General features: G+C 65.8%; 51 protein-coding genes (2 of these 51 cut by a window edge). 23 read left to right on the forward strand and 28 right to left on the reverse strand.

What is annotated here, in order from left to right; genetic code table 11:
* Nucleotides 1-2,589: the 3' portion of a putative bifunctional diguanylate cyclase/phosphodiesterase gene (locus tag VVD47_RS00775; RefSeq protein WP_327601492.1), read on the forward strand. 366 nt of this gene lie to the left of the window's left edge; the window shows 2,589 of its 2,955 coding nt (coding positions 367-2,955); its start codon lies off the left edge, out of view; its stop codon occupies nt 2,587-2,589.
* Nucleotides 2,590-2,692: 103 nt separating this feature from the next.
* Nucleotides 2,693-4,315 carry an NAD(P)/FAD-dependent oxidoreductase gene (locus VVD47_RS00780; RefSeq protein WP_327601493.1) on the forward strand — a complete coding sequence of 541 codons (1,623 nt, stop codon included), beginning with the start codon at nt 2,693-2,695 and terminating at the stop codon, nt 4,313-4,315.
* A gap of 24 nt (nt 4,316-4,339) precedes the next feature.
* On the opposite strand, the gene VVD47_RS00785 is transcribed toward VVD47_RS00780, so the two are convergent.
* A complete protein-coding gene (locus VVD47_RS00785; RefSeq protein WP_327601494.1) occupies nt 4,340-5,521 on the reverse strand; it encodes an acyl-CoA dehydrogenase family protein in 1,182 nt (393 codons plus the stop codon).
* Nucleotides 5,522-5,866: 345 nt separating this feature from the next.
* On the opposite strand from VVD47_RS00785, the gene VVD47_RS00790 reads away from it, so the two are divergent.
* The 6 genes from VVD47_RS00790 (at nt 5,867) to VVD47_RS00815 (ending at nt 11,691) form a co-directional block, all read left to right on the forward strand.
* The gene (locus VVD47_RS00790) at nt 5,867-7,024 is read left to right on the forward strand and encodes a hypothetical protein (protein WP_327601495.1); all 1,158 of its coding nucleotides are present in this window, start codon (nt 5,867-5,869) and stop codon (nt 7,022-7,024) included.
* A gap of 81 nt (nt 7,025-7,105) precedes the next feature.
* Nucleotides 7,106-8,890 carry an ABC transporter ATP-binding protein gene (locus tag VVD47_RS00795; protein ID WP_327601496.1) on the forward strand — a complete coding sequence of 595 codons (1,785 nt, stop codon included), beginning with the start codon at nt 7,106-7,108 and terminating at the stop codon, nt 8,888-8,890.
* Between the two features lie 8 nt (nt 8,891-8,898).
* Nucleotides 8,899-9,459 (forward strand): cytochrome b, encoded by a 561-nt coding sequence (locus VVD47_RS00800; RefSeq protein WP_327601497.1) that lies wholly within the window; start codon nt 8,899-8,901, stop codon nt 9,457-9,459.
* Nucleotides 9,456-10,037, forward strand: coding sequence for a YceI family protein (locus VVD47_RS00805; RefSeq protein ID WP_327601498.1), 582 nt, complete (start codon nt 9,456-9,458; stop codon nt 10,035-10,037). Before VVD47_RS00800 ends, VVD47_RS00805 begins: the two co-directional genes overlap by 4 nt.
* A gap of 63 nt (nt 10,038-10,100) precedes the next feature.
* Nucleotides 10,101-10,667 carry a YceI family protein gene (locus tag VVD47_RS00810; RefSeq protein WP_327601499.1) on the forward strand — a complete coding sequence of 189 codons (567 nt, stop codon included), beginning with the start codon at nt 10,101-10,103 and terminating at the stop codon, nt 10,665-10,667.
* A gap of 115 nt (nt 10,668-10,782) precedes the next feature.
* Nucleotides 10,783-11,691 (forward strand): sulfotransferase domain-containing protein, encoded by a 909-nt coding sequence (locus VVD47_RS00815; RefSeq protein ID WP_327601500.1) that lies wholly within the window; start codon nt 10,783-10,785, stop codon nt 11,689-11,691.
* A 70-nt stretch (nt 11,692-11,761) separates the two neighbouring features.
* Here VVD47_RS00815 and cysC read toward each other — a convergent pair whose 3' ends face one another.
* Both cysC and VVD47_RS00825 read right to left on the reverse strand, forming a co-directional pair.
* Entirely contained in the window at nt 11,762-12,301 is a 540-nt protein-coding gene (cysC, locus tag VVD47_RS00820) for an adenylyl-sulfate kinase (RefSeq protein WP_327601501.1), read from the reverse strand.
* Between the two features lie 77 nt (nt 12,302-12,378).
* Entirely contained in the window at nt 12,379-14,142 is a 1,764-nt protein-coding gene (locus VVD47_RS00825; protein WP_327601502.1) for a hypothetical protein, read from the reverse strand.
* A 766-nt stretch (nt 14,143-14,908) separates the two neighbouring features.
* Between VVD47_RS00825 and VVD47_RS00830 the strand changes: the two genes are divergently transcribed.
* The gene (locus VVD47_RS00830; protein WP_327601503.1) at nt 14,909-16,207 is read left to right on the forward strand and encodes a condensation domain-containing protein; all 1,299 of its coding nucleotides are present in this window, start codon (nt 14,909-14,911) and stop codon (nt 16,205-16,207) included.
* Here the strand turns inward: VVD47_RS00830 and VVD47_RS00835 are convergent.
* From VVD47_RS00835 to lplT, 20 genes are all read right to left on the reverse strand, one after another.
* Nucleotides 16,180-17,388 (reverse strand): acyl-CoA dehydrogenase family protein, encoded by a 1,209-nt coding sequence (locus VVD47_RS00835; protein WP_327601504.1) that lies wholly within the window; start codon nt 17,386-17,388, stop codon nt 16,180-16,182. The genes VVD47_RS00830 and VVD47_RS00835 overlap by 28 nt on opposite strands.
* 16 nt (nt 17,389-17,404) lie before the next feature.
* Nucleotides 17,405-18,331 carry a 3-oxoacyl-[acyl-carrier-protein] synthase III C-terminal domain-containing protein gene (locus VVD47_RS00840; RefSeq protein WP_327601505.1) on the reverse strand — a complete coding sequence of 309 codons (927 nt, stop codon included), beginning with the start codon at nt 18,329-18,331 and terminating at the stop codon, nt 17,405-17,407.
* The gene (locus VVD47_RS00845) at nt 18,319-19,197 is read right to left on the reverse strand and encodes a hypothetical protein (RefSeq protein WP_327601506.1); all 879 of its coding nucleotides are present in this window, start codon (nt 19,195-19,197) and stop codon (nt 18,319-18,321) included. Before VVD47_RS00845 ends, VVD47_RS00840 begins: the two co-directional genes overlap by 13 nt.
* Complete coding sequence (locus VVD47_RS00850) at nt 19,197-19,433, reverse strand: hypothetical protein (RefSeq protein ID WP_327601507.1); 237 nt, start codon at nt 19,431-19,433, stop codon at nt 19,197-19,199. Before VVD47_RS00850 ends, VVD47_RS00845 begins: the two co-directional genes overlap by 1 nt.
* Before the next feature lie 10 nt (nt 19,434-19,443).
* A complete protein-coding gene (locus VVD47_RS00855) occupies nt 19,444-20,754 on the reverse strand; it encodes an AMP-binding protein (RefSeq protein WP_327601508.1) in 1,311 nt (436 codons plus the stop codon).
* 283 nt (nt 20,755-21,037) lie between these two features.
* Complete coding sequence (locus VVD47_RS00860) at nt 21,038-21,382, reverse strand: acyl carrier protein (RefSeq protein WP_327601509.1); 345 nt, start codon at nt 21,380-21,382, stop codon at nt 21,038-21,040.
* Between the two features lie 304 nt (nt 21,383-21,686).
* Nucleotides 21,687-23,975, reverse strand: a complete 2,289-nt coding sequence (locus VVD47_RS00865; RefSeq protein ID WP_327601510.1) for a non-ribosomal peptide synthetase — start codon at nt 23,973-23,975, stop codon at nt 21,687-21,689.
* A 197-nt stretch (nt 23,976-24,172) separates the two neighbouring features.
* Entirely contained in the window at nt 24,173-24,919 is a 747-nt protein-coding gene (gspN, locus tag VVD47_RS00870; protein ID WP_327601511.1) for a type II secretion system protein N, read from the reverse strand.
* A 9-nt stretch (nt 24,920-24,928) separates the two neighbouring features.
* On the reverse strand, nt 24,929-25,423 hold the full coding sequence (gene gspM / locus VVD47_RS00875) for a type II secretion system protein GspM (RefSeq protein WP_327601512.1): 495 nt from the start codon (nt 25,421-25,423) through the stop codon (nt 24,929-24,931).
* Between the two features lie 26 nt (nt 25,424-25,449).
* Nucleotides 25,450-26,625: a type II secretion system protein GspL gene (gene gspL, locus VVD47_RS00880; RefSeq protein WP_327601513.1), complete on the reverse strand. Its 1,176-nt coding sequence runs from the start codon at nt 26,623-26,625 to the stop codon at nt 25,450-25,452.
* 34 nt (nt 26,626-26,659) lie between these two features.
* Nucleotides 26,660-27,622 carry a type II secretion system minor pseudopilin GspK gene (gspK, locus tag VVD47_RS00885; RefSeq protein WP_327601514.1) on the reverse strand — a complete coding sequence of 321 codons (963 nt, stop codon included), beginning with the start codon at nt 27,620-27,622 and terminating at the stop codon, nt 26,660-26,662.
* Nucleotides 27,603-28,190: a type II secretion system protein GspJ gene (locus VVD47_RS00890; RefSeq protein ID WP_327601515.1), complete on the reverse strand. Its 588-nt coding sequence runs from the start codon at nt 28,188-28,190 to the stop codon at nt 27,603-27,605. The genes gspK and VVD47_RS00890 overlap by 20 nt, the downstream gene beginning before the upstream one ends.
* The gene (gene gspI, locus VVD47_RS00895) at nt 28,187-28,558 is read right to left on the reverse strand and encodes a type II secretion system minor pseudopilin GspI (protein WP_327601516.1); all 372 of its coding nucleotides are present in this window, start codon (nt 28,556-28,558) and stop codon (nt 28,187-28,189) included. The genes VVD47_RS00890 and gspI overlap by 4 nt, the downstream gene beginning before the upstream one ends.
* Complete coding sequence (locus VVD47_RS00900) at nt 28,555-29,103, reverse strand: prepilin-type N-terminal cleavage/methylation domain-containing protein (protein WP_327601517.1); 549 nt, start codon at nt 29,101-29,103, stop codon at nt 28,555-28,557. The genes gspI and VVD47_RS00900 overlap by 4 nt, the downstream gene beginning before the upstream one ends.
* Complete coding sequence (gspG, locus tag VVD47_RS00905; protein WP_443080913.1) at nt 29,091-29,504, reverse strand: type II secretion system major pseudopilin GspG; 414 nt, start codon at nt 29,502-29,504, stop codon at nt 29,091-29,093. The genes VVD47_RS00900 and gspG overlap by 13 nt, the downstream gene beginning before the upstream one ends.
* Nucleotides 29,505-29,624: 120 nt before the next feature.
* Nucleotides 29,625-30,821, reverse strand: coding sequence for a type II secretion system inner membrane protein GspF (gene gspF / locus VVD47_RS00910; RefSeq protein ID WP_327601519.1), 1,197 nt, complete (start codon nt 30,819-30,821; stop codon nt 29,625-29,627).
* 28 nt (nt 30,822-30,849) lie between these two features.
* Entirely contained in the window at nt 30,850-32,316 is a 1,467-nt protein-coding gene (gene gspE, locus VVD47_RS00915; RefSeq protein WP_327601520.1) for a type II secretion system ATPase GspE, read from the reverse strand.
* The gene (gene gspD / locus VVD47_RS00920) at nt 32,313-34,427 is read right to left on the reverse strand and encodes a type II secretion system secretin GspD (protein ID WP_327601521.1); all 2,115 of its coding nucleotides are present in this window, start codon (nt 34,425-34,427) and stop codon (nt 32,313-32,315) included. The genes gspE and gspD overlap by 4 nt, the downstream gene beginning before the upstream one ends.
* Nucleotides 34,428-34,460: 33 nt before the next feature.
* Nucleotides 34,461-35,147, reverse strand: coding sequence for a type II secretion system protein N (locus VVD47_RS00925; protein ID WP_327601522.1), 687 nt, complete (start codon nt 35,145-35,147; stop codon nt 34,461-34,463).
* 169 nt (nt 35,148-35,316) lie between these two features.
* Entirely contained in the window at nt 35,317-36,582 is a 1,266-nt protein-coding gene (lplT, locus tag VVD47_RS00930) for a lysophospholipid transporter LplT (RefSeq protein WP_327603162.1), read from the reverse strand.
* A gap of 232 nt (nt 36,583-36,814) precedes the next feature.
* On the opposite strand from lplT, the gene VVD47_RS00935 reads away from it, so the two are divergent.
* From VVD47_RS00935 to VVD47_RS00960, 6 genes are all read left to right on the forward strand, one after another.
* A complete protein-coding gene (locus VVD47_RS00935) occupies nt 36,815-37,771 on the forward strand; it encodes a LysR family transcriptional regulator (RefSeq protein ID WP_327601523.1) in 957 nt (318 codons plus the stop codon).
* A gap of 9 nt (nt 37,772-37,780) precedes the next feature.
* Nucleotides 37,781-38,866 carry an alanine racemase gene (alr, locus tag VVD47_RS00940; RefSeq protein ID WP_327601524.1) on the forward strand — a complete coding sequence of 362 codons (1,086 nt, stop codon included), beginning with the start codon at nt 37,781-37,783 and terminating at the stop codon, nt 38,864-38,866.
* A complete protein-coding gene (gene radA / locus VVD47_RS00945) occupies nt 38,866-40,233 on the forward strand; it encodes a DNA repair protein RadA (RefSeq protein WP_327601525.1) in 1,368 nt (455 codons plus the stop codon). Before alr ends, radA begins: the two co-directional genes overlap by 1 nt.
* A 144-nt stretch (nt 40,234-40,377) precedes the next feature.
* The gene (gene tpiA / locus VVD47_RS00950) at nt 40,378-41,154 is read left to right on the forward strand and encodes a triose-phosphate isomerase (RefSeq protein ID WP_327601526.1); all 777 of its coding nucleotides are present in this window, start codon (nt 40,378-40,380) and stop codon (nt 41,152-41,154) included.
* Nucleotides 41,155-41,218: 64 nt separating this feature from the next.
* Nucleotides 41,219-41,935, forward strand: a complete 717-nt coding sequence (gene dnaQ / locus VVD47_RS00955; RefSeq protein ID WP_327601527.1) for a DNA polymerase III subunit epsilon — start codon at nt 41,219-41,221, stop codon at nt 41,933-41,935.
* Nucleotides 41,932-42,471, forward strand: coding sequence for a hypothetical protein (locus VVD47_RS00960; RefSeq protein ID WP_327601528.1), 540 nt, complete (start codon nt 41,932-41,934; stop codon nt 42,469-42,471). Before dnaQ ends, VVD47_RS00960 begins: the two co-directional genes overlap by 4 nt.
* Nucleotides 42,472-42,554: 83 nt before the next feature.
* Here VVD47_RS00960 and VVD47_RS00965 read toward each other — a convergent pair whose 3' ends face one another.
* Nucleotides 42,555-43,697, reverse strand: coding sequence for an HD-GYP domain-containing protein (locus VVD47_RS00965; RefSeq protein ID WP_327601529.1), 1,143 nt, complete (start codon nt 43,695-43,697; stop codon nt 42,555-42,557).
* Between the two features lie 444 nt (nt 43,698-44,141).
* Here VVD47_RS00965 and VVD47_RS00970 point away from each other — a divergent pair, with 444 nt between their 5' ends.
* Together VVD47_RS00970 and VVD47_RS00975 are read left to right on the forward strand one after the other, a co-directional pair.
* Nucleotides 44,142-44,870 carry a hypothetical protein gene (locus tag VVD47_RS00970; protein WP_327601530.1) on the forward strand — a complete coding sequence of 243 codons (729 nt, stop codon included), beginning with the start codon at nt 44,142-44,144 and terminating at the stop codon, nt 44,868-44,870.
* Nucleotides 44,871-44,987: 117 nt separating this feature from the next.
* The gene (locus VVD47_RS00975; protein WP_327603163.1) at nt 44,988-46,955 is read left to right on the forward strand and encodes a DNA topoisomerase IV subunit B; all 1,968 of its coding nucleotides are present in this window, start codon (nt 44,988-44,990) and stop codon (nt 46,953-46,955) included.
* A gap of 71 nt (nt 46,956-47,026) precedes the next feature.
* On the opposite strand, the gene VVD47_RS00980 is transcribed toward VVD47_RS00975, so the two are convergent.
* The 3 genes from VVD47_RS00980 to ygfZ form a co-directional block, all read right to left on the reverse strand.
* Nucleotides 47,027-47,803 carry a DUF4399 domain-containing protein gene (locus VVD47_RS00980; protein WP_327601531.1) on the reverse strand — a complete coding sequence of 259 codons (777 nt, stop codon included), beginning with the start codon at nt 47,801-47,803 and terminating at the stop codon, nt 47,027-47,029.
* A 194-nt stretch (nt 47,804-47,997) separates the two neighbouring features.
* Nucleotides 47,998-48,279, reverse strand: coding sequence for a DUF4936 family protein (locus VVD47_RS00985; RefSeq protein ID WP_327601532.1), 282 nt, complete (start codon nt 48,277-48,279; stop codon nt 47,998-48,000).
* A gap of 14 nt (nt 48,280-48,293) precedes the next feature.
* A complete protein-coding gene (gene ygfZ / locus VVD47_RS00990; protein ID WP_327601533.1) occupies nt 48,294-49,334 on the reverse strand; it encodes a CAF17-like 4Fe-4S cluster assembly/insertion protein YgfZ in 1,041 nt (346 codons plus the stop codon).
* Nucleotides 49,335-49,524: 190 nt separating this feature from the next.
* Between ygfZ and mltG the strand changes: the two genes are divergently transcribed.
* The 6 genes from mltG (at nt 49,525) to VVD47_RS01020 (ending at nt 56,233) form a co-directional block, all read left to right on the forward strand.
* A complete protein-coding gene (mltG, locus tag VVD47_RS00995) occupies nt 49,525-50,535 on the forward strand; it encodes an endolytic transglycosylase MltG (protein ID WP_327601534.1) in 1,011 nt (336 codons plus the stop codon).
* Complete coding sequence (gene tmk, locus VVD47_RS01000) at nt 50,532-51,161, forward strand: dTMP kinase (protein ID WP_327601535.1); 630 nt, start codon at nt 50,532-50,534, stop codon at nt 51,159-51,161. The genes mltG and tmk overlap by 4 nt, the downstream gene beginning before the upstream one ends.
* On the forward strand, nt 51,158-52,234 hold the full coding sequence (holB, locus tag VVD47_RS01005; protein ID WP_327601536.1) for a DNA polymerase III subunit delta': 1,077 nt from the start codon (nt 51,158-51,160) through the stop codon (nt 52,232-52,234). Before tmk ends, holB begins: the two co-directional genes overlap by 4 nt.
* Nucleotides 52,235-52,308: 74 nt before the next feature.
* On the forward strand, nt 52,309-52,668 hold the full coding sequence (locus tag VVD47_RS01010; protein ID WP_327601537.1) for a PilZ domain-containing protein: 360 nt from the start codon (nt 52,309-52,311) through the stop codon (nt 52,666-52,668).
* Between the two features lie 152 nt (nt 52,669-52,820).
* Nucleotides 52,821-53,927, forward strand: a complete 1,107-nt coding sequence (locus tag VVD47_RS01015) for an ABC transporter substrate-binding protein (protein WP_327601538.1) — start codon at nt 52,821-52,823, stop codon at nt 53,925-53,927.
* Nucleotides 53,927-56,233 carry an ATP-binding protein gene (locus VVD47_RS01020; RefSeq protein WP_327601539.1) on the forward strand — a complete coding sequence of 769 codons (2,307 nt, stop codon included), beginning with the start codon at nt 53,927-53,929 and terminating at the stop codon, nt 56,231-56,233. The genes VVD47_RS01015 and VVD47_RS01020 overlap by 1 nt, the downstream gene beginning before the upstream one ends.
* Before the next feature lie 36 nt (nt 56,234-56,269).
* On the opposite strand, the gene ppk1 is transcribed toward VVD47_RS01020, so the two are convergent.
* Nucleotides 56,270-56,924 carry the 3' end of a polyphosphate kinase 1 gene (gene ppk1, locus VVD47_RS01025; protein ID WP_327601540.1) on the reverse strand. The gene runs 1,433 nt beyond the window's last position, so 655 of the gene's 2,088 nt are visible here — the last part of the coding sequence; its start codon lies beyond the right edge, outside the window — the gene reads right to left on this strand; the stop codon is at nt 56,270-56,272.

Raw genomic sequence — 56,924 nt, forward strand, 5'->3', positions numbered from 1 at the left:
CGCGTGGGGCCGGCGGCGCGTGCCCTGGTGGTGGCGTACGACCGCGACGGTCAGCCGCTTTCCTACTTCGACGGGCGCGGCCAGCGCCCGCAGATCGGCTCCTTCGCCCTGCGCGATCCGGAGCAGTCCGCTTCCGCGCAGGAGCAGAGCAACCAGACCTACCAGGTGCCCGGCCAGGCCGCCGAGGCGATCCGTCGCGAGGATGTCGGCCTGCCCTCCGGCAACGAGGGCGCGGTGTGGCGCGTGATCGGCGGGGAGCCCGTCCTCGCCGTGTCCATTCCGGTGGAAGTGACCAGCGAACGTGGCACGCGGCGCGTCGGCCATATCGCGCTCTTCCTCGGCCATGTCTTCGAGCGCAACCTGCCGCGCCTGTTGGACGGCGAGATCGAGATCGGCTGGGTCATGCCGGACGGTAGCCTGGCTGGCGCGCTGGATCGTGCGCCGCCGCCCGACGTGCTGGCGGATGCGCCGCTGCTGTCCGACCGCAACGCCGGCCGCTTTGCCAGCGACGCTGGCCGCTACGACACCGCGGAGCGCGCGGGGCGGGTTATGCAACTGCCGGTGGAAAAGGGCGCGCCCTTGTTCCTGGCGTTGTCGATCAGCAAGGATTCCCAGCGTGCGCAGGCCCGTTCGGCGATGGCCGACGTGTTGCTCGCCTTCGTGTTGTCCGGCCTGGTGGTGTTGCCCATCGGCCTGTGGCTGGCGCGGGTCGAGATCATCCAGCCGGTGGCGTCGTTGTCGAAGGCCGTGCGCGCGATGGAGGCCGGCGATTACGACAAGGTCCGGCTGGACTTCGACGATGCCGACGAGATCGGCCACCTTAACAATGCCTTCCGCGACCTCGCGCTGTCCCTGCAGCAGCGCGAGCGCGAGTCCTCGTTGTGGCAGGCGGTGTTCGCCAAGATCGGCGATGCGGTGTTCATCACCGATCCGGCCGGCAAGGTGCTGTTCGTCAACAAGGCGTTCTGCGAAATCTCCGGCCGCAAGGCGGAGGACATTGTCGGCCAGCATCCGCCCTTCCTGGATGCGGGCCTGCACGACGAGGCCTTCTACGACGAGTTGTGGAGCACGCTGCGCAGCGCCGGCTACTGGTCGGGCGAAGTGTGGGATGCCCGTGCCGACGGCACCGCGTACCCGCAGTGGCTGGCGATGACCGCGATCCGCAGCGAGAAGGGGCAGGGCGGCGAGCAGGGGGGCGAGATCGCCAACATCGTCGGCATCTTCAACGACATCTCGGAGCGCAAGGCGCAGGAAGAGCGCATCCATTACCTGGCGCACCACGACTCCCTGACCGGTCTGCCCAACCGTGTGCTGCTGAACGACCGTCTCAACGTCGCCATGTCGCAGGCCAACCGCGACAACCACTGCGTGGCGCTGCTGTTCATCGACCTGGACCGCTTCAAGAACATCAACGACAGCCTCGGCCACGCCGTCGGCGACGGCTTGCTGCAGGCCGTCGCGGAGCGCCTGCGCCGGGCCGTGCGCGGTGCCGACACGGTGTGCCGGGTGGGCGGCGACGAATTCATCGTGGTGCTGCACAAGGTGCGCCGCCAGCAGGACGCCGAGCTGGTGGCGGAGCACATCCTGGCCTCGCTGGCGCCGGCGGCGCGCGTGGGCGAGCACGACCTGTCCATCACGCCCAGCATCGGCCTCAGCCTGTACCCCGGCGACGCCAGCGATGCGGAGATGCTGATCCGCACCGCCGACGTGGCCATGTACCACGCCAAGGCCCAGGGGCGGAACAACTACCAGGTGTATCGCCCGGACATGAACGAGGAGGCGGCCGAGAACCTGTCGCTGGAGCATGCCCTGCGCCTGGCGGTGGACCGCGACGAGTTCGAGCTGTACTACCAGCCGCAGATCGACATCATCACCCGCAAGCTGGTGGGCGCCGAGGCGCTGATCCGCTGGAACAGCGAGCGCTTCGGCGGCGTGTCGCCAGCCAAGTTCATCCCGGTGGCGGAGGAGAGCGGGCTGATCCTGCAGATCGGCAGCTGGGTGCTGCGCGAGGCCTGCCGTCAGCGTGCGGAATGGACGCGGGAGGGCATCATGCCCTTCCCGATCGCGGTGAACGTCTCCGCGCTGCAGTTCCGCCAGCCGGACTTCCGGTTGCGCGTGCAGGAAGCCTTGCAGCTCTACGGCGTGTCGCCGAAGGAACTCGAACTGGAGCTGACCGAAAGCGTGGTGATGCACGAGGCCGACCACACCGCCGACACGCTGGCGGCGCTGAAGGAGCTCGGCATCGCCTTGTCCATCGACGATTTCGGCACCGGCTACTCCAGCCTCGGTTACCTCAAGCGCCTGCCGATCCAGAAGCTGAAGATCGACTCGTCCTTCGTGCGCAACCTGGAAACCGACATGGCCGATCGCGCGATCGTCGAGGCCATCGTGTCGCTGGGCCGCTCGCTCAAGCTGCAGATGATCGCCGAGGGGGTGGAGAACCGCGCCGTGCTGGGCATGCTGGCCAAGCTGGGTTGCCATCTTGCCCAGGGCTATCACTACTGCCGCCCGGTGCCGGCACGCGCCTTCGTGTCCTGGTACCGCGATTTCCACAAGCCGAACGACGGGCGTCTGCAGATCGTTGCCTAGCTTGCCTTCGTAAAGCCAAGCCTCCTCCGGAGCGCCCCCGCCAACCCGGTAGAATGGCGCCCTTTCCGATGTTCCCGCCGCGCCTTGGCGCGTGCCTTCGCGCATGCTGCGACTGACCGAAGTACGTCTCCCGCTCGATCACCCCGAAGATGCCTTGCCGGCAGCCATCCTCAAACGCCTGGGCGTCCCGGCGCAGGACCTGCTGGGTTTCACGGTCTTCCGTCGCGGCTACGACGCACGCAAACCGTCCGCGATCATCCTCACCTACACGCTGGACGTCACGCTGAAGGACGAGGCCGCGGTGCTCAAGCGGCTTGCGGGTGACCGCCATGTGACGGTCGCCCCGGACACGGGCTACAAGTTCGTCGCCCAGGCGCCGGCGGGCTTCAGCAAGCGACCCGTGGTGATCGGCTTCGGCCCCTGCGGCATCTTCGCGGCGCTGCTGCTGGCGCAGATGGGCTTCCGCCCCATCGTGCTGGAGCGTGGCAAGGCCGTGCGCGAGCGCACCCAGGACACCTGGGGGCTGTGGCGAAAATCCACGCTGAACCCCGACTCCAACGTGCAGTTCGGCGAAGGCGGGGCGGGTACCTTCTCCGACGGCAAGCTCTACAGCCAGATCAAGGACCCGCGATACCTTGGCCGCAAGGTGCTCACCGAGTTCGTGAAGGCCGGCGCGCCGGAGGAAATCCTCTACGTCAGCAAGCCGCACATCGGCACCTTCAAGCTGGTCGGCATGGTGGAGGAAATGCGCGCCGACATCATCGCGCTGGGCGGAGAGATCCGCTTCAGCAGCCGGGTGGAAGAGATCGACATCGTGCGCGATGGCGTCGGGCAGGGGGCGGGACAAGTGCGGGGCGTGCGCCTGATCGGCGGCGAGTACATCGAGACCGATCACGTCGTGCTGGCTATCGGCCACAGCGCGCGCGACACCTTCGAGATGCTGCACGCCAAGGGCGTGTACATCGAGGCGAAACCGTTCTCCATCGGTGTGCGCATCGAACATCCGCAGTCGCTGATCGACCGCGCGCGCTTCGGCGCCAACGCCGGCCATCCCTTGCTGGGGGCCGCCGACTACAAGCTGGTGCACCACGCCAGCAATGGCCGCGCCGCCTACAGCTTCTGCATGTGTCCCGGTGGCACGGTGGTGGCCGCCACCTCCGAGCCGAACCGCGTCGTCACCAATGGCATGAGCCAGTACTCGCGCAACGAGCGCAATGCCAACAGCGGCATCGTGGTGGGCATCACGCCGGAGCAGGACTACCCCGGGCATCCGCTGGCGGGCATCGAGTTCCAGCGTCACTGGGAGTCGAAGGCCTACGAGGCAGGCGGTGGCAACTACGCCGCCCCGGCCCAGCGCGTCGGCGATTTCCTCGCCGGTCGTCCATCGACCGAGCTTGGCGCGGTGGTGCCGTCGTACAAGCCGGGTGTCACGCCCACCGACCTCAGCCTGTGCCTGCCGGACTTCGTGGTGCAGACCATCCGCGAATCCCTGCCGGCCTTCGGCCGTCAGATCAGGGGCTTCGACATGGACGACGCGATCATGACCGGCGTCGAGACCCGCACCTCGTCACCGCTGCGCATCAAGCGCAACGAGCAATACCAGAGCCTCAATACCCGCGGCCTCTTTCCGGCGGGAGAGGGTGCCGGCTATGCGGGCGGCATTCTGTCTGCCGGTGTCGATGGCATCGAAGTGGCGGAGGCCGTTGCGCTCAGCCTGCTGGGCTAGTGCAGGCTGGGCCATAACAGCGGCTCAGAGGAAGAGGACCGGCTCTTCCAGCGTGCCCAGCATCATCTCGCCGGCAGCAAGCTGCGCGCGGCGCTGGCCGAAGGTGTGCTGGCAGGCCGTGGTGAGATCGCGCAGGTGTCGCTCCAGCGGTGTCTTCTTGCTGTAGACGGCCGGCCCGCCGAAGGCATCGAAGAGGATCTGTACGGCCTGGCGGGCCGACTGGAAGGCATTGGCACGGGCCAGGTAGATGGCGATGCGTTCCTGCTCCGTCGGTTGCTGGCCGGCCTGCAGGCGCGCCCATAGCGTCTCCAGCGTGCTGTACACGTAGGCCCGCGAGGAGGCGTACTGGGTCTGCGCGTCGGCGACGGCGAGCGCGACGTATTCCGACTTCATCTTCTTGCTGCGCATGTAGAGCGTGACCAGTTCGATCGCGCTGCGGGCAATGCCGAGGACGACGCCCGGCATCTTGGCGACCAGGATCGCCGGCCACTGGTAGAGCGCACCCGCGTGCGACTGGGCGTCGAAGCCGAACATGTGGTCCGCCGGGACGAAAAGATCCTTCGCCTCGATGTCGTTGCTGCCCGTGCCACGCAAGCCCGTGGTGTGCCAGGTGTCGTGGATGATGAATTCGTCCCGCTTCGCGATGACCATGCGATGCAGCGGACGGCCGTCTTCGCCGGTGACGGGGCCGCTACCGTCTGCCTCGAAGACGTGGCAACCGCCGGCAAACCACTCGGCATGCTGGCAACCACTGGCGAAAGGCCAGCGGCCGTTGACGAGGTAGCCGCCTTCCACCTTCTGCGCGCGACCGGCGGCGCGGATGACGTTGGACGTCGTGGCATCCAGGCGCGGGAAAATCCTGCGAGCGACCTTCGGATCGAGCAGTCCGCTGTACTGGCCGCTGTCGATCTGGATCATCACGCACCAGGCAACGGCGGCATTGCCGACCGCAAGTTCCTCCAGTGCCTCGTTGAGCTGCATGGGGTTCATCTCGGGGCCACCCCAGGCGCGGGGCATCATCATCCGGAACGCGCCGGTCTGGCGCACGGCTTCCAGCACGTCTTCCGGAATCCGGCGCAACTCCTCTATTTCGCCACCGCGTGCCTGCAGGCTCGGGCGCAGCGCGCGGATATTGGCAAGGATGTCGGCAGCTTCAAGCTGCCTGTCCGCGAGCGGTATTTCTGACGGATATGAGTTCTGCGACATGCGGTTTCCTCCCGATCCTGCATTGACGATCCATCTGTCGGATCTGATTTCGATATCCCGGAAAATGACAGTCTTGTTGCCGTCTGCCGAGAAACAAGGGTTTCCAAAGCGGTAATACGTATAACCGGCGATTAATGAAGGCTTATTGCCGGGAGCGCGCCGGATTATTCCGTTCGATTGGCAGCTTGCTTCACGGCCGCCGAGGTTGTAGCCTCCCGTCCGCGCTGCGTCAATAGCCAATAAATAAAAACAAATCGCTGGCGCGACTGTTGTATTCAATTGATTTTATTGTTTCGACGGTTTCTGTTGGATCTGCGCCGATCCAACGTTTCTGGGGACAGGGCTGTGACCATCAATCCGCGTACCGCATCGCAGGATTTACCGTCTTTACCGTCGATTCGCATTCCGTTGCCGGCGAAGCCGCGCGTCAAAATTCCGCTGGTGGATTCACCCATTCGCGGTTACATGATGTACAGCTATCACCTTGCTGTCACATTCGCGAGCGTTCCTGCCTGGCCGTGGTTTTTCGGGAATTTCGTCCAGCTTCAATGCGATTCCCGCCAGCTCGAACTTGGCGATTTCCTCAAATACAGCAGCATGCCCAAAGGTGAACTCCATTTCACCGAAGGAACGTCGCGTTTCAACCCCTGGCTGGCGGATGCTCCCGGCTTCGACAAGCAGAGCTTCCTCGGCGGATACGGATCGCCGTCGGAACGCGTGGTCGAACGGCTGGAGCAGGGGTATTGCGTCGAAACCTTTGTCGACGAGTACTACATTCCAGTGCTCTACAACGGAGGCAATCTTCATTTCCGCCATCGCCTGCTGGTTTTCGATTGCCAGGAGGAAGAGCGGCGATTGCACATTGCAGGGTTCGACAAGAAAAGCCAGTACAGCCGGTTGATCTGCACGTTCGAGGAATTCGACGACGCCTTTGCATCCGTGCAGCCGCAGCAGTTCGAAAAAACACGGCTATTCAAGCCGCGGCAGGACGTTTTTCCGGCACCCGGGTTCGACCCCTTACGGCTCATCCATCTGCTGCGGGACTATCTTGGCGGGAAAAACACCCTCCTCAGTCCGGACCTGCACGGCAGCGGACAACAGGGCGATTCCTTCCGCTACGGCGTGGATTGCTATTCGTTCCTGGCCGAGTTCATCCAGCGCATTGCCGTCCGTCGCCAGGCTGGCGAGGTCCTCGGGGTCGATTTCCGCGGTTTTCATGTGCTGTGGGAGCACAAGAAATGCATGCTGGATCGTCTCAAGTGGTTGCAGCGACAAGACTATGACCTGCCGGACAGCCTGATTGCCGAATATGGCCGCGTGCAGTCCCTGTGCGAGCAGGCGCGCAGCCGGGTGGTGATGTGCGCGCGCGGCCTGTTGCCGCCGGATCGGGGTCATCTGGTCGAAGTGCCGCGCTATCTGGAGCAGGCGCGGGCAGCGGAAGTGCCAATCCTGCGGCGCGTACTGGAAATACTGGAAGCGGCATCCACCAGCCCTGCAGCGTGAAACGGGCATCGAATAAGAGGCGCTGCTTTCCGTCGCGCCGACAAGCAGGTCAATCCGGACAGGATTCACACACACATCGCAATGCACACCAGTAACGGCGGGCGAGCAGCAGTGCCGGCATGGGACACGAATAAGGCGTTCGGTCTGCAGGCCCTGTTTCCGGCCATCTGGTTCTTCCTCGCGGAGGATCGTCGCCGCTATCTGCTCCACCTCGGGATCTTCACGCTGGGCCAGGCCTACGAACTGGTGCCGCCGTTGCTCATCGGCCTGATGGTGGATTTCCTCATCGGCTACCGGACTGGAGACAGCCTGTTGCCGCTGGTGTGGATGATCGGCGGACTGGGGATCAGCAACGCGGTGAACGCGATCATCCGCCTGCGCAGCCGTCGCAAGCTCGGGCAGTTCGCGTTGAATTCGCGATACCGGGCGCGACTCTGGGGCTTCGAGCGGCTGATGAGCCTGTCGCTGGGCTGGCACCAGCGCGAGAGCACCGGCAACAAGGCGCAACGTGTGCAGACCGGTGCCGATGCCGTGCGCGACTGGACGCTGTTGCACAACGACGTGGTGCCGCCCCTGGTCGCGTTCGTCGGCACGCTGGTTGCCTGCATGGTGCTGCACCCTGCGTGCATCCTGTTCTTCGTGGTGTACATCGCGGGTCTGGCGGGGCTGGAGTACTACTTCGACCGCGCCATCGCGCGCGTCAGCCAGCGCATCAACGCGTCGACCGAGAATGCCAGCGGTGTGTTCGTGGAGTCCGCGTCGAACATCCTGGCCGTCAAGGCGATGGGGGCTGGCGAAAGCATGGCGAGCCGCGTGCAGCAGCGCGAGGAGGTGGCCCGGCAACTGGGGCACGAGCGCATCCGCCTGTCCAACATGAAGTGGATCGGTTTCCAGGTGCACAACAGCCTGGCCTGGGTGGTCTTCCTCGCTGGCATCGCGTATGCGGTCATGAGCGGAAAGCTCGGGGTCGGCCTGGTGCTGACCTATTCGCAGTACTTCAATTCCATGCGCATGTCGGCGATGACCTTCACCGACCGCTTCCAGGTGCTGGTGGAGCGATTCGCCGACCTGTCGCGGATGATGCCGCTCTTCGCAAAGGGGGACGAGGCGGCGCGTGGTGCGCAGGCCTTCCCGCGGCAATGGCAGGACATCCGCTTCCGGCAGCTGGGCTTCGCCTACGAAGGCCGGGCGGTGCTCGATGGCTTTGACCTGCAGGTGAAGCGCGGTGAGAAGCTGGGCGTGGCGGGGCGGTCCGGATCAGGCAAGTCGACGCTGGTGAAACTGCTGCTGGGCCTGTACCGGGCGGACCGCGGCAAGCTGGAGATCGGCGGGGTGTCGCTTGACGATATCGAGCACGATTCACTGACCTCGCACGTGTCGGTGGTGCTGCAGGAGACGGAGTTGTTCGGCCTGTCCCTGCGCGACAACATCACCGTGATGCGTGAAGTCGATCCGGAGTTGTTCCGGCGTGCCTGCCATATCGCCTGCCTGGACGAGGTGGTCGCGCAGCTCCCCAACGGGCTGGACACGCTGGTCGGCGAACGCGGCTACGCCTTGTCGGGCGGACAACGGCAGCGCGTCGGCATTGCGCGCGCGTTGTGCCGCAGCCCCTCGTTGCTGCTGCTCGATGAAGCCACGTCCGCGCTGGACGCGATGACCGAGCAGTCGGTCATGAGCCGCCTGATGGCGGAGATCGGCGATGAGACGACGCTGATCATCGTGGCGCATCGCATCCGTACGCTGATGGGGGCCGATCGGATCATCGTGATGGAGCAGGGGCGCATCGTCGAGGAAGGGCGCTACCAGGATCTCGCGATCCACGAACGGGGCCATTTCGCCGGCATGCTCGACCTGCAGACGGTATGAGCCGGTCGATGCCCCGCACCGCGCCCTACCATCCGGTCGCCATCGGCCTGCACTGGATCATCGGCCTGGGGATCGCTGCCGGCTTCGCGCTTGGCCTCTACATGACCGGCCTGCCGTTCTCGCCGGTCAAGCTGCAGTACTACTCCTGGCACAAGTGGCTGGGGGTGACGATCTTCCTGCTGGCATTGCTGCGCCTGGCCTGGCGGCTCACCCATGCCGCGCCCGCAAGTCCTGCTGACATGCCTGCCTGGCAATCCACCGTGTCCGCGTGGAGCCACCGAGTGCTCTACGTGCTGATGTTTGCGGTGCCGGTCTCTGGCTGGTTGATGAGCTCGGCCAAGGGCGTGCCCACCGTCTACCTCGGCATGTGGCCCTTGCCCGATCTTCTGCCCCGTGACCGTGACCTGGGCGACCAGTTGCTGCGGGTCCACTTCACGCTGAACTGCATCATGGCGGTCATCGTCGTGGTGCACAGTTTCGCGGCATTCAAACATCACCTGGTAGACCGCGACGACGTACTGGCGCGGATGCTCCCGTTCCTCAAGCCTCGACAGGATGCTCCGTCATGAAGAATGCGCGTTTTACCGTCTTACTTGCGGTGCTGGGTGCTGCCCTTGCCGTTCCGCTGCAGGCGGTCGAGTACACGAGGATCGAGCCCGAGCGCAGTCGCATCACCTTCGTCTACAAGCAGATGAATGCGCCCACCGAAGGAAGCTTCAAGCGCTTTACCAGCCAGTTGAAGCTGGACCCGGCCAACCCCGCCAGCGGCAGCGCGCGCTTCGATGTCGAGGTCGCCAGCATCGATACCGGCTCGGCCGAAGGCGATGACGAGGTGCGCGGCGCCCAGTGGTTCAACGCCAAGGCGCATCCGCGTGCCCAGTTCGTGTCGACGACGATCAAGTCGGCCGGGCCGAAGCTCTTCGACGTGACGGGCAAGCTGACCATCAAGGGCAAGACCCAGGATGTAAGCACGCGGGCGACGCTTCGCGAGGAAGGCCAGCAAGCCGTCCTGGAAGGCAGTTTCGTCATCAAGCGCACGGACTTCGGTATCGGCGAGGGTGTGTGGACCGACCCCGGCACGGTGGCGCATGACGTGCAGATACGGTTTCGCCTGCTGGCCAGCGCTGGCGGGAGTGTCAGGCAGTAGATCAGCAAGTCCCCGACAGGCAGTACCCATCAGTACCCATAAAACCCCAGGAGGAGTCTCGGCATGAAAGCAATCTTCGTTGGTCTGGTTCTCGGTTTGAGCACTGGCGCCGCACTGGCGTCTGTCGAAAGCTACTCGATCGATCCGACGCATAGCGCGGCACGTTTCGAGTACAACCATCTGAACTGGACCAATCAGCTCCACCGCTTTGACCAGATGAGCGGAAAGATCCAGCTCGACAGTGCGGCGAAGACCGGTTCGGTCGAGGTGAACATCGACGCCAAGTCCGTCAACACCGGCTATGCCGTGTTCAACGGTCATCTGCAGGGCGCCGACTTCTTCGACGCTGCGCAATACCCCACCATCAGCTTCAAGTCGACCGGGCTCAAGTTCGATGGTGACAAGCTGGTCGCCGTGGACGGCAACCTGACGATCAAGGGCATCACCAAGCCGGTGACCCTGACGATCGTGAGCTACCAGAACGGCCCGCATCCGGTGCAGAAGGCACGCCAGTCGATCGGCGCCAACGCGGTCGCCAAGGTGAAGCGTTCCGACTTCGGCATGACCAAGGTGCCGGCGGTGTCCGACGACATCGCGCTGTCCTTCGCGGTACAGGCATTCAAGGACTGACAGACCGCTGATCTGCCGGCGCGCCGCACATGCGCCGGACTCTTCCGGCCGGGCCTTGTCGTTACGACAAGGCCCGGCTCTTCTCTTGCCGGCTGGCCATCACATGAGGTGAGGCATGGACCAGAAGATTGCCTGGCCCGCGAAGACGCGGGAGTTCAGGAACCATCATTTCGATTCGACGGTGTGGAATGACTTCCGCTTCCGTGACGACGACATCGTCATTGCGACCTACGCAAAGTCCGGCACGACCTGGATGCAGCAGATCGTTGCGCAACTGGTCTTCGACGGCGATCCGGATGTCGACGTGGCCCAGCGCTCACCCTGGCTGGATCTGCGTTACCCCGCCAAGGGGCTGAAGCTGCTGGCGATGGAGGCGCAGGCGCATCGGCGTTTCCTCAAGACCCATCTGCCGATCGACGCATTGGTGTTCTCGCCGAAAGCGAAGTACCTGTACATCGGGCGTGACGGGCGTGACGTCGTATGGAGCATGTACAACCACCACGCCAACGCGACGCAGCAGTGGTACGACAACCTGAACAAGACGCCGGGTCTGGTCGGTCCGCCGATCGAGCGTCCGACCCCGGACATCCATCAGTACTGGCGCGAGTGGATGGCCGGCGACGGCTATCCCTGGTGGCCGTTCTGGGAGAACGTGCGGGGCTGGTGGGAGGCTCGTCATCTGCCGAACGTGATGTTCGTGCACTTCGTCGATCTCAAGCGCGACATGCCGGGACAGATCCGGCGCATCGCTGATTTCCTGGAGATCGATGTGGCGGACGGGCAGTGGGACACGATACTGCGGCACTGCTCCTTCGAATGGATGAAGCAACACGCCGCGCGCCATGTCGGCGGTGGTGGCGACTGGCTGGCCGGCGGGGCCGAGACCTTCATCAACAAAGGGGTCAACGGTCGCTGGGCGGACACGCTTACCGCGCAGGACGTCGCGGAGTACGAGGCGCGGGCGGAGGCGGAACTCGGCAGCGCATGTGCCCGCTGGCTCTCGCACGGTGGCATGGTGGCGTAACCGTTCGCACGCCCGCAAAAGGAACGCCCGGTCGATGCCGGGCGTTTTCATTGGTGGACCGCAGCGACCGTCAGCTGACCCAGCCCTTGCCCTGCAGGTAGGTCGTGATCAGCGCGGCGGCCGCATCGGGCGTGGTGGTGGTGGTGTCGATGACGATCTCGCTGTTGCCGGGGGCTTCGTAGTCGGAACCGATGCCGGTGAAGTTGGCGATCAGGCCGGCGCGCGCTTTCTTGTACAGGCCTTTGACGTCACGCGATTCGGCGACTTCGATCGGCGTCTTCACATACACGAGGGCAAAGCGACCGTGTCGCACCAGTTCCCGCACCATCTGACGGCCCTGTGCGGAAGGCGAGATCAGCGACACTACGGTGACCAGGCCGCACTTGCTCGCCATGTGTGCAAGCTCCGCTGCGCGCCTCATGTTCTCCAGGCGGTCTGCGGCCGTGAAGGACAGGTCGCTGGACAGGCCGCCACGCAGGTCGTCGCCGTCAACCGGGAAGACCGGCTTGCCGGTGTTGCGCAGCGCGCCCGCTATCGCCTCGGCGATCGTCGACTTGCCGGCACCCGAGATGCCGGTCAGCCACACCACACAGCCTTGATCAGTTTTCATGAGGGGAAAGGTCATGCGAAGGATCGGGTTGCACGGCCTCCACGACGGCATGCCTGCCGCCGTGGAGGAGGGGCTTCTTACAGCGACTTCAGATAGGTGTTGAGGTCCGCGATTTCCTGCGGCGTCATGACCATGTTGAAGCGACGGATGTAGAAGTCCGTCGTGTCTTCCACCGTCTTCAGCGTGCCGTTGTGGAAGTACGGCGCACGCGTCGCCAGGCCACGCATGCTGGGCACCTTCACCTTGCCGATGTCACCCCAGCGGCCGGTGTTCAGCGCCAGGCCCGGATCGTAGGTCTGGATGATCCTGCCGAAGTTGGTGCTGCCCACCACGGTGTTGCGCAGGGTGTAGAGCGGCAGGTCGTTGCGCGGATTCCAGGCCGGATCGGCGGCACCGATGTTGAACAGGTTGGGCACCGACAGGCTGCCGACCTGAGGCGTCTTGTGGCAGTTGGTGCAGGTGGCGTTGAGGATGGTGTTGCCGTTGGTGCCGGCCACGCCGACCATCGTGAAGGTCTTGGTGTTGAAGATCTTCTCGCCGCGTGCGATGGAGGCACGCGCTGCGGCCACCGCGGGGTCTGCACTGCCGGGGTTGGTAAGCCACTGGCTGAACACCTGCATCGTGGTCAGCTTGTTGCCGGGCTGTCCGGTGCGCGGATCCAGGAAGCCGTTGATGTCGAAGTAGTAGTCCACCTTCGACAGCTCCTTCGTACCGCCCTTGCCCTTGGCCGACATCAGGAACTGTGCCTTGTTGTCGTATTCCTGCGCGGTGAAAAGCTTGGTCTCGAAATCCACGATCGCCTGTTGCTCGGCCGCGCTCAGGCCCTGTGCGAACTGCGCGTGCCCCGTCGTCGCGTTCTGCGCCTGCGTCTTCAGGCTGTTCGTGAACGGGAAGTCGAAGCAGATCTGGTTGCCGGTCAGGCAGTAAGGCGTTGCATTGGGGCCGAGTTGCAGGCTCTCGCGGCCGTCCCACATCACCGTGCCGAGGAAGGGCAGGTTGGTGCTGGGCAGCACACGACGGAACAGCGACAGCTCGTTGGCGCTGGCGTAGCCATAGGGATCCTGCACGCTCACCAGTTCGAACTGCGCATTGGCGGGAATCTTCAGGCCGATGCGGATCACGCCTTTGTCGAGCAGCATGCTGTAGGCGGCACGCTTCTCTTCAAGCGTCCCGACCGGTGCGTTCGGCGAGTTGGTGCCGTCGACCTGGCGGAAGATCGGATCGTCGCCATTGGTACGCGCGAAGCGATCCTGCAGGCCCTTCGGCGTGATGGTGAAACCCTCGGCGGGGTCGTGGCAGGTGCCGCAGCTGCGGCCATTGCCGAAAGGCTTGAAGAAGGGGTTGTTGGTGCTGGTGTCGATGAAGCCGGCCGTGCTGTAGTTGCGTGCCCAGCCGAACTCGTTCTTGATGACGCTGGCTTGCGCGTCAGTCGGGTACTGGCCGCTGGCATCCGGATAGAAGCCGCGCCAGTCGGCATAGCGTCCCTGTTCATCCGGGTACAGGCCGCGGTAATCGGGGTAGCGGCCCGCGGTATCGGGGTAGAGGCCGTTGTAGTCCGGGTAGCGGCCCTGGGCGTCCGGGTAGTAGCCGCGCCAGTCGGGGTAGCGACCGTTGGCGTCAGGGTAGAGCCCGCGCCAGTCCGGGTAATTGCCGTTGGCATCAGGCACCGAGGCGATCTGTGCGCGACCGTCTTCGGTGGCGGCGGAGGGGCCGGCTTGCGCGGAACTGCCGTTCTGGTCGGAGCCGGCGCCGCAACCGGCCAGGACCAGCAGGGTTGCGAGGGTCAGGAACGAGGATTGCAGCGAGGCGGGAACAGTCTTGCTTCTACTTGTAATGGGCATGGTGTGCTGGCCGTCTTTGATTATTGGAAGAAGCCACAGCGAGCCATCGGCGAAGAATGGCCGGCACTGCTTCGTGCCGTGCTGAAGCCGGACGAGGATGCTGCGAAGGGTGCTGCACAGTGAAGACTGCTGATTCGCGCCGGCGGCTGGGCATGCGCCGCAGCGTGGGAAGAAAATCCACGCGGTGAAAAGGCGGGAAATGCAGGAGAGGCAAGAAGGGAAAACAACCGGAACTGGATGAATCCGCCATTCAGCCGGACGGGCGTCCAGTTGAATGCCGCGCGCATTGCTACGCTTGTCCGCCTCCCGCGTGACAAGGATTCCATGCCATCGTCCCCCGCTCGCAACACTCCGTCGGGAATTGCTTCCCGTAGAGCGTCGATATTTTCTTATTGGTGCCAGCATTCGGCTTCTGCCAGCGCCGGTGGACTTTAGTTGGACATGCGAACGGAAGCAAATATTTCTTCCAGATTAAATGACGAAGGGATGTTTGTGATGATTTTGAAGTATTTGCGGTATTTGTCCGGTGTTTATCCGGTTTGAAGAAAACCGTTTAATCATGTTTGTTCTTATGGGTTTGAAAGGATGCCGGGTTTGTTGTTTGGGCGGCGGTATTTGATAAAAACGAAGCTTGTTTTCGACAGGCGGGTCGCCAGACAGGCGGCGATCGGGATTCAGCTTGTGGCTGAAGGAATCAAAAACTAGACTCCCGTGCGGAATCGGTCACATGCGATCTGATTCATGCGCAAGGGAGACGAAAAGCCAAATGTTCAAGGTGCTTGTCACGACGGAATCCGTCAGTGCGGTTTCATTCCACGAATACCGGGAGTTGCGCACCGGCAAAGCATCAGCCCTGGCGCGGGCCTTGATGTTCGACATGAGCCTGGATCCGGAAATCCTGCAGCAGGCCTTGCTGCTCCTGGCCTTGCGCCATGAGGCTTTGCGCACCTGCTTTGTGAGTAGCGGCGCGGGTTTCGAGCGAAGAGTTTCTTCCACGGTGGCGTTGAAGCTCGCGCTGGAAGACTGGTCCATGAACGGCTCCGACGACGGGGTCGTGCATGACAGGGTCGCGGGGCTGTTTGCGCAACCATTTGAATCCATTGATGCGCCGCTTGCGCGGGTTCATCTGCTGCAACTGGCATCCGGGCAGTGCGTACTCGTATTTTCGGTGGCACAAGCGCTTGCCGACCTGGCCGCACTGCGGATATTGCTGTGGGAACTGAGCGAGCTCTATCTTGCGCAAAAAAGCGGCGCGGAACTGCGGCTGCCACCCTTGCCCTACCGTCTGTCCGATTTCGTTGCCAGTCACAATGCCTGGATGGGCAGTCGCGACTATGAGGATCAATTGGCGCGCCTCTGTGAGCACATTCACCGGTCTATACGGGTGGCAGGCGGAATAGGGGCGCTGCATATGGCGAATGGCGCGAATGGCGCCTATATGCATGGCCGCGATTTCCTGCCGCAAGAGAATGCCGCCCTGTTCCAGGTTGCCGAGCGGGAGAAAATAAGCCCGACGACCTTTCTGATGCTGCTCAGTGCGACAGCCGGCGCGCGTGCCCTGGGCCGCCAGGGATTGTTTTTCACGAGCTCATTCTCGAATCGCCATTTCAGTGGTGCCGCCGGGCTGGTCGGGCACCTGGCGACGACCATGCCGGTTTTTCTCGACCTGTCTGCCGGCGCGGGAACCATGGCGAATCTGCGCGGCATGCACCGCGAGCTTTTCATGGCGATGGCCAATTACGGAATGATCCCCGTCCAGGAAATCGGCAATGCCATCGGTGCCGCTTATCCTGCGCCACCGCAAGGCAGTGCGCTCAAATTCGGCCGACTGTCGGTGGATGTCACGATCAGGGATGATTTCCCGATGTTCGGGATGCCGGTGACGCTCTATCCCCTGCGGGGAGAGCCGCGCGTCTCGAATGATTTCAAGTTCATCTGGTGGGTTTATCCCGGCTCGCAGGTCCGTCTGTGGCTCAAGGGCGTGCGCGACGGGAACAACGACGAAGTCGCCGCGGAGATCGTCGGGCAGCAGGTCGGTCAGGTCTTGGCGGAACTCTCCGCCTGACGGGGCGACGCCCGGGACGGGCCGAGGTCGATGAGTTGCTGGGCAATGATGTCGCGCATTACTTCGGTGGCGCCACCGGCCATCGTGCCGGCGCGTGCATCCCGGTGCATCCGCGCGATGTCTGAATCTGCCAGATAGCCTCTCGCACCCTGCAGTTGCAGGCAGTTGTCGGCGATGCGGCAAGCGAGTTCAGTGGTCAGCAGTTTTGCCATCGAACACTCGGTGACGGACAACTCGTCCTGTGCATAGCACCAGGCGGCGTGATAGGTGAACGCGCGTGCGCCGGCCAGTTCGGTCGTCATGTCGGCGAGCCGGTGACGAATGGCTTGCAGGTTGGACAGCTTGCCGTCGAACGCCTGTCGCGACGTCACGTGGGCCAGCGTCGTGTCCAGGCAATGCTCTGCACCGCCGACCGCCAGTGCGGCAGCCACCAGCCGTTCGAGCTGGAATCCACGCATCAGGTACATGAAGCCGCTGTTCTCGCGACCGATGAGCCGATCGGCAGGTACGCGCACCTTGTCGAAATGCAGTTCGGCTGTCGCGGCTGCATGCCAGCCGAGTTTTTCCTGACGCGTGATCTGCACGCCGGGAAGGCGGGAGTCGACGATCAACAGTGAAATGCCCGTGTTGGCGCGACGCGCCTGCGGAACCGGCGTCGCGGTGCGGACGGCCACAACGTAGTAGTCCGCGTTGGCACCGTTGGTAATGAACACCTTTCCACCGTCGACGATGTAGTCGCCGCCGTCGCGCATCGCGGTGGTCGCGAGGCGTGACAGATCGGAGCCCGCATCCCTCTCGGTGATTGCCAGCGCTGCAATCCTGTCGCCACGGATCGACGGCGCCAGATAGGCCCTGCGCAGTTCATCGCTCGCATGTCGTGCCAGATAGTGCGTCGCCATGTAGGCATGCAGCGAGATGCCGGCGCGTACGCCGGCGTAGCCGGTACGGCCGAGCTCCTCCAGGAAAACCACGGAGTGGAAGATGTCGCGCGCACTGCCGCCGTGCGCGGGGCCGTGCGCAAGCCCCAGCAAGCCGTGTTCGCCGAACTTTCTCCAGGCGCTGCGCGGGATGCAGCGTTCCATCTCCCACACTTCGGCGAACGGGCGAAGGTGCTGGTCGAAGAACGCGCTGACCTCTTCGCGGAACGCGTCGTGCAGGGGAGTCAGGTGGACGGAGCGCATGCTGGAAGACAAGGTCTCAGTGGCGCAGCACGACGGCTGCGAACGTGGAGGTCGTGCCCACGGACACCATCATGAAATGGTCTCCCGGCTGGAGCTTGCCTGCCTGCACGGCGTCGCAATAGTTGATGAAGGGATCCGACGTGAAGCAATGGCCAGCCCTGGCGATGTTGTCGAGGTACAGCAGGTCGGGCGAGCAGGGGAAGTTGCGTGCGAAGAACTTCCACGAGATGGCGTTGACGTTGTGCACGAGGACCAGCGCCAGGTCTTCGATCTTCATCGACACGGCCTCGAGTGCATCGCGGATCACGTGGATCAGGTCGTCTCCGTAGCTGGTCGCCGGTACGGGGATGCCGGGCGTGGTCGGCTGAACGGCTGCGTGCTCGAACTTCCGCTGCGCCAGCGTCAGCACTGCGTTGCGATCACCGCGTTTGCCCACCAGGCAGGCGGCGGAGGCGTCGCCGATGATGGTGGTGTTGGGAATGACCCGCAGTCGTTGCTGGAAGGATATCTCGCCTGTCAGAAGAAGAACTTGCGCGTCGTCGTCCTCGTCGTGCAACAACAGTTCGGCGAGGCGCAGCGCGGTCAGGGGCGTAGCGCACTGGTCCTGCGCGAGTCCTACCGCGACTGCGTGCTGCAGCCTGTGCTTGCGTTGCAGGGTACTTACGAGTTCGGCGCCGGCCGGGCACACGCAGGGCGCGGCATGGCAATGGAATATGTACCTGATGCGCTTCCGCTCGCTCTCCTCCGCCGGGAGGATGCGTGTTAGCGCCTGGTCCAGCAGATCGCCAAGCGTCTCGGTTTCCGCCAGCGCAATGGTGTCGAGGCCGTATACCTTCTGGTACAGCGTGGCGGTGGCGGGCGTCAGGTGCAGGCCTTCCGCCATCGCCATGACCTGTCCGCGACCGGGCGGCAAGTAGCTGGCGATCTTGTTCAGGTAGAGCATTGCGACTCCTGTCGGAACAGGAAGAGGTAAAGGTGGCCGTCACGCGCCAGATGCGTGAGCAACACGTTTCTTGCGCCGGCCTCCAGTGCATCGAGCACCGCGACGAGATCGGCACTCGACATGTAGCGCCGGTCGGTTTCGTGCACGCGTGCTGCGGGCATGGCACCGGAGAGTGATGCGGCGAGTGCGCCGTCCGCCACCACGTCCACCGCGGACATCTCGACACGCGCCGTATCGAGCCAGGCATAGATGCACTGTGTAATCCATGCGGCGTCCGCCACCCCGTTCTCGCGCCAGAAGCGCCGGCCTTCCAGGGATGTGCCTGCGTCGTCCCCGGCTGCCTTGAGCCGCAACACCAGCGCGTTGTCGATGCTGTCCCGCGGGTGCCAGTCGCCGCGATACGGCTGGGTGGCCTGATCGAGAACGAGCAACAGGCCCGCCCCTTCGAACCCCGGTTGACGCAAGGCGGCCAGCAGCACGGTGAGGCCGATGCATGGCGTGCTGCGTTCCTGCTCGGTCAGCGCGACGGCGGGTGCATTGATGCCGAATGCACGACACAGCAAGGTCGTCGTCGACTGGAACGGGTGGAACGTATCCAGCGTCTGGTGCGCCATAAGGAACAGCCCTGTATCCGTCAGCGGGCATTCCTCGTGGAGTTCCTTGAGGACGTGGCTCGCCATCGCCAGAAAGCTGTTGTTCCGCCCGCTGGCCATCTGGACCGGATCGGTCTGGATGCCATATGGCGTCAGCATTCCCTGGTAATAGCTGTCCAGCCACGGCATGACCGTGGGGACAGGGCGCTGCTCGGGAAAGCTGTGACGGCGGTAGGCGTCGATGCGGATACGGGGAAGCCGCGCCATCGGCATCAGGCGATGGCGCCCGCCGGCTCGTAGGCCTCGAACACGGCGATGATCGCGTCCAGCGTGCTGGCGTCGGCCACTTCGTTGAAGCACTTGTCCAGCAGGCCGGGTTTGACACCTTCGAGGTAGGCAATGACTTCCAGCTTGGCCAGCGAGTCCAGCTCGTAGTCGTTGTCGACCTTGATGACGCCGGACTCACGATGGGCCAGCAGTTCAGAGACGATACGGTCTTTCAGCATCATGGTTTCCTCCTCAAACCCGGGCCTTGCCCGATGTACCTGTCGCAAACTCTTCGACGAATTCGACGCCGCTCGGCATCAGGGCCGCGCCGTAGCGTTGCTTGTATGCCTCGGTGATGTTGCGGGCTGGTGCATCGCCCACCACGATCACGTTGAAGCCACTGACCAGGCCGTCCTGGAGGATGGTCTGGATCTTGGCGTACTTCACCCCGGGCACGGCGCAAGCGACGCGTTCGAGTTCTTCCTTCTCGATGCGCATGCCCTTGATCTTGAGTTGGCCATCGGCACGACCATGGAAGTAGTACTTGCCGTCCTGCTCGGACACGAGGTCCTTCGTGTCGAAGAACGCCACCTCGCTGCTGTGCAGGTAGCGTGCAACCTGCGGCCCGCGGATGAGCAGCGTGCCGTGCGGAGAGATCTCGCCACGGTTGCCACCGAACGGCGCGCCGATGGATACGTCCGAGGTCGGTTCCAGACCGTCCAGCTGCAGGCGCTCCCCGGTACAGGCGATGGTGGTTTCGGTGGGGCCGTAGACGTTGATGATCTGGCCGCCGCCGAGACGATGCCAGTCAAGCGCCAGACCCGCGCCCAGTCGCTCGCCGCAGAAAAGCGACACGGGGATCGATACCGGTTTTTCTGCAGCTGCCGGCATGCGCGCACGGGCTGCCAGGATATTGGCGGCGAGTGTCGGCGTGGAGAACCAGATGTCAAGCTTGCGTGACTGCACGAATTCCGCCATCAGCATGCGCTCGCGCGGAGAGGGCACTTGCAGCGTGGCGCCATATGTCATGGCCAGCAGCAGGTCGTGATAGAACAGGTCGAACAGCGGCGAGAACACGGCGGAGATGCTGGTGGCCTGTGCGTACTCCGGAATGAACCCGGAGATGCCTTCCACATAGGCTTCCAGGTTGTCGCGCGACACCAGGATGCCCTTGGGCTTGCCGGTGGTCCCGGAGGTGAAGAGGCAGTAGACATCGCCGCTCTTGCGTTGCGCCTGCCCCTTGCCCTGGTGCGTCGAAAGCTCGCCTTTCTCGTCGATGAAGACGAAGCCGGGCAGGGCATCCGACAGGTCCTCGAACGACAGCTTCAGCGTGCTGAACGGGACGACGGTGCGGTCGGCGATGACGCAGGCGCAGAAGACCGCGACGTAGCGCTGGACATCCGCACAGTCGACCACCACGAAGGGTGCGTCAGGGATCTCGGCGAGATGCCCGGCGATGCGCCGGGCTGTTTCGCCGATCTCGGCAAAGCTGCTGCGTGTCGCGCCGAGATCCAGGAAAGGGTGCTCGGCGTAATTCTCGAAGGCTTTACTAATCAGAAGCATGGCTCATTCCTCTTTGAACGGACCTGACTGCTTCCGGGGTCTGCCATGATTCCTGGCCGACACCGGTCCCACCGCAATTCAGGAATCGCGGAAATGCTGTTTGGGTCTATTTCGGCGAGCCTCTGGCTTCGCCGGCGCTACCAGCACGCCCTGGTCCGGAATACGGCCAGTGACATGCGCCTCTGCTCTCAAGACCGGCTGGCGGCATCAGGGCAGCGGTGTTTCGGGGCAGGCGGCCTGGAACGGCCGCCCGTGCTACACAAGGCTCAGGCGCTACAGGTATTCAAGTCTTCAGGGGCTCTCTCTGATCGAGCGCGTCACTGATTGCCACCGCCAGATCGTCGAACCGGCTCGCGGTGTAGATGATGTCCGGCTCAAGCAGGTCCTCACCGAATTCGCGGCCGATCCGTTCGAGCATCCTGATTGCTCCCAGGGAGTCCCCACCGAGATCGAAGAAGTCGTCGCGGCCATCGATATTCGATACGTGCAGCAACTCCTGCCAGATTGCGCGCAGGGATTCAATTACGGTAGTTGCTCGCAGACCGGTTGCCGGATGGTCGTCCGCCGCGGTTTTCTGGTCTTTTTCTACGACGTCACAGAGATCGCTGTTGTTTTCAGCGTTATTCATGGCGCCTCCGTTATTATTGTTGTTTTTATTGTTTTGCGCCAAAGTGGCTCGGCGCAATCGTTTGATTTTTATGGAATTTTGTTGTCTCTTTGGCTTTGTTAGTTAAATTGCATAACAAAGCCATATAAGCTTATCTCAAATTTTTGTATGCAGGTAATTCGCTGATCGGGTTTTTTTGATTGCCGGATTTACGCCCGATGTGGCCTGCCCTTTTGTTCAGGGAATTGCCGACGGATTACGCGAAAAGGCGTAATGAAACACGGCATGCACCGCTGCCTCGCGCCCGCCCCATTACCCGATTACCTCAGGCGGGTCTGTTCGCAGGCACCGGGGGCGGGAGATTGCGGCGGTCGACCTTGCCGTTGGGACTCAGCGGCAAGGTGGCCAGCTGCACATAGTGTTGCGGCACCATGTAGTCGGGCAGGCTTTGCCGCAGGTGGCTGCGAAGCTGCTTTCCCTCGACTGGCTGCTCGCTGATCACGTAGGCCACCAATCTCCGTTCGCCCGGATGGTCCTCACGAACGATGACCACGGCATCCTTGACCATCGGATGCGTGGTGAGGGCCGCCTCGATCTCGCCCAGTTCGATCCGGTAGCCACGCAACTTGACCTGGTTGTCGATGCGGCCGAGGAACTCGATATTGCCGTCCGGGAGGTATCGCGCTTTGTCACCGCTTCGATACAGCCGGTCCCCCTGTTTGCCGGAGAAGGGGTGGGGGACGAAGCGTTCGGCGGTCAGTTCGGGCCGGTTCAGATAAGCACGCGCCAGTCCGATGCCGCCGATGTACAACTCGCCCGGCACCCCCACGGGGACTGGCTGGCGATGTTCGTCCAGGATGTACACCGTGACGTTCGGCAATGGCCGTCCGATGGGGACGTTGTGCGCCACGTCGGCGCTCACCAGCGCCCAGGTTGCACAGACGGTCCCTTCGGTCGGGCCGTAGGCGTTCAGCATGCGGCGCCCCGGCGCCCACACGCGGGCGAGCTCCGGCGGCCAGGCCTCGCCAGCCAGTACCAGCGTCCTGAGCGACGGCAAGGGGCTGGCGGGGAGTACTGACAGCAAGGACGGTGGCAGGGTCACGACCGAGATGGCCGACTGTTCGAGCACCTTGAGGATCTCGTACGAGGAGCGCAGCGATTCCTGCCTGATCAGGTGGAGGCATGCGCCGCGGCTCAGGGTGACGAAGGTCTCCGACACCGCGGCATCGAAGCTGATCGACGCAAACTGCAGCACCTGGCTGTCCGGCGTGATTTCGAATGCGTCCGCCTGCGTGTGGCACAGGTTGGTGAGGCCGATGTGCTCCAGCGCCACACCTTTCGGACGTCCCGTGGAGCCTGAGGTGTAGATGACGTATGCAAGGTCGTGCAGTCCTGCAACCGCATCGGGATCTGCATCGCTGTAGCCGGCGACGGCTGGCCAGTCGCTGTCGAGGCAGATGGTCGGGGTCGACGTCGCGGGCAGCTTCTCCAGCAAGGCTTCCTGCGTGAGTGCCAGGGCCGGACGCGCGTCCTCCATCATGTAGGCCAGCCGGTCTGCCGGATAGCTCGGGTCCAGCGGCAGGTAGGCGCCACCTGCCTTGAGGATGCCCAGCATGCCGACGATCATGTCCAGCGAACGGACGACGCATAGCCCGACGAGTGTGTCCCGGCCGACGCCGCGGTCGCGCAGATAGCGGGCCAGCTGGTTGGCCCGCGCGTTCAGCTCGCCGTAGCTCAGGCGCTGCGTGCCGATGACGACGGCGGGGGCCTGTGGTGTCCGCTGTGCATGTTGCTGGAATATGTCCTGGACGCACTGGGTGGGTAGCGGCGCGTCGGTGGCGTTCCAGTCCAGCACGATCTGCCGGTATTCGTCCGCGCTCAGCATCGGCAAACGGGCGGGACGCTGCGCGGGGTCCTGCAAGGCTGTGCTCAGCAACTGCCGGAGATGCGCAGCCAGCCGCGTCGCCGTGTCTTCGCGGAACAACGCCGGGTCGTAGTGGAGCTCGCTACTGAGCGTGTCGTCGTCGCAAGTGTGCAGATGCAGGTCCAGCCTGTCGTCAGCGACACCAGTCAAGGTGCCGGTGGCATGCAGGCTGAGGCCGGCCTGTGCCAGGGGCGCGTGGCTCTCGGTGGCGGGAATGCCCAGTTTCAGGGCGAGCTCCGCGATGTCGCAGGTGCCATTGGCGCCCGCTGCAGACAGGTTGTCGCGGACGTGTTCCACCAGCAGGGCGAAGCTCGCGTGATCGGTCGTCAGCCGCAGCGGCAGCATCTGGCCGGAGAACTCGTCCGCACGGCAGGCGATGCACAGGTCATGGCTGGCGCTGTAGCGCGACAGCAGGATGGAGAATCCTGCCAGCAGGTTTGCAAGCAGCGAGTGGGCTTCCCTCCCGTCACGCATTGCGCTTGCCAGCTCCTCGCCGAAGGCGAAGCGATGGATGGCGCGTACCGATGCCTGCCGGGCGGGGCGCGGAAAGTCGGTGGGCAGCTCCAGCAGGGTGGGAGCGCCGGCCAGCCTGTGTTGCCAGTAGTCGGGCGCGGGTGACGGGGTCGTCCCGCCATGCTCGTCTACCTTGTCTTCGGCGCGCGCCAATGGCGTGCTGTCTTGCCGCAACATCTGTCTCTCCCCCGCAGCGTCCCGTCAGGTCTCCCAGTGCGGGGCCGGCGGGTGTTCTTGTGCTTCGCTGCCCTTGGGGCAGCCTGGTTCAATGCAAATGTCCGGCAGTGGGCCTGGACGGCGCGCATGGTAGCGGATGGTCATGACAAAGACCAAGCGTCCAGCGCGCCGGGGTGCGGTGGCCCGGTTGGGGGTGTTCAGTAGGTGACGTTGAACCGGAAGCGTCCGGCGCTTTCACGCGTCACCCACTGGCCGGCAATGTTCGGCAGGCGGCCGACGAAGTTCGGGTCGCCCTCCACCGTGCCATTTGCACTGCCGTGACGGTCCGGGCGGAACTCCCCGGTGCCGTCGAGCCGGACGTCACCCGCGAGGGTCTGCAGGTCGAGTCGCACGGTGCCGGCGTTGGCCGTCGCCTGCACCTGGTAGTCGCCCAGGGGGCGTCCCTGGAAGAGGTCGGCCGCGGCGCCGCGCCAGGTGGCCTGCGCCTTGCCGTCGCACAGGCCGCGCCAGCTGCACTGCAGTCCGGGCACCTGGATGCTGAGGTCGCCACGCCAGCCGGCGCGTCCGAACATGTGCGGGATGCGCTCCAGTGCGAAACGTGCGGGCAACTGCAGGCTGACGCCCTCGGCGCGGATTCCCGTGAGCATCGCGGCGAGACTGAAGGGAACGCCGTCGGCCACGCTGAAACGCCACAGGAACTCGCCGGACAGCAGGCGTCTTGGCTGGAACGACCATGACAGGCGGGTGATCGGTCGCCAGCGGCCGCTGGCAGGGTCACGCACGGCGAGCTGGGCGTTGCCGTTCCAAGCGCTGCCGGTCGCATCCAGCAGTGCGAGGCTGTCGGCCGTCGTGCTGCGCAGGCGGGCGTCCCAGACGGACGCAGGCGCCGTCAGCGCGACGAAGAGTATCGCCAGCGCCAGCGTTAAGAGAGCCTTGCGCAACATGCGTGGCGATCAGCCCTGCGGCGTCAGGCGCGCGTCGATGCGCACACCGCCGGCTTCACGGGTGGTCTCCAGGCTGAAGACACGCAGGCCCAGTTCGCGCTGCGCATCGCCCAGCCACAGCGCGAAGGCGTCGAAGGACTGGTTCTGGCCACTGGCGGAGACGCTGCCGATCTCGCCGCGCAGTTCCAGCGACAGACCGTGGCGGCGTGCAGCGTCCTGCAGGACGGGCACCCAGCGCGCGGCGTCGCTGCGTACCTTTTCCGGCTGGGCGCGAAGACGATCCAGTTCGGCGGCGTCATCCTGCATGGCGCGCAGCGCCGCCTGGGAGATGGGCAGGGCACGGTCGAGCCGGCGGGCCTCGCGCTGGGTCCAGCTATGCAGGGTCCACAACAGGCCGATGATCAGCAGAACGGCGGCGGCGGCAATGAGCTGCCTTTCGCGCAAGGCTCGTTGTTGCCACCACGTGCCGATGCGGGCAAGAAGCTGGGCCGGTGAGTCGCTCATGGGGTGTCTCGGTATGTCTCTTGATATCAGCCGCGGTTGAGGCGGAAGGCGATGTTGGCGCCGTCGATCGGCGTGGCCACGATGCCGCGTGTGGCCAGGCGTGCGCGCAGGGTGGCGGTATCCAGCCGGCCGGCAGCCAGCGTGACGGACAGGACGCCGCGTTCCGCGCGCGCGGATTGCAGGACACCTTGCGCATCGTTGCCCAGCGCGGCGGCAACGTCGGCCAGCAGCGATAGTGTGTCGTCGTCGCCGAGCAAGCCGCGCTTCGCGCGTTGCGCGTCGACTTCCTGGCGCAGCTGGGCTTGGGGATCGAGGATCGGTGTGTTGGGTAGCTGGCGTTGCATCAGTTGCTGCATGTCACGCCGCAGGCTGCCCAGTTCGGCGCGACGGATCCAGATGTCCACTACGGAGAGGGCCAGGTGCCCGACGATGACAGCGGCCGCCAGCGCGCCCGCCGGTTTCAGGTGACGGACCCATGCATGGCGGCGATGGGCGGGTGCGAATTCGCCGTGCAGCAGGTTGGCGGCTTCCGCGGGCACGCGGTGCCACTGCCACGTGTCCGCGGCCGTCATCGGCACGTTGAGTGCATCGCTCCAGGCCGGCAGGTAGGGCATGTGGTCGGCGAACACCAGGATCTGGCTGGGCAGGCTGCCATCGACACGCGCGTTGTGGCAGGCGGCTTCCAGCAGCCAGGGCAGGTTGCCGTCGTGCCGGTCGGCCAGCGCCGCGTGGGCGCCGGTGCGCAGGCACAGGTCCTCGCCGTGCAGGGCCAGGCTCCAGTTTCCCGGTTCGAGCGGCACGCACTGAAGCGCGCTCCAGATCGCGTCCAGCGGCCGGCCGATGGCGGCGAATTGCGCCACGATGCGGCGGATGCGCTCACGGGCAATGACCAGCACCGCCCATTGCTCGGCGCCGCGCTCGGTGGCGGTGAAGTGCTGGCTGTCGGGCTCGCGCAGCAGTTGCTCTTCGAGCGCGAAGGGCAGGGCGCGTTGCTGCTCGCGATGGCCGGCGCGCGGTACGCGGGCCAGGTGCCAGGCGGTCTGGGCGCCCAGCAGGATGGCCTCGGTGCGCGTACTGGCTGGCCAGTCACGGGGTTCGGTGTGGCCGGTCGTCTCGACGCGGCCATCGTCCGCAAGCAGGGCCCAGTCGGCCGCCGGTTCGTCGGGCCAGTTCTCGGAGAGCAGGACACGGAGTGTCGTCATGGATACGGTTGTCTGATGTTCGGTTGCCGCGGTGCTACAGGCTGCGGTACCAGAGGATCTCGGGGCGCTGGCCCGGACGGCGCTGCAGCAGCGCCTCCATCCTGACCGTCGCTTCACCCCAGCTGCCGGTGCCTACGACGAGGAAATATTCGCTGCGCACATCGAGGTTCTGCGTATGGTACTGGGTTCCGGTCGGCAGGCGCGCAACGAACTCGGCCACGCTTTCATGCACGAGATTGCTGCGCAGGCCGGCGATCTGCGGGTTGGGGTTGGTCAGGCCGATTGCCGCGGCGATCACTTCCGGCGTGGCCAGGTTGATATTGATGGAGAGCGCGCTGGATGGCAGCACGCTGACGTGATCCTGCAGGCGTGACAGCAGGGCGGGATCCTCGAAGCCGCGCACCTTTCGCAACTCCTCCACGGCGAGGAGGGAGGACTGCGGAGGCACTGCGCGGCCCGGCTGGCTGCGGTACCAGCTCGTCTCCGTGTTGTCCCGGCCTTGCGGAATGTCGTCGGCATCCATCCAGTCCACCAGCGCGGCACTCAACTGGCGTGCCTGGCTGGCCTGGATGTCGAGGAGGACGAGCAGGCGCTCGAAGATCTCTACCTGCTGCGCATTCACCGCGCCGTTGCTCACCAGCGAATTGAGGTTGAAGCGCCCGGACTGGTCGAAGATCTGGCCGGCGACCTCGCCTTCTTCATACGGCTGGGGCGGGACCTTGATGGCCCATTGCTCGCTCATGTTGTCGGTCTTGGCGGTGGCCGCCACGCGCTGGTCTTCCTGCAGTGCCCAGCGTGCGGCGTCCATGCCGCCCAGCGCCAGCCAGCGCGCCTGCGCCTGGTCGTGGCGGCCGGACAGGTGCCGCACGGCGTGGCCGTAGTCGGCCAGCACCGCGGTGGCGACACCCGCGATCAACGCGGTCGTCAGCATTGCCATGACCACGGCAGCGCCACGTTGCAGGCAAGACGACCGGCGTTCAGCGCAGCGTGAAGACACGGCTTACCTTTCCGTAGCGCTGGGAATCCACTTCTACGCGAACGCCCGTCGGCAGGCTTTGCGGGCTCGTGCCGGAGGCCGGCCAGGTCTGCGTCCACGCCAGCGGCGAGCCGGCAGCGAAGAACCAGTTCACGCCATACACGCCGTCGAGCAGGGTGTCGCGCAGCGGCGTGTCGTCGGTCGATCCGGTGGGCCAGCGCAGCAGTTCGATGCGGTTGTTGTCGAAGGACAGGCCGGTGAGGCGGGCGCCTTGCTGCTGGTCCTGGCGCCAGAACACCAGCATGCTGCCGCCACCGGGAAGCGGCATGTAGCGCAGCGCGGGCGTGTTGGCCCGGTCCAGGCCGCGGGAGCTCATCTGCTGGAGATCCCCCTCGATACGTGCGAAGGCGCGCGCAAGCTGGCGCCATGCGGCGTAGTCGGCTTCCAGTCGATCGCGGCTGTTGGCCGCGTGGTCGACCGCGCGGTACGACATGGTGCCGAGGATGCCGAGAATGACGATTGCAACCAGCAGCTCGACCAGGGTCAGGCCGCGCAGCCGGCGCAGGGAAGCATGGCAGGGAGGGGTCATCGCGTGATCATCCCGGTCATGCGCGCCAGCGCGTGATCCTCACCTGCGCGGAAGACGCGGATGTCGACCTGGCGCAGGTTGTTGGGCGCATAGGCCGTGGTGCGGAATTCCTCGCGATAGCGGAAGCGCACGCCGCCTTGCTCGACTTCGCCTTCGTTTACCGCCGGGTCGCGCCAGTGGCCCAGCGCACGATGCTCGGCCAGCAGGTCCTGCGCCACCCACTCGGCGAGCAGGCGGTCACGCAGTTCGGTGGATTGCCCGCCGGCCACGGCGATCGAGCGGTAGGCCGCCGTGATGCCGATGGCGAGGATCGCCAGTGCCACCAGGCACTCCACCAGGCTGAGACCAAACGCGCGCGTGCGGGTCATCGCGCGGCAGCGGCCGTGGTGGCCAGCGTGGCAAGGGGAGTGATGTCGATGGCGCCGGTGATGTCGCCGACGAGTTCGACCACGCTGTCGTTCTGCTGCAGGCGCAGCCGGAACTCCGGTGGCTCGCTGCCGAACTGCAGCACGTAGGGTGCGGTGACTGCCTGTCCGCCGATTTCCAGGCGTTGCAGGCCCAGCCCGTCGGGCCAGCTCCGTTCGGAGAACTCGCGCGGCTCGAACAGCAGGCGCCATTCGTTGTTGGTGTCGTAGGTACTGAAGCGGTAACCGTGCGGCAGGAATTCGACGCGGACCGGCTTGCCCTGGATGCTGGCACGTTCGCTGGCCAGCTCCAGCACCTTGCGCAGGCGTTGTGTCTCCTGCTGCGCATCGCGCCCGAAGACGGCCTCGAATCCAAGGGTGGTCATCGTGGCGAACACACTGATGATGACGATGACCACCAGCACTTCGACCAGCGTGAAACCCTGACCGGCGCGCGCAGCCTTGCGGCGCCGGATCTTCGTTGCGGAACGGATGCTCAGTTCATCCACGAGCCGATGTCGGAGTCGTTGCCTTCGCCACCGGGCTCGCCGTCGGAGCCGTAGCTCCACACGTCGTACTCGCCGAACTTGCCCGGCGACAGATACATGTACGGATTGCCCCAGGGGTCGTTGGGCAGCTTCATGAGGTAGCCGGTGTTCGGATAGGTCGGCGGCAGCGGCGGCGTGGTGGGTTTGGTGATCAGCGCGTTGAGGCCCTGCTGGGTCGTCGGATACTGGCGGTTGTCCACCTTGTAGAGGCGCAGGGCCTCGCCAAGGGAGGCGATGTCCTGCCGCGCGGCGGCGATGCGTGCCTGGTCCGGTTTGTCGACGACGTTGGGGACGATGAGCGCGGCGAGGATGCCGAGGATGACGATCACCACCATGATCTCCACCAGCGTGAGGCCGGTCATGCGGCTTGGAAGAGAGAGGCGGGAACGTCGGGAAATACAGCGGCTTTGCATGTCTGGTCTCCGGTAATTATTGTCGTATAGGACTGTCGTCCAGGTGCGAAGTTCGAGCTGCGAGCCCGCCTACTTCAGCAGTGTGTTGACCTCGATGATCGGTTGCATGACCGCCAGCACGATCAACAGCACGGTGCCGCCCATGGCCACCAGCAGCAGCGGTTCCAGCAAGGTGGTGAGCGTGGCGGTGCGCTGCTCGACTTCGTTCTGCTGCAGGCGCGCAGTGCGTGCCAGCATGACTTCAAGTTCGCCGGTTGCCTCGCCGCTCGCGATCATGTGGGTGAGCAGGGGCGGAAAGGCCTGTGTCTGCCGCAGTGCGGTGGACAATGACACGCCTTCGCGCACGCGGTCTGCGGCAAGTGCCACGGCTAGGCGCATCGGCAGGCGGGTGATTACCTGCCTCCCGGCGTCCAGCGCGGAGAGCAGCGGCACGCCGCTGCCCACGAGGATGGCGAGCGTGCTGGCGAAGCGTGCCGTATCGATCGCCCGCAGATGCCGTCCGAGCAGCGGCAGGCCGAGTAGCCAGGTGTCCCAGCGGCGACGCACGGTGTCGTCACGCAAGGCCTGCCTGAACGCGAAACCGCCACCGACAAGGGCGAGTGCCAGCAACCAGCCCCACTCGCGCAGCATGTCGCTGGCAAAGATCATGATGCGGGTGAGCAGCGGCAGGGCCTGCTTGCCCTGCCGGAAAACCTCGACGATCTGCGGCACCACGTAGGTCATCAGGCCGACCACCACCAGCACTGCGATGACGAATACGATGGCCGGATAGAGCAGGGATTGCAGGGTCTTGCGGCGCAGGCTGTCCTGCGCCTCCAGGTAGTCGGCGAGTTGCGTCACCACCTCCGCGAGCTGGCCGGATTTTTCGCCGGCGGCGACTGAGGCGAGGTAGACCGGTGGAAACACCTTGCCGTAGCGGTCCAGTGCCGTGCGCAGGGAGTGGCCCGCCACCACGTCGCCACGTACGCCGGAAAGGATCTGTCGAGTCTGCGGCCGCTCGGCCTGGTCGGCGAGGGCGGCAAGGGCCTGCTCGACGGTGAGGCCGGAGCCGAGCAGGGCGCCGAACTGACGGGTCATCAGGCACAACTCGGCGACCGGCATCTTGCGGCGCGCGGTGCCGGTTGCGCCCGCGGCCGTCTCGATCTCCACCGGGAACAGGCCGCGTTCCCGCAGTTGCATGCGGGCGTGGCGATTGGAGTCTGCGTCGATGAGGCCGGCGCGTTCGACGCCAGCCGCATCCAGTGCGCGATATCGGAAACCGGGCATGCCTGCGTCTCGCTCGTTCCGTCCGGCCTCAGTCGCGCGTCACGCGCAACAGTTCCTCGCCGGTGGTGGTGCCGTCGGCGAGCATGCGCAAGCCGTCCTCGCGCAGCAGGCGCAGGCCACGCTTGCGTCCCAGTTCGCGGATCCGCGCTTCCGGTGCGTTGTCGTGGATCAGCTGGGCAATGTCGGCGTCAACGCCAAGGAGCTCGTAGATGCCGGTACGGCCTGCGTAGCCGGTGCGGCTGCACGCCGGACAACCCACCGCCTGCCACAGGTGGGCCGGTGTATCGCTGCCCAGTGCCTGGCGGTCGGCGTCGTTGGCCACGCGCTGGCTGCGGCATTGAGGGCAGAGCTTGCGCACCAGGCGCTGCGCCATGGCCCCGCGCAGGGTGGAGGCGAGCAGGAAGGGCTCGACCCCCATGTCGATCAGGCGCGTCACCGCGGACGCGGCGTCGTTGGTGTGCAGGGTGGCCAGCACGAGGTGGCCGGTGAGGCTGGCCTGCACGGCGATCTGCGCGGTTTCCAGGTCGCGGATCTCGCCGATCATGATGACGTCCGGGTCTTGCCGCAGGATCGCCCGCAAGGCACGCGCGAAGCTCAGCTCGATACGCGGATTCACCTGGATCTGGCCGACGCCCGGCAGCTCGTATTCGACCGGGTCTTCCACGGTCACGATGTTGCGCTCCGGCCCGATCATCTCGCGCAGGGCTGCGTACAGCGTGGTCGATTTGCCGGAGCCGGTCGGACCGGTGACCAGCACGATGCCGTGCGGTTGGGCGAGCAGGGCGCGGAAAGCGGCCTGGGTATCGGTCGCCATGCCGATCGAATCGAGGCCGATCTGGCCGGCGGACTTGTCCAGCAAACGCAATACGATGCGCTCGCCGTGGGAGATGGGCACGGTGGACACGCGCACGTCGATGGCGCGACCTGCCAGCCGCAATGCGATGCGGCCGTCCTGCGGCAGGCGCTTCTCGGCGATGTCGAGGTTGGCCATCACCTTGATGCGCGAGGCGATTGCCGCGTGCAGGGCCCGGTGCGGGCGGGCCACGTCCTGCAGGCTGCCGTCGCGGCGGAAGCGCACCACGGAGTTGCGTTCGTAGGGTTCGATGTGGATGTCGGACGCGCGCTCGCGCAGTGCCTGCTGGAGCAGCGCATTGATCATCCGGATGATCGGCGCGTCGTCCTCGGCTTCCAGCAGATCCTCGATGACCGGGATTTCCTGCATCAGCTGCGACAGGTCCACGTCGGCGCCGACGTCGTCGACCACCGCGGCGGCGTCGCCATCGCCCTGGCCGTACTGCTCGGACAGGCGCGCCTCGAAGGCCGGACGTGGCAGGCGCGTCAGGCGCAGCGGCAGCCCGAGATTGCGGCGCAACTCGGCCAGCGCGGCGGGCTGCACGTCTTCGCGCGCCACCAGTTCGACGTGTTCCTCGTCGCTGGTGGCGATCAGCACGCCGTGGGTGCGTGCGAAGGCGTAGGGCAGCTTCAGCTCGCTCATTGCGCGGGCTGCAGCGGCTTGGGCTGGGGCGTGGCCGGCACGGGCTGGCCGCCGAGGTCCGGCGCCAGCTTCAGCGGCGGCAGCTCGGGCATGGGGCTCTCGCCGCGCATCAGGCGGTCCGGGCTGTCGGCGGTGCGTTGCTTGCCGACGATGTAGTCGTAGCGCTCGTGGGCCAGCGTGCCGCTGGCGTCGGCATCGCGCATGATGCGCGGGCGCAGGAAGATCAGCAGGTTGGTCTTGCTGCGCTTGCGGGTGTCGTACTTGAACAGCGTGCCAAGCACGGGAATGTCACCCAGCAGCGGCACCTTCTCGATGCCGCCTTCGTAGGTGTCCTCGACCAGGCCGCCCAGCGCGATGATGCCGCCGTCGTCGGCCAGCACCATGGATTCGAGCGAGCGCTTGCTGGTGACCGGACCGGCCTCGGTGGCCTGCAGCACGGTCGACGCTTCCTGGAAGATCTGCAGCCGGATCGTGCCGCCCTCGGAGATCTGCGGCTTGATGCGCAGCGTCAGGCCCACGTCCTTGCGTTCGATGGTCTGGAAGGGATTGCTCGGCGTGGTGCCGCCGCCGGTGTTCGCATACTGGCCGGTGAGGAAGGGCAGGTTGCGGCCGACGATGATCTTGGCTTCTTCATTGTCCAGCGTCACCAGGCTGGGCGTGGACAGGATGTTGGCCTTGGTCTCGGATTCCAGGAAGCGCGCCAGCACGTTGAGGTTCATCACCGTGCCGATGCCGGGAATGGTGACGGGCCCGCTGCCGACCATGAAGTTCAGGCCCTTGCCTGCGGAGGCCGGATTGGTCGCGACGCCAACGATGTTCTGGCCAGCACCCCCGAAGTTGGTGCCACCGAACACCGTGGTGGTGCCGTCGGTAGGCACGCCGGCCTGCCACTGGATGCCGACCTCGGCCGCGCGTTCGGAATTCACTTCGGCGATCAGGGCTTCGACGTATACCTGCGCGCGGCGGCGATCGAGCTGGTCGATGACGGCGCGGATGCTGTTGTAGATGGCTTCCGGTGCCGTGATGATCAGCGCGTTGCTGGTGGCGTCTGCCTGCACGATGCCGCCGGCGACCGTGACGGTGGCCGAGGTGGGGCCCTGCTGCGACTGGCTCTGCATGGTGCTGCCGGGCTGTGCGCCGCCCTGCATGTTGCTGGCGCTGGCCGTGGGGCTGAAGGGCGTGGTGCTGCGCGTCTGGCTGCCACCGCCGCTGTCGCCCCCGCCGAGCACGGCTCGCAGCGTCTCGGCGACCTTCACGGCCTCGGCGTTCTTCAGGTAGACCACCCGCACCATGCCGGTGGCGGCATTGGGCTGGTCGAGCTGCGCGGCCATGCTGCGCACGGCCTGCACGCGGGAGCGGTTTTCCGAGCGGACCAGCAGGGCATTGCTGCGGGGCTCCGCCATGATGGTGACGCGCTGGCTGGGGTCGGCATTGGCGCCGCCGCCGTCCGGGAACAGCTTGGTCAGCAGGTTGGCGAGATCCACCGCCGAGGCGTTGCGGACGGGGATGACCTGGGCGTCGCTGCCCGGCACGTCGATGGACTCGATGATGCGGGCGATGCGGCTGACGTTCTCGGCGTAGTCCGTCACCACCAGCGTGTTGTTGCCGGGGTAGACGGTGACGGTGTTGTTCGGCGCAACCAGCGGACGCACCACCTGCAGCAGTTGCTGGGCGGATTCGTGCTTGATCTGGAACACCTGGGTGACCAGGCGTTCGCCACTCGTGACCGGAGTGCTGTCCTTGCCGACAGGAATGGCGTGGAGCTTGGCATCCGCCTCGGGCAGGATCTTGGTGATGCCGTTCGACTCGATGGCGGTGTAGCCCTGCAGGCGCAGCGCGGACAGCAGGATGTTGTAGGTCAGGGCCGGCGCTACCGGGCGGTTGGTCACGATGTTGAGCGTGCCCTTCACCCGCGGGTCCACCAGGAAGTTCTTGCCGGAGATCTGGCCGATGGCGCGGATCACGGCCTCGATGTCCGCGTTGGCGAAGTTCAGCGACACCTTGTCGCCTTCCGCGGTGGCACCCGCGGGCAGCTGGGCCCAGGCGGGCGCCCCCCCGAGCATCAGCAGGGCGGCGAGGTAGAGGGCAGTGTTACGGAGTGTCAGCATCATTTCGTTCGGGTGGCAGTCGACGGGCGTGTCCGCTCAGTCGTTGCGTTGTTCGTCCGGAGGCGGCGGGTTGCCCGGCGCGTTCGCCGCACGGTTGGCCGCGGGAGGCGGTGGTGGCGGTACGACGCCGCTGGGCACCGTCTGGGTCTGTGGCGGTGCCACCATCATCGGTTGCGTGGGTGCTACGGTAGCCGGAACGCCCGGTGGCGGAACGGGCGAATTGCCGGGCGAAGACAACCCAGTCGGCGGCGTGGCCGCGCCGGCCGGGGCATAGCGCAGGACTTCACGGCTGCCGCCCTGGGTGATTTCCACCGAATCGGCCGTCACCCGCACGACCTTGAGGCCGGGAGCGAACTCGCGCCCTTCGACGGCGGACACGGCGGGCTGGCCGCTTTCCTGCAGGATGGCGAAGCCGGGTTGCCGGTCACTGCTGTGCGCCATGAGGCCCAGCACCTTGAAGCGGGAAGCCAGTGCGCCCGGCGCTGCTGCAACGGGGGCGCTGTCCGCCGCCGGCATGCCGAAGAGGTGGCGTGAAGCGATTTCCTGCGCGGCCGCTAGGGGTTCTACCAGCGGCGTATGGCGCGCCGTTTCAACCGGGGGCGCTGCCAGGCGCCAGTACCAGTGGGCGCCCAGCCATGCCGTCAGCGCCAGCGCGGCAGCCCACGCGAGCACAGAGGCCAGCGGAGCAAGCCGGTCGAGCCGGTTCAGGCGGGAGGCAAACATGGGTGGCAAAGCGTTTTCCGTCTTTCAGGTGGAATCGCGTGGATTCTAGCCCTGAAATTCTTTCAGAACATGGATTTGCAGAGGTTTTCTCAAGTCAGATAGCAGATAACGACGGATTGTCGTGCGGCCTTGAGTCCCGGAGTGGCGTGCATTCGGAGGCTCGATGCTCCTAATGACCAGTGCGGTCTTCGAGCTGCGACACGGCGTCGTACTCGCGCTGGTTTGCCGCATGACGCAGCTTGACCAGGTACATGGTGCTGGCCACGAAAAGTCCGAACAGCACCACCACCAGATTGACCGACAGGCCGAACTTCAGCAGCAGGGCGTAGAGGCCCGTCATCGCCAGGATGCTGAGGTTCTCGTTGAAGTTCTGCACCGCGATGGAGTGTCCCGCCCCCATCAGCACATGGCCACGGTGTTGCAGCAAGGCGTTCATGGGGACGACGAAGAAGCCGGCCAGGCCACCGACGATCACCATCAAGGCCATCGCGATGTAGATGTCGTGGACGAAGATCATCACATTGATGACCAGGCCCATCGCGATGCCCAGCGGAATGACGCGCACTGAACGGCGCAGGGTGATGAAGCTGGCGGCCAGAACCGACCCGATGGCAACGCCGACCGCCACCACGCCCTGCAGGCTGGTGGCCTGTGACAGGCCGAGGTTGAGGTTAACCTCGGCCCAGTCCAGCACGATGAACTGCAGGGTGGCGCCGGCGCCCCAGAACAGGGTGGTGACGGCGAGCGAGATCTGGCCCAGCTTGTCGCGCCACAGCAGCTTCACGCAGTGGCTGAATTCATGGATCAGGTACAGCGGGTTGCTCTTCAGCGGCTTGTGGTCGACCCCCGTGTCCGGCACGTAGGCGTTGAACAGCGCGGCGATGACGTACAGCACGGCGATGATGGCGATGGTGATCTCGCTGCCGGTATCCAGGCCGGTGTCGAGCAGTGGCAGGTCGAAGCCCAGGATCCACTGGGTGAACTGGGGCGCCACCAGCGCGCCGCCCAGCAAGGTGCCGAGGATGATCGCCCCCACGGTCAGGCCTTCGATCCAGCCATTGGCGACCACCAGCTTGGCCGGCGGCAACAGCTCGGTGAGGATGCCGTACTTGGCGGGCGAATACGCGGCGGCGCCGAGGCCGACGATGGCGTAGGCCGCCAGGGGATGCAGGCCGAAGAACATCGCGCCGCAGCCCACGATCTTGATGCTGTTGCTGATCAGCATCACCTTCCATTTGGGCATGGAGTCGGCGAAGGCGCCTACGTAGGACGCGAGCAGCACGTAGCTGATCGTGAAGAAGAACTTCAGCAGCGGAATCTGCTCGACCGGAGCGCCGTTCTGCTGAAGGATCGCGATGGCGGCGATGAGGAGTGCGTTGTCGGCCAGCGCGGAAAAGAACTGGGCCGCCATCACGATGTAGAAACCAATGCCCATGAAGGTGATCGGGTGCGCTACGAGGGCGGTTTTGGCGAAGCCGGGTTTATACCACAGCGACTGCAAGCGCCTTCGTGCGCCGCCAGATCGGCGCGGGCAGCGCGATGTTTCCGGCAAACAGGCTTGTTGCATCGCAACCGATTGTCGCGGACAGGTGCCAAGGACTAGCTAGGCAGCCCGCTTGGTGGTCAAATGCTGAAACATAAGCATTGTTTATTGACCAGGTGCTCGCATGGCAGATCGTCGTTTGCAGGTGTTTCACGCCGTGGCGCGTCTCGGCTCCTTCACCCGGGCGGCCGAAACGCTTTTCATGACCCAGCCGGCGGTGACCTTCCAGATCAAGCAGCTGGAAGAGCAGTTCAACACCCGCCTGCTGGATCGCGGGCACGGCAAGGTCACGCTCACCCCGGCAGGCGAGATCGTCTTCAACTACGCGGACCGCATCCTCGGCCTGTCGGACGAGATGGAAACCCGCATCAACGAGCTGGCCAACGAGCTCAGCGGCACCATCACCATCGGCGTGTCGCGCACCATCGCGGCTTACTGGTTGCCGACGCTGCTGGAGAAGTTCAAGGAAAAGTACCCGCGCGTGGTGCCCCGAGTGTTCGTCGGCAACTCCGAGCTGATGCAGAACCGCGTCGTCGAGCACGAGCTGGACGTCGGCATCATCGAGCGCGAAGTGAACCATCCTTCGCTGGAATGCACGCTGGCCTGCCGCGACGAGCTGCTGGCCATCGTCCGGCCCGACCATGAGCTGGCTGGCGCGAAGTCCCTGACCGCCGAGCAGCTGCAGGCCCACCCCTTCGTGGACCATGACCCTGGTGCGGCCTTCCGGGCGCTGGCCGAAGGCTTCTTCCGCGGCGGCGGTGTCAGCCCCGACTCCCTCAATCGCGTGGCGGAGCTGGGCAGCCTGGCGGTCATCAAGCAGTTCGTGCGCCTGGGCAGCGGCTTTGCCATCGCCTCCAGCGCGTCGCTGGCGCGCGAGCGCAAGGACGGCTCGCTGGCGATCATCCCGCTGGAGCCACGTCTCTATTCCGGCCTGACCGTACTGGTCCCCAGCGACCGCTTCCGCGCCCGCCTGCATTCGACCTTCGCCGAGTTCGCCGTCGCCCATCTGGCGCAGACCGCCCAGCGCATGGCGGAGAGCGCCGGCGCGGCCGGCAGCGCGACCGACAACCCGCATCCGTAAGCCGCGCCTGTGAGTCGTCCCGTTCTCGCCCGCATCGCGCCGGGCGCCTTCCGTCATAACTACCTGCTGGCGCGCCAGCGCAGCGGCGGTGCCCGTGCCTGGGTGGTGGTCAAGGCCGACGCCTATGGCCATGGCATGCAGGCCTGCGTGGCTGCGGTAAGGGACGTGGCCGACGGCTACGCCCTGCTGGAGCATGAGGCGGCCGTGGCCTTGCGCGAAGCGGGTGTCACCCAGCCGGTACTGCGCCTGGAGGGCGCCTTCAGCGGCGCCGAGACCCAGGCTGCCGCGCAGCTTGGCCTGACGCTGGTGGTGCACAGCCCGGCCCAGGTCGCGATGATCGAGCAGAGTGCACTGGGTGCGCCGCTGGATGTCTATTTCAAGATCAATACCGGCATGAACCGCCTGGGCTTCGCGCCGGCGGAGGCCGCCGCGGCGCTGGCGCGCCTGCGCTCCAGCGGCAAGCTGGGCCGCATCACGCTGGCAACCCACTTCGCGACGGCGGACGTCGAGGCCGGCATCGACGCCCAGCTGGACTGCTTCCGGCGCGTTGCCACGCAACTCGACCCGGCCGGGCAATTGCCGCGCAGCCTGGCCAACTCGGCCGCACTGTTGCGCTTTCCGGCTGCGCATGCCGACTGGGTGCGGCCCGGCATCATGCTCTACGGCGGCTCGCCGATGCCCGGCCTGCAGTCGGCGCAGGCGCTGGGCCTGCGGCCGGTCATGACGCTGACGAGTCGGCTCATCGGCGTGCAGCAGGTGCAGGCGGGTGAGCGCGTCGGCTATGGCGGCACCTTCACCGCGCCGCAGGCGATGCGTATCGGCGTCGTGGCCTGTGGCTACGCGGATGGCTACCCGCGCCATGCCGGCACTGGCACGCCGGTCATGGTGGACGGTCAGCGCAGCCGTACGCTGGGGCGGGTGTCGATGGACATGCTGGCGGTGGACCTCACCGATCTGCCGGATGCCGGCGTCGACACGCCGGTGACGCTGTGGGGCGAAGGGATGGATGCCGACGAGGTGGCTACGGCCGCCGGCACCATCAGCTATGAACTGTTCTGCGCGCTGGCTCCCCGCGTGCCGCGCGAGGTGGTCTGATGGCCAGGACGAAGACGGTCTATGCCTGCACCGAGTGCGGTGCGCAGTCGCCCAAGTGGCAGGGCCAGTGCCCCGGCTGCGGGCAGTGGAACACCCTGGTGGAAAGCGTGGCCGAGCCCGCCGCCGGCAGCCGTTTTGCGGCACTGGCGGCAGGCTCGGGCAAGGTGCAGAAGCTCTCCGACATCGCGCCGCAGGAGTCGCCGCGCCAGCCCAGCGGCATCGAGGAACTGGATCGCGTGCTGGGTGGCGGCCTGGTGCCGGGGATGGTGGTGCTGATCGGCGGTGACCCCGGCATCGGCAAGTCGACCTTGCTGTTGCAGGCGCTGGCCACTTTGTCGGCACGGGTGCCTACGCTGTACGTGACCGGTGAGGAGTCCGGCGAGCAGGTGGCGCTGCGTGCGCACCGCCTGCAACTGGATGCCGGAAATCTGCCCTTGCTGGCGGAAATCTCGCTGGAAAAGATTCTGGCCACGCTGCGCGAGGGCAAGCCCTCCGTGGCGGTCATCGATTCCATCCAGACCATGTACTCCGAGGTGCTGCAATCGGCACCGGGCTCGGTCGCCCAGGTGCGCGAATGTGCGGCGCAACTCACCCGGCATGCCAAGTCCAACAACTGCGCGATGGTGCTGGTGGGGCATGTGACCAAGGATGGCGCGCTGGCCGGGCCGCGCGTGCTTGAGCACATCGTCGACACGGTGCTGTATTTCGAGGGCGACACGCATTCCAGTTTCCGTCTCGTGCGCGCCATCAAGAACCGCTTCGGCGCAGTCAACGAGCTGGGCGTCTTCGCCATGACCGACAAGGGGCTGCGCGGGGTGAGCAATCCGTCCGCGCTGTTCCTGTCGCAACACGCCCAGCCGGTGCCCGGCAGTTGCGTGCTGGTCACGCAGGAAGGCACGCGGCCGCTGCTGGTGGAAATCCAGGCGCTGGTGGATACCTCGCACGGCAACCCGCGCAGGCTGTCGGTCGGCCTGGAGCAGAACCGGCTGGCGATGTTGCTGGCCGTGCTGCACCGGCATGCCGGCATCGTCTGCAGCGACCAGGACGTGTTCATCAATGCGGTGGGTGGGGTCAAGATCAGCGAGCCGGCCGCGGATCTCGCCGTCAGCCTCGCCATCGTGTCCTCGCTCAACGGCCGGGCTTTGCCGCGCAAGCTGGTGGTGTTCGGCGAGGTGGGCCTGGCCGGCGAGATACGCCCGGCGCCGCGCGGGCAGGAAAGACTGAAGGAAGCGGCCAAGCTGGGCTTCGAGCTGGCCATCATCCCGACCGCCAACGCCCCGAAGCAGAAGATCGCCGGCATGGAAGTGGTGGCGGTGGACCGCATCGAGCAGGCCCTGACGGCCCTGCGCGAACTGCAGCAGCGCTGAACCGGTCACCCCGGTGGGCCTGCTGCCTAGCAGGACAGCGCAAACCCTGCAAGCCCGGGGGTCTGTAGTACGCTCCCGGCCAATCGGCCTCGCGCCACTAGTCTCCACTCAATCCTCCATTCAAGTTCAGCAAGGACCCCCTCTATGAGAAAGAAATGGATCGTCGGCAACTGGAAGATGCATGGCAACCTGGCCAGCAATCGCGCGCTGATCGAAGGTATCCGCGCCCGCCTGCCGGAGCCTGCGGAGAGCGTCGGCATGGTGGTGTGCCCGGCCTTCCCTTATGTGTTCCAGCTCGATGAGCTGCTCAACGAGACGGGCATCGCGCTGGGCGCGCAGAACGCGTCGGATCACCTGCAGGGCGCCTACACCGGCGAGACTTCGCCGCTGATGCTCAAGGAGCTGGGCTGCAAGTACGTCATCATCGGCCACTCCGAGCGTCGCTATCACCAGCACGAGAACGATGGCCTGATGGGCCGCAAGTCGCTGGCCGCCATCGACGCCGGCCTGGTGCCCATCATCTGCGTGGGCGAGACCGCCGAAGAGCGCGACGCCGGCCGCACCCAGGAAGTGCTGGCACGGCAACTGGACGCGGCCTTCGGCTACATCCGCACCGCGCACGACAAGATCATCATCGCCTACGAACCGCGCTGGGCCATCGGTACCGGCATCGCGGCGACGCCGGAAATCGTGCAGACCGAGCATGCCTTCCTGCGCCAGCGCATTGCGCAGCGCGACGCCGCCTTCGCGGCGGACCTGCCCATCCTGTACGGCGGCGGCCTGAAGGCGGCCAACGCCAAGACCCTGTTCTCCATGCCGGACGTGGATGGCGGCCTGATCGGCTCCGCCGCGCTGAATGCCGAGGAGTTCGTCGGCATCTACAAGGCGGCTGTCGCGCTTTCCGCCGGCGACAAGGCCTGAAGCGGCAGTCGAGCGTCATGGGTGGCATGGGCCGCATGCGCGGCATCGGCAGCATGGATCGGGCATGAGCGACAGGCAGATATTCCTCGACACCGAAACCACGGGGCTGGACCCCCGTGGTGGCGACCGCGTGGTCGAGATCGGCTGCGTGGAGATGATCAACCGTCGCCTGACCGGACGCACGTATCACATCTACCTGAACCCGGAGCGCGAGGTCGGGGATTCGGCGCGCATCCACGGCCTGTCCGACGAGTTTCTCGCCGACAAGCCGCTGTACCGCGCCCAGGCGGCCGAGTTCGAAGCTTTCGTGGAAGGTGCCGAGCTGATCATCCACAACGCCGGCTTCGACATGGGCTTCCTGAACATGGAGCAGGGCCGCATCGACCGGGTGTCGCTGTCGGAACTCTGCCCGCAGGTGATGGACACCGTGAAGGTGGCCAAGCAGATGTTCCCCGGCAAGAAGGCTTCGCTAGACGCCTTGTGCGACCGCTACGGCGTGAGCAACGCACACCGCAAGCTGCACGGCGCCTTGCTGGATGCCCAGCTGCTGGCCGAGGTGTACCTCGCCATGACGCGCGGTCAGGAGAGCCTCACCATCGGGCTGGACGATTCGGCGGCCGGCAGTGCGCTGCAGTTGCAGGCGCTCGGCGAGCGCAAGCCCTTGCGCGTGCTGCGCGCCAGCGCGGAAGAAGCGGCCGCCCATCAGCAGGTACTGCAGGAAATCCTCAAGGCGACCAAGGGCAAATGCCTGTGGTTGCCCCCGGAAGAAGCCACCTCGTGACGCGACGATGGGCCGCGTCCGGCCTGCTGGCCTTGCTGTGCCTGCCGGCGCATGCGGGCGAAGTCTTCAAGTTGATGACGCCGGTCAGGTACGCGCCGGACGCTCACGTCGTGGGCGCTGCGCGCACCAGTTGCGACCTGGAAGGCTATGCCAGCCGCGTGTTCGGCGAGCGGATCCGGACCAGCTATCCCGGCAGCACCGAGCTGTCTGATGCCGTCGGTTTTTCCTCCGTGGACGGCAAGGTGTTGCGGGTGAGCATCGTCAACGTGTACGGCGTGGGCGGAGGCGGATGGTCCGGCACCAAGTCGGTCACCATCCGGGCGGATTTGCTCGAGAAGGGCAGGCTGATCGGCATCCGCAGCATCACGCGCTCTTCGCGCTCGCTGCTGGGCGCCGTGTCGGGAACCTGCCCGATGCTGGAAAACTGCCTCGATGCGCTCAGCAAGGACGTGATGGTCTGGCTGTCGCACCCGCCCGCGCCGCCGCCGGACACCACTCCGGAGCAATCCGACCAGTCCGCGCCGTCAGCGGGCTGAGACCCTCCGCGACGAATCCGGTTGCCGTGAACATGAAAGGGCCACGCATTGCGCGTGGCCCTTGTCCTTTGTGCGGGGACGTTCTAACCCACCTGCCACATGGTCTCGATGTTGAAACGCATCTGCAGTTTGTCGCGGGGCATCACGCTGGCCACTTCGTAGGCCTTGATGCCGGTATCGCGGCGGACCGGCCGGTCGAAGGGCACGCCGCTGGCCGACAGCAGGCTCATCACGTATGGCGTGTTGGCCGTCGAGCCGCGGCGCAGCACCATGGCCGTCTCGCCATTGGCGAGTTGCACGAAGGTGCCGGGCGGGAAAATGCCGATCTCCTTGATCATCACGGCCACGTAGGGATTGCTCTCGGCATTCTGGGTGCCGAGGTACAGCGAGCGTGCCGCCTCCTGCGGGGCCATCGGTGCCCGCGCGGCGCGCGGGCTCAGCTTGGCGGAGAAGACGTCGGCAGTCTGGATCAGCTGGGCTTCCTCGCTGGGGGAGCCGATGCCGTAGGGGTAGCCGCCGCCGCCCGGCTTCTCGTGATGTTCCAGCACCGCCCGTAGCCAGTTTTCGTCGGTGACGCCGGCGCGCTTCAGCACTTCCTCGCCGAGTTGCGGGTGGCGGTCGATGGCTTGGCGTTGTTGCGGCGTGGGTGCCGTGCGCTGTACGCACAACTGCGCCTGCAGGGTCAGCATCGCAAGGTTCATGGTGATTGCCGCACAGCCCAGGCTGTCACGGCGCGCCTCGTCCCAGCCCAGGCGGGAGGCGACGAGTTCACACAGGATCGCGACGTGCAGGCTGTGCACGATGGGATAGCGGCGCTGGTCCGCGAGGACGATGGCTGCCAGCGCCGTGTCGGCGTTGTGCGTGGTCAGCGTCTGCACCAGGCGCGCGATGTTGAGTGCGTCACGCGTGAAGTCCTCGCGCTGCAGCACGTGGCGCAGCAGGTCTTCCAGTTCGCTGACGATGCTTCGCCACAGTCGGAACGGATCGCTGCGGGTTTCAGCGCGGCGCGGCGCGGCGCCCGTGGCGGGCGGGGGCGGGGTAGGCGCATCGTCCGGCAGCAGGTGACCGTCGACCTGCGGGGTGCGTGCCAGCAGCACGTCGCGTTCGGATTCCCGCTTGAGCTTGTAGCCCTCGCAGAGCAACAGGTTGCCGCGGGTGTCGTAGAGATCCCAGGGCAGGGGGGTATCGACCTCGATAAGGCGCGGAGGCGCGGGTTTGCGGTTCATCTGGCAATCAACGAACTGACACCGCGGAAACTTGAGACTCGCGGATCACTGTTTGAGTACGTGACGCAGCCACGCATTCCACGTGTGGGTTCGACATGTGATGGCTGTCAGTTGGGGGTCGCCCTGCTTTCATGGAAAAAGATAAACGATTACTCTATTGTCTGGTTTTTTAGTTTGTTGTTATTAAACATATAAAATGAATGGGGTTTCCGAATGTCCACCAGAATCACTGATTTTAAGAAATTGTTTTCCATGGGTTTGATGTTACCCGCCCTGTTGCTGTCTGCGTGCGGCGGTTCCGATTCCGGCTCCGCGCCTGCTTCACCGGGCGGCGGGGCCAGCAGTTCCAGTAGCTCCAGCAGCTCAAGCAGTTCCAGCGGCGCGGGTAGTTCCTCCTCCTCGGGCGCCGGAACGTCCTCCAGTTCCTCGTCTGGTGGCGCGGCGATGGCCTGGAATGTCTACGGCGGCGCGGTGCTCCCTGACGACGCAGCAGCCGTCGCACTGGCCGCTGGCGGAACGGCCGGCTTCACGCTTGCAACCGGCGGCGCGGGGTCGAGCAACGCGGTCGTCAACAGCGGGGTGATGGCGTTCTCGTCTGACGCGGCCAGCACGCGCACTTACCGCATCAACAATGTCGCGGACTCAGGCGGCACTTACCCCAAGTACCTGACGCTGCTGGCGAAGGTCCAGGGCAACGCGACCACGCGCGGCCTGGAGATCGAAGGCACGATCAGCGAGGCCGCCAGCAAGGGCGGGCGCTACAAGCTGATCATCCAGCAGGGGTCCAGCAGTACGGCCAGGCTGCGACTGGAGAACTACAACAACGTGTCCAGCACCCACCTGGACGACGCGAGCGTGGATAGCGGCGCGGACAACGTCTATCAGATCAACCTGACCCAGATCTCGCTGACGACGGGCACGATCACGGTGTACGCGAACGGGGTGGCGGTCAGCACCATGAACTACACCGGCGCGTTGCGACTGGCCAGCACCAACGGCGACAACTACATCCAGTTCGGCGACAGTTCCACCACGGCCGGTGTGACCAATCCTTACCAGTCCAGCATCGACTGGATCATCTGGACCAACGAGTTCTGCTCGGCTGGCGCCTGTACCCCGGCGCAGCTTGCTGGCCGCCTGCCGGCATCGCTGGGAGTGGTGAGCGGCTACTGAGCCTCCGCCGTGCCCTAACGCCAAAGCCCCGCCACGCGCGGGGCTTTTCGCTTGCGCCGGGGAGAGGCGGCTGTGGGACAATCGCGCCTCATCCGCAACACCTCATCTGCCGACTTCATGGCGCAAAAGAACTACGACGAATCTTCCTTCCGGGTCCTCAAGGGCCTGGAGCCGGTGCGCGAGCGCCCCGGCATGTACACCCGTACCGACTCGCCCTGCCACATGGTGCAGGAGGTCATCGACAACGCGGCCGACGAAGCACTCGCCGGCTTTGCCAAGAACATCCACGTGGCGGTGTTCCGCGACGGCTCGGTTTCGGTGACCGACGACGGTCGCGGCATCCCGGTCGGCCCGCATCCGGTGGAGAAGATCCCGGTCGTGGTGCTGGCCTACACGGTGCTGCACGCTGGCGGCAAGTTCGACAAGAAAAGCGGCAACTCGGCCTACGCCTTCTCCGGCGGCCTGCACGGCGTCGGCGTGGCGGTGACGACGGCGCTGTCGACCCGCGTCGAGGTGGAGGTGCGCCGCGAGGGCAAGATCCACCAGATCCATTTCGCCGATGGTGGCCGCGAGATCGGCGAGCTGATCGAAGCGGGCTCTGCCGGCAAGGCCACCGGTACCCGTGTCCGCGTCTGGCCGGACGGCAGGTATTTCGATTCGCCCAAGGTGCCGATGGCCGAGCTGGAGCGTCTGCTGCGTTCCAAGGCCGTGCTGTTGCCGGGCGTGAAGGTCATGCTGGACGTGCAGCAGGCCGATGGCAGCTTCGCGCGCCAGGAATGGCGATACCAGGACGGCCTGTCCGGTTACCTGCGCGAGGCCGCCGAGGGCGTGCAGGCACTGGTGCCGATCTACACCGCCGAGGCCTACGCGGACGAGGAGTCCGACTATGCGCCGGGCGAAGGCGCGGCCTGGGCCTTCGGCTGGTTCGACGGCCTGCAGGTGAGCGAAAGCTATGTGAACCTGATTCCCACCGTGGCGGGCGGTACGCATGAGTCCGGCCTGCGCGGCGGTGTGTTCGAGGCGGTGAAGAACTTCATCGAGCACCACAGCCTGCTGCCCAAGGGCGTCAAGCTGCAGCAGGAAGACGTGTGCGGCAGGATGAGCTTCGTGCTGTCGGCGCGCATCCTCGACCCGCAATTCCAGGGGCAGGTGAAGGAGAAGCTGAACTCACGGGAGGCGGTGAAGCTGGTGTCGTCGATGCTGCTGCACCCCTTCGAGGCCTGGCTCAACCAGAACGTGGAGTTCGGCAAGGCGATCGCCGACATCGCCATCAAGCAGGCGCAATCGCGCCTGAAGGACGCGCAGAAGGTCGAGAAGCGCAAGAGCAGCGGCGTGGCCGTGCTGCCCGGCAAGCTGTCGGATTGCGAGAGCGAGAACATCGCCGACAACGAGTTGTATCTCGTCGAAGGCGACTCCGCCGGCGGCTCCGCCAAGCTGGCGCGCGACCGCGAAACCCAAGCCATCCTGCCGCTGCGCGGCAAGGTGCAGAACTCCTGGGAGATCGACGCCAACCGCCTGTTCGCCAATGCCGAGATCCACGACATCTCGGTGGCGCTGGGGGTCGACCCGCATGCGCCCGAGGCGATGGACGCCGTGCTGGCGAACCTGCGCTACGGCAAGATCATCATCATGGCCGACGCGGATGTCGACGGCTCGCACATCCAGACCCTGCTGCTGACACTGTTCCTGCGTCACTTCCCGAAGCTGGTCGACAGCGGCCACGTGTGGGTGGCGCTGCCGCCGCTGTTCCGCGTGGATGTGCCGGCGCAAGGCAAGAAGCGTCCGGCACGTCGCTTCTATGCGCTGGACGACGGGGAGCTGATCGCCATCCGTGACCGCCTGCTGAAGGAAGGCTACCGCGAGGAGCAGCTGGAAGTCGGCCGCTTCAAGGGTCTGGGCGAGATGCTGCCGGCGCAGTTGAAGGAGACCGCGATGGACCCGGCGACCCGCCGTGTCCTGCCGGTGACGCTGGACGCCGTGGAAGAGGCGACCCGTCTGTTCGACCTGCTGATGGGCAAGGGCGAGGCGTCCGGTCGACGTGCCTGGATGGAAGCCAAGGGCAACCTCGTCGAGGCTGACCTGTAGGCGCGCAGCCGCTGCCGGAAACGACAAGGGGCGCCGCGGCGCCCCTTGTCGTTTGTTGTCGCGACGCGAACTCAGCGATTGCCGACGTTGAAGCCGACGGTGGAGGAGGTGTGCACCACCTTGCCGCTGGCGTTGTCGACGTATTCCACTTTGGCGGTCATCGGGCCTGAAGGAGGCGTGAGCCAGACCTCGGTGTCGCCACTGGTGAAGTCGAAGGTTTCAGCCTTGCCGCCGCGCTCCAGCTGCAGTCGGAAATGGCCCGCGCCGGGGTCGGTGATATCCACGTGCGAGATGTTCAGCCCCGCGCCATGGAAGGCGATGCGGAAGGGCGGGCGCACCGTGCTGCCGGCGGCCGGCTGCAGGATTTCCGCGCCGGTCTTGACCAGCGTCTTGGGGTCGACCGCCTTGTTCTGCGCCGTCACCTTGATCTTGACGGGCGGGCTGTAGACGAAATTCGGGATGTGGCGATGATCGGCAAACACCAGGCGCAAGGTGTAGTCGCCCGGTGGCATGTTGAACACCTGCTCCATCTGTCCCTTGCCGAAGTGGATGTACTTGTCGCTGAAGGGCAGGGGCTTGGTGAAATCCATCGGCAGGTCGTTGTTGACCAGCAGGTGGTGGTGGCCGGTGCGCTTCACCGGTTTGGTGATCGCGGCAATCCCGATTCCGGTGAGGCCGAACCTCACCACGTAGGGCGCCTCGATTTCCTGGCCGTCCTTCAGGTTGCTGAAGTAGGCCTCCGGCGCCAGCTTGGGGGGCATGGCGATCCAGGGATGGGCTGCCTGGGCGGTCGCACCCAGGCAGGCACAGCTCAGCAGCGCCGTGACGGCGCCCTTCAAAGCGTTCATGGGCTTTTTATCTTTTGTGTGGGTTGTGGCGCAATCATCGGCCAATGAAGCCGTGGCTTGAGTTGCGCTCGTCGGCTGGCAGCCTCCCAGTGGAAGCCGGCGCCGGTCTTGTCGGCGCCATTGTCCCTTGTGGCGGGTGGCTGCTGCTGTGCAATATTGCCCGCCCGCGTTCAATCAGTCAGGTGATTGGCCCGTCAGGGCGGCAGAGGGCAGTCGGTGAAGTGCTCGACATGACGTTCGCCTGTCAGCCCCTTGCCCAGATGGCGGGCTGCGGTGCGCGCCACGACCTCCGCAAGTCCGGGCGGCGCGGGGCTGTAGCACTCCATCCAGGTTCCCGGGTCATCGCAGCGACGTTGCAGCGTGCCGATCGAGCCGGAGGCCTCGGCGATCTCGGCAAACATCCGGGCCACCGCGATCAGCGCGGCGGCTTCGTCAGCAGGCGCGACGCGGTAGTAGACGTACAGGTGTTCCGCCACGCCGCAACCCGCGATCAGCCCACGGTGTAGGGAAGTTCGCCGAACTGCAGCACCGGGCCGGACAGGCTGCCCAGATGCACGTTGCCGGATTCCCGGCTGGCGATCTGGGTTACCGCCAGCACGTCATAGCCCCCTTGTGGAGCGGGCGCGACGCTGACCAGCTTGCCGCTGGACTGCTCGCCGAACTCGGGGGCGTACAGATCCGCACCGGCGGCTGGCGCGGTGTCGGTGTCGATGTGCGCGAAGTACATGCGCTTCTTCAACTTGCCGAGATACTGGGTGCGGGCCACGATCTCCTGACCGGGGTAGCAACCCTTCTGGAAGTTCACGCCGCCGATCAACTCGAAGTTGATCATCTGCGCGACGAATTCGTCCTGCGTGGCGGCCGTGATGACCGGCACGCCGGCGCGGATGTCCAGCCAGCGCCAGGCGTCGGTACCGGCCGGTTGCGCACCGGCGGCAACCAGCTTGCGCCAAAGCTCCGCGCATTGCGACAGCGGTGCGGCCAGCACCAAGCGGCTGGCGTCGATGCGGACCACCGTGATGCTGCCGTGCGACACGCTCATGCCTTCCGGCGGCGGCAGGGGAATGCCCGCACTGTCCAGCGCGGTGGCGGCCGCGGCACCTGACAAGCCGATGAGCGCCAGTTCCGGGGTTCCGTCAGTGACGCGCACCTTGGAGCGCAGCACGTACATGCCCAGTTTCTTGTGGATGGCTGACAACAGGTCGGCCGACAGCAGCAGGCGGAAGCCGTTGGCATCGCGCCACACCAGGAAACTCGCCAGCATGCGGCCCTTGGGGCTGTTGAAGCTGTTCCACTGGGCGCGATGGAGGTCCAGTTTCTTGATGTCGTTGGACATCAGGTTGTGCAGGAAGGGGCTGGCGTCCTCGCCTTCTGCGCGCAGCAGGCCGAGATGGGTCAGCGGCACCACGACCGTGCCACGCTCGGCGGCACGCACCTCCTCGCGAGGGTCGCCGAACTGCACGGCTCCGCTACCGCCTTCGAGGAAACGGGCACCTGTTTCATCAAGGTGCACAAGCCAGGGTGACTGCATTGAAGAGGACTCCAGAGGTGATGCGCAAGGTGGTGTGCGGTGCCGGGCGCGGCAGCGCGCCGGGCCTTTGCACTATTATAGGGGCCGCTCAGTGCTGCTTGCCGGGCCTGTCCGATAACGCTTCGGCAGGCCGGAGGGCTGACCGGTTCCCTGTGTTTCTTTCCATTCTGTAGCCTGCATTCTTGTCCCCATGCTGCGTTCCCTGCTGCGCAAGATTTCGCGCTTGATTGCATTCGGCGTGCTCGTCACGCTTGCGCTGGTCGGCGCCGCGGTGTGGTACGCCAGCCAGCCAGTGACGCTGGCGCAGCCGAAAGTCGACTTCAGCGTGGAGCACGGCCGCAGCATGCGCGAGGTGGCTCATGCGGTGGCGCGCCAGGGGGTGGGCGTATCGCCTTTCGTGCTGAGCTGGATGGCGCGCGTGACGGGACACGCCCATCGCATCCAGGCCGGCGAGTACCGCGTCGAAACAGGCATCACGCCCTGGCAGCTCATCGAACTGTTGTCGGAAGGCAGCAACAACTACGCGCAGCTGGCGGTCATCGAAGGGTGGCACTGGCGTCGCCTGCGCGCGGCGCTGGATGCCATGCCCGACCTGCGCCATGACACGCTGGGACGCTCGGACACCGAGGTGGCGCAGATGCTGGGCATCGATGGCGCACTCGAAGGGCGCTTCTTCCCGGACACCTATTTCTTCGCGCGGGGCAGTTCCGACGTGGAGCTGTTGAAGCGTGCCGCCGACCGCATGCAGCAGGTGCTGGCGGAGGAGTGGGCGGCGCGCGATCCGGCCATCGGCCTGGCGAACGCCGAGGACGCGCTGATCCTCGCCTCGGTGGTGGAGAAGGAAACCGGGCTGGATGCCGACCGCGGCAACATCGCGTCGGTATTCCACAATCGCCTGCGCATCGGCATGCCCCTGCAGAGTGACCCGACGGTCATCTACGGCATGGGCACGGACTTCGACGGCAACCTGCGGCGCCGCGACCTGCAGGCAGATACGCCCTACAACACCTACACCCGGCGCGGCCTGCCGCCGTCGCCGCTGGCGATGGTCGGGCGTGCAGCCTTGCGCGCGACCTTGCGGCCGCCCCGCACCGACTACCTGTATTTCGTGGCGCGCGGCAATGGCGCCAGCGTGTTCTCGCGCAATCTCGACGACCACAACCGCGCCGTGGCGCGCTACCAGAAAGGGGGCGCACGGTGAGTGTGCGGGGACGATTCATCACCTTCGAAGGCATCGACGGCGCTGGCAAGAGCAGCCAGATTGCCGCCACCGTCGACCTGTTGCGCGCACGTGGCCTGACCGTGGTGCAGAGCCGGGAGCCGGGCGGCACGCCGCTGGCGGAGAAGCTGCGCAGCATCGTGCTGGCCGACCCGATGCACCTGGAGACGGAGGCGCTGCTGATGTTCGCCGCGCGCCGCGAGCATCTCGCGCTGGTCATCGAACCCGCGTTGGCGCGGGGCGACTGGGTGGTGTGCGACCGCTTCACCGATGCCACCTACGCCTACCAGGTCGGTGGGCGTGGCCTGGGCGACGACAAGTTCCGCGCGCTCGAGCAATGGGTGCATCCGCATCTGCAACCGGACCTGACCCTGCTGTTCGACGTGCCGCCGGCACTCGCGGCCGAGCGCCTGGCCAATGGCCGTGCCGAGACCGATCGCTTCGAGCGCGAGCAGCGGGATTTCTTCGAACGCGTGCGTGCTGCATACCTGCAACGCGCGGCCGGCAGCGCCGGGCGCATCCTGGTGGTGGATGCCTCGCGCCCGATCGGGACGGTGACGGCCGAAGTGCTGGCCGGTGTCGGCCGCCTGCTGGACCTGGCGGCATGAGCGACGTGAGCGGCTTGCTGCCACCCTGGTTGCTGCCCCTGTGGCTGCAGGTCACGCGCGACCTGCAGCGCCTGCCGCACGCACTGTTGCTGGAGGGGCCAGCCGGCAGCGGAAAGCGGCAGTTCGCCGAGCAGCTCGCCCGCCGCCTGTTATGCGCATCGCCTTCAAGTGACGGTTTTGCCTGCGGCGCCTGCCCGGCCTGCAAGTGGTTCGCCGCGGCCAATCACCCCGACATGCACCGCATGGTGCCCGCCAGCGCCGCCCTGGCCGAACAGGAGGAGGGCGAGGACGGGGAGGGCGGTGAAAGCAGTGCGAAGGACGGCAAGAAGGCGTCCGACCAGATCGTCATCGATCAGGTGCGCAGCATGCAGTCGCTGCTGGAAGTCGGTGGTCACCAGGGGGGGCGACGGGTGGTGCTGATCGACCCGGCCGAGGCCATGAACGTGCCGACCGCCAACGCCCTGCTGAAAAGTCTTGAAGAACCGCCCGGCGATGCCGTATTCCTGCTGGTGAGCCACAGCCCGCGCCGCTTGCTGCCGACCATCCGCAGCCGTTGCCAGGGCTGGAGCTTCCCGCGACCCGACAAGGCCGTGGCGCAGCAGTGGCTGGCGGCTCAGCGTGTCGACGATGCCGAAGCCCTGCTGGGTTTCAGCAGCGGGCTGCCGCTGGCTGCCGCGGCGATTGCCGGCGGGCCGCTGGCGGAAGCGCGCAAGCGTTTCATGCGCGACATGCAGGGCCTGGGCAGGGGCGATCCGCTGAAGCTGGCCGGCGAGTGGGAGGCGTGGCTGAAGAGCAAGGCCGCGCTGGAGGCCGGCCTCACGCTGACCGTGCTGGTGTCCTGGCTGCAGCGCTGGGCCTACGACGCCAGTCGCGCTGCGCAAGGTGTGGCGCCGCGCTTCTTCGTCGATGCTGCCAGCGAACTGGCCGCGCTGACGAAGGGCCGATTCGATGTCTGGAGCAGTTGTTACAATGAACTGGCAGGTTACCGCCGGGTGTCGCAACACCCGCTGAATGCCCGCCTGTTCCTGGAGGACATGTTGTTGCGCACGACCCGCGCCATGACAGTGAAGTAGGACGTCCCCGCGACGAAGTACAGCGACGAAGAACCCGCGCCATACCGGCGATGGCCCGCACGAGACCTGACGAAATGGATGCTGCCCGTACCGCCGCCCGCCCCAGTGTGCTGTCGCTGAACATCAATTCGCGTTCCGCACTGCATGCGGCCTACATGCCCTTCATCAAGAACGGTGGCCTGTTCATTCCGACGCCCAAGGCCTACAGCCCGGGCGACGAGGTGTTCATGCTGCTGCAACTGATGGACGATCCGGCCAAGCTGGCGGTCAAGGGCAAGGTCGTGTGGATCACCCCGGCGAATGCGCAGAACGGCAAGACCCAGGGCGTCGGCGTGCAGTTCGCGGCCGATGAGGGCGGCCAGGCCGCCAAGATCAAGATCGAACAAGTCCTCGGTGGCGCACTCGGCGCCAACCGTCCCACGCACACCCTCTGAGTTCCCTTGAGAGAATCCTGCCGGGTTGCGCGGGTGGTGCCGTGCGCCTGTGTGGCGATGTGTGGCGCGCCATGACGTGTCCTCGAAGCCGCCCGGACCTTGCCCTAGACTCAGACAAACTCACCGCCCGTCTCCTGAAGGACGCCATGCGCGTGTTGCCCCCAGCCCGGCCGCTGTTCCTCTCCCTGGTCCTGTTGCTTGCCGGCTGCGCGCCCGATGAGCCGGTACGCGTCGGCTTCGTCGGTGGCCTGACCGGGCGCGGGGCCGACCTCGGCGAATCCGCACGCAACGGCGTGCTGCTGGCGGTGGAGCAGAAGAATGCGGGCGGCGGCATCAAGGGCCGTCGCATCGAAGTGCTGGTGCGCGACGACGCCGGCCAGCCGGACCGCGCCGCGCAGGCGGTGCGCGAACTCGCGGCTGCCGGGGTGGATGCCATCATCGGCTCGCAGACCTCGGCGACCACGGCCGCGATGGTTCCTGAACTGGATGCCAGCCACGTGCTCGGCATCTCGCCCACTGCTTCGTCGATGTCGCTGTTCGGCAAGGACGACTACCTGGTGCGCATCAATCGCAACACCCGCGACAATGCGCGCGACTATGCCGAGTACATCCGCGTCAAGCGGGGTCTGCGTCGCGTCGCGCTGGTGTACGACGTGCCCAACAAGCTGTTCTCGCTGAGCTGGGCAGAGGAATTCAAGAAGGCCATGGATGTCGCCGGCGGCGAGGTGGTGCTCACGCTGCCTTTCGATCCGAACAACGACGACAGCCATGCCGTGGCGGCAGGTGAGCTGCTCGCCGCCAGGCCGGATTGCGTGCTGATGGTGACCACCACGGTGGATACCGCCCGGTTGGCCCAGCAGCTGCGGCAGCGCGGCTCCGAGCTGCCCTTGCTCACCTCCGAATGGGCGTCGACCGAACAGCTCATCGAGATGGGCGGGCGTGCGGTCGATGGCATGGCCATGGTGCAGGCCCACAACCGCGATGATCCGTCGCCTGCCTTCCGCAATTTCGCGACGGCTTTCGAGACCCGCTTCAAGCGCGAGCCCGGCTACGCCGCGGTCGCCTCCTATGACGCCACCAGCGTGGCCCTGGTGGCGCTGGAGCGTCGCCAGGGCAAGCAGTCGCTCAAGGAAGCGGTGCTGACCTACGGTCCGTACCAGGGCCTGCAGCAGCAGATCGCGTTCGACAGCAATGGCGACACCCGCCGCAAGGTGTATTTCAGCGTCATCCGCGACGGTCGTTTCGTGCTGATCGACTGATGCGTGCCTGGCGTCATGAGCGAACCCTCTCAAGCTGGCTGATCTTCCTGCTCGTCGCCACCTCGCTGGTGACGCTGAGTATCGTCGGCAGCGCCATCCTCGCGGTGCGCGTGGCGCAGATCGCGCGAGACACGCGTGAAAGCCTGGGCAGGGAAGCGAGCGAAATGGCGGAGCGGGTGGAAGTCCTGCTCGGCGGCATCGAAGCGCGGGTGGAGGTCTTCGGCGAGCTGGCACCCGACCTGCCTGCGACACGGCTCACCACCCGGATGGACGAACTGGTCGACACCGGCCAGATCATCGATGCGCTGTACCTGGTCGACGAGAGCGGCATCACCCGCGCGGCCAGCGAGGGTCCGCTGCGCCATCGCCGCAGCGAGGAACTGGTCGGCGCCGACCTCTCCAGCAATCCCCTGTTCCGCGATGCACGCAGTCGTGGCCTTGCGGTGTGGAGCGACAAGTACCTGTCTGTCATTTCCGGCAAGGTGGCGATCGGCGTTGGCGTGCCGATGGCCGACGGTTCGGTCCTGATCGCCGAGATCGACCAGGACTACCTGCTGCTGACGATGCGGCTGGCGCGTGGTGGCAGCGGCACGCCTATGTGGTTGCTGGACAGTCGTGGCGAGATGCTCGCCGACACCGGCGGCGAGCACGTCAGCGGCTCGGCCAGCCTCGGCGACATGGCCGCGGTGCGCGAAGCCCTGCAGGGCGCGGTGGCCGGCAAAGCCTTTGCCTATCGCGGCCGCGACTACTACCTGGAATTCGCGCAGTCCGGCCAGCTGGGCTGGTACGTGGCGGTGAAGGCACCGGCGGGCCTCGACAATCCGCAGATCCGTTCGGCCGTGGTGGAGCTGCTCGCCATGTTTGCCGGCGTCATCGTCATCGGTGCCTTGCTGGCGCCTCTGTGGTCGCGGGGACTCACCCAGGCCCTGGGCAGCCTCACCGCGCGGGCGCGCCAGCTCGGCGATGGCAGGGTGCAGGGCGAATGGCCGCGGGGCCGGGTGCAGGAGTTCAACGAACTGGCTGCCGACCTGGAGCGCATGGCGGCCGTGCTGAGCGAGCGCGAGCGCAAGTTCCTCGCCATCTTCAACGCCTCGCCGGTGGCCATGCTGGTACTCGATGGCAATGCCGATCCGGCGGTGCTGGAACTCAATGACGCGTGGGCGCGCCAGTTCGGATTCGAGCGCAGCGAAGTCGTCGGACGCAGCTTTGCCGAGATCACGCTGATCGACGGCCAGAGCGCGCGCGGCCTGCTGGCGGAGGCGCTGGCGGAGGGTGCGCAGCAGGGCGAGGTCATGGTGTCGGCACGCACCGGCCGCGTACTGTTGTGTGCGCTGAGCGCGCGAGCGATGCAGCTGGATGGCCGCGCGGTACTGATCGTGGTGATGGAGGACGTCACCGAGCGACGCGGCATGGAGCATGCACTGCTGGAGCTGAACACCCAGCTCGAATCGCGGGTCGCCCAGCGGACGGATGCACTGGCCCAGGCCAACGACAGCCTGAGCCAGGCCCTGACCGACCTGCGCATGGCGCAGGACGACCTCGTGCGGACCGAGAAGCTGGCTTCACTGGGGGAACTGGTCGCCGGCGTGGCGCACGAGCTCAACACCCCGCTGGGCAACGGGCTGATGGCGGTGACCACCCTGTCCGACCAGTTGCGGCAGTTCCGCCTCGAGGTCGCGGCAGGTCTCAAGCGCTCGGCACTGGATACCTTCGTCGCCAACGTGGACATGGCGGCGACGATCGCCGCGCGCAACCTCAACCGGGCGGCAGAGCTGGTGACCAGTTTCAAGCAGGTGGCGGTGGACCAGGCCAGTTCGCAACGTCGCGGCTTTGACCTGCGCGACATGGTCGACGAAGTGCTGATGACCATGCTGCCGATGTTGAAGCGCACGCCCTACGTCGTGCACAACGAGGTGCCGGCCGGTCTTCGCATGGACAGCTATCCCGGCCCGCTGGGCCAGGTGCTGACCAACCTGGTGAACAACGCCGTGCTGCACGGTTTCGACGGACGTGACCGGGGCGAGATCTGGATCATCGCCAGCGCCGATGGCGCTCCTGGCACCGGCAGCATCACGCTGACCTTGCGTGACGATGGCAGCGGCATCGCGCCGGACATGCTCGGCCGCATCTTCGATCCCTTCGTCACCAGCCGCAAAGGGCGCGGTGGCACCGGCCTCGGCCTGCACATCGTGCACAACACGGTGACCCAGCTGCTGGGGGGCTCGGTCACCGTGGACAGCTGGGCGGGGGCGGGGACGGCCTTCTACCTGAACCTGCCGGTCAAGGCGCCCGAGCCGCAGGGCTGAGGCCCGCGGCGGCGGCCTACCCCCAACCTCCGACCGTCAGGCTTCGGTGCCGCCGGACAGGTCCTGCAGCAGGATTTCCTGCGCCGCGCGCGGTGCGCCGCGGGTGACGCGACGACGGTAGTTGCCGTCGCCATCCATCTCCCAGCTCTGGCTGTTGTCCATGAGGTAGGGCTTGAGGCCTTCCTTCATGACGCGGCGCTTCAGGCGTGCGTCCAGGACCGGGAAGGCCACCTCGATGCGGCGGAAGAAGTTGCGCTCCATCCAGTCGGCGCTGGACAGGTACAGCTTCTCCTCGCCGTCGGCATGGAACCAGAAGATGCGGGTGTGTTCGAGGAAGCGGCCGACCACTGAACGTACGCGGATGTTCTCCGACAGCCCGGCGACGCCGGGACGCAGCGCGCAGGGGCCGCGCACGACGAGATCGATCTCCACGCCGGCCTGCGAGGCCTCGTACAGCGCCTGGATGGTCTGCGGCTCCAGCAGGGCATTCATCTTGGCGATGATGTGCGCCTTGCGACCCGCGCGCGCGATCTCCGCCTCGGCGTGGATCAGCGCCACGATGCCCGGTTGCAGGCTGAACGGCGCCTGCAGAAGATGGGTCAGGCTTTCCGCGTGGCCCAGGCCGGTGAGCTGCTTGAACACTTCATGGACGTCGGCACCGATTTCCTCGTTGCAGGTCATCAGGCCGAAG

The organism is Uliginosibacterium sp. H1, from assembly GCF_036017065.1.
Lineage (GTDB): Bacteria > Pseudomonadota > Gammaproteobacteria > Burkholderiales > Rhodocyclaceae > Uliginosibacterium.

Coding starts and splice junctions, on each gene's coding strand:
- VVD47_RS00780 (WP_327601493.1), top strand. CDS start 2,693: ATGCTGCGACTGACCGAAGTACGTCTCCCGCTCGATCACCCCGAAGAT.
- VVD47_RS00785 (WP_327601494.1), bottom strand. CDS start 5,521: ATGTCGCAGAACTCATATCCGTCAGAAATACCGCTCGCGGACAGGCAG.
- VVD47_RS00795 (WP_327601496.1), top strand. CDS start 7,106: ATGCACACCAGTAACGGCGGGCGAGCAGCAGTGCCGGCATGGGACACG.
- VVD47_RS00800 (WP_327601497.1), top strand. CDS start 8,899: ATGCCCCGCACCGCGCCCTACCATCCGGTCGCCATCGGCCTGCACTGG.
- VVD47_RS00805 (WP_327601498.1), top strand. CDS start 9,456: ATGAAGAATGCGCGTTTTACCGTCTTACTTGCGGTGCTGGGTGCTGCC.
- VVD47_RS00810 (WP_327601499.1), top strand. CDS start 10,101: ATGAAAGCAATCTTCGTTGGTCTGGTTCTCGGTTTGAGCACTGGCGCC.
- VVD47_RS00815 (WP_327601500.1), top strand. CDS start 10,783: ATGGACCAGAAGATTGCCTGGCCCGCGAAGACGCGGGAGTTCAGGAAC.
- cysC (WP_327601501.1), bottom strand. CDS start 12,301: ATGAAAACTGATCAAGGCTGTGTGGTGTGGCTGACCGGCATCTCGGGT.
- VVD47_RS00825 (WP_327601502.1), bottom strand. CDS start 14,142: ATGCCCATTACAAGTAGAAGCAAGACTGTTCCCGCCTCGCTGCAATCC.
- VVD47_RS00830 (WP_327601503.1), top strand. CDS start 14,909: ATGTTCAAGGTGCTTGTCACGACGGAATCCGTCAGTGCGGTTTCATTC.
- VVD47_RS00835 (WP_327601504.1), bottom strand. CDS start 17,388: ATGCGCTCCGTCCACCTGACTCCCCTGCACGACGCGTTCCGCGAAGAG.
- VVD47_RS00840 (WP_327601505.1), bottom strand. CDS start 18,331: ATGCTCTACCTGAACAAGATCGCCAGCTACTTGCCGCCCGGTCGCGGA.
- VVD47_RS00845 (WP_327601506.1), bottom strand. CDS start 19,197: ATGCCGATGGCGCGGCTTCCCCGTATCCGCATCGACGCCTACCGCCGT.
- VVD47_RS00850 (WP_327601507.1), bottom strand. CDS start 19,433: ATGATGCTGAAAGACCGTATCGTCTCTGAACTGCTGGCCCATCGTGAG.
- VVD47_RS00855 (WP_327601508.1), bottom strand. CDS start 20,754: ATGCTTCTGATTAGTAAAGCCTTCGAGAATTACGCCGAGCACCCTTTC.
- VVD47_RS00860 (WP_327601509.1), bottom strand. CDS start 21,382: ATGAATAACGCTGAAAACAACAGCGATCTCTGTGACGTCGTAGAAAAA.
- VVD47_RS00865 (WP_327601510.1), bottom strand. CDS start 23,975: ATGTTGCGGCAAGACAGCACGCCATTGGCGCGCGCCGAAGACAAGGTA.
- gspN (WP_327601511.1), bottom strand. CDS start 24,919: ATGTTGCGCAAGGCTCTCTTAACGCTGGCGCTGGCGATACTCTTCGTC.
- gspM (WP_327601512.1), bottom strand. CDS start 25,423: ATGAGCGACTCACCGGCCCAGCTTCTTGCCCGCATCGGCACGTGGTGG.
- gspL (WP_327601513.1), bottom strand. CDS start 26,625: ATGACGACACTCCGTGTCCTGCTCTCCGAGAACTGGCCCGACGAACCG.
- VVD47_RS00890 (WP_327601515.1), bottom strand. CDS start 28,190: ATGACCCCTCCCTGCCATGCTTCCCTGCGCCGGCTGCGCGGCCTGACC.
- gspI (WP_327601516.1), bottom strand. CDS start 28,558: ATGACCCGCACGCGCGCGTTTGGTCTCAGCCTGGTGGAGTGCCTGGTG.
- gspG (WP_443080913.1), bottom strand. CDS start 29,504: ATGACCGGCCTCACGCTGGTGGAGATCATGGTGGTGATCGTCATCCTC.
- gspF (WP_327601519.1), bottom strand. CDS start 30,821: ATGCCCGGTTTCCGATATCGCGCACTGGATGCGGCTGGCGTCGAACGC.
- gspE (WP_327601520.1), bottom strand. CDS start 32,316: ATGAGCGAGCTGAAGCTGCCCTACGCCTTCGCACGCACCCACGGCGTG.
- gspD (WP_327601521.1), bottom strand. CDS start 34,427: ATGATGCTGACACTCCGTAACACTGCCCTCTACCTCGCCGCCCTGCTG.
- VVD47_RS00925 (WP_327601522.1), bottom strand. CDS start 35,147: ATGTTTGCCTCCCGCCTGAACCGGCTCGACCGGCTTGCTCCGCTGGCC.
- lplT (WP_327603162.1), bottom strand. CDS start 36,582: ATGGGCATTGGTTTCTACATCGTGATGGCGGCCCAGTTCTTTTCCGCG.
- VVD47_RS00935 (WP_327601523.1), top strand. CDS start 36,815: ATGGCAGATCGTCGTTTGCAGGTGTTTCACGCCGTGGCGCGTCTCGGC.
- radA (WP_327601525.1), top strand. CDS start 38,866: ATGGCCAGGACGAAGACGGTCTATGCCTGCACCGAGTGCGGTGCGCAG.
- tpiA (WP_327601526.1), top strand. CDS start 40,378: ATGAGAAAGAAATGGATCGTCGGCAACTGGAAGATGCATGGCAACCTG.
- dnaQ (WP_327601527.1), top strand. CDS start 41,219: ATGAGCGACAGGCAGATATTCCTCGACACCGAAACCACGGGGCTGGAC.
- VVD47_RS00965 (WP_327601529.1), bottom strand. CDS start 43,697: ATGAACCGCAAACCCGCGCCTCCGCGCCTTATCGAGGTCGATACCCCC.
- VVD47_RS00970 (WP_327601530.1), top strand. CDS start 44,142: ATGGCCTGGAATGTCTACGGCGGCGCGGTGCTCCCTGACGACGCAGCA.
- VVD47_RS00975 (WP_327603163.1), top strand. CDS start 44,988: ATGGCGCAAAAGAACTACGACGAATCTTCCTTCCGGGTCCTCAAGGGC.
- VVD47_RS00980 (WP_327601531.1), bottom strand. CDS start 47,803: ATGAACGCTTTGAAGGGCGCCGTCACGGCGCTGCTGAGCTGTGCCTGC.
- ygfZ (WP_327601533.1), bottom strand. CDS start 49,334: ATGCAGTCACCCTGGCTTGTGCACCTTGATGAAACAGGTGCCCGTTTC.
- mltG (WP_327601534.1), top strand. CDS start 49,525: ATGCTGCGTTCCCTGCTGCGCAAGATTTCGCGCTTGATTGCATTCGGC.
- holB (WP_327601536.1), top strand. CDS start 51,158: ATGAGCGACGTGAGCGGCTTGCTGCCACCCTGGTTGCTGCCCCTGTGG.
- VVD47_RS01010 (WP_327601537.1), top strand. CDS start 52,309: ATGGATGCTGCCCGTACCGCCGCCCGCCCCAGTGTGCTGTCGCTGAAC.
- VVD47_RS01020 (WP_327601539.1), top strand. CDS start 53,927: ATGCGTGCCTGGCGTCATGAGCGAACCCTCTCAAGCTGGCTGATCTTC.